This window comes from uncultured Sulfitobacter sp., from assembly GCF_964021855.1.
Classification (GTDB): Bacteria; Pseudomonadota; Alphaproteobacteria; order Rhodobacterales; family Rhodobacteraceae; genus Sulfitobacter.
In genome coordinates, this window is sequence record NZ_CAXHZD010000001.1 from 966757 (window position 1) to 1022635 (window position 55879).

Sequence of the window (55879 nt, forward strand, 5' to 3'; positions counted from 1 at the left end):
GCCACAGCCCTGTTGGCCGCGCTGCCCAAAGACCGCGAGGCCCTGCGGATTGGCCTGTCTGGCACACCGGGGGTCGGTAAATCGACCTTTATCGAAAGCTTTGGCATGATGCTGATCCAGCGCGGGTTGCGCGTGGCGGTGTTGGCGATTGATCCGTCCTCGTCGCGGTCGGGCGGGTCCATTTTGGGTGACAAGACCCGCATGGATTTACTATCGCGCGAAACGGCCGCGTTTATTCGCCCGTCGCCCAGTCAGACCCATTTGGGCGGGGTTGCCCGCCGCACCCGCGAGGCGGTCACCTTGTGCGAAGCTGCGGGCTTTGACGTCGTGTTGATCGAAACCGTGGGGGTAGGGCAGTCGGAAACCGTTGTGGCCGAAATGTCTGATATGTTTTTGTTGCTGTTGGCCCCGGCTGGCGGCGACGAATTGCAAGGGGTCAAGCGCGGCATCATGGAAATGGCTGACATTATTGTGGTGAACAAGGCTGACGGTGATTTGAAACCGGCAGCCTCGCGCACCTGTGCGGATTACGCTGGGGCGTTGCGGTTGCTGCGCAAACGGCCGCAAGACCCCGAGGGCTTTCCCAAGGCAATGATGGTGTCAGCACTTGAGGAAAACGGTTTATCTGAGGCTTGGGCCGAAATTCAGACTTTGACCGATTGGCGCAGGGCCGAAGGATTTTGGGAGCGGACCCGCGCGGCCCAAGCTCGGTACTGGTTCGAGCAATCGGTGAAACACGAGCTGTTGGCGCAGCTCGACGCGCCCAAGGCAAAAGCCGCGCTAAAGACTTTGGGTGACCGCGTTGCACAGGGGTTAGAAGACCCGACGAAGGCAGCGCAGGATTTTGTGAAGCAACTTGACCGCTAGGATCGCGGCGGAATTTTTGAAAAATTCCGGAACGATTTTTTTCAAAAAAATCGGCTATGGGCGCTGGTGTGAGGGTCAGCGAGCAGCTTTGGGATGGGCGCTGTTGTAGACTTCCATCAAGCGTGCCGTATCGACCGCCGTATAGGCTTGGGTGGTCGAGAGCGACGCGTGGCCCAACAGTTCTTGAATGGCCCGCAGGTCACCACCCGCGTCCAGCAGATGTGTCGCAAAGCTGTGGCGCATTGCGTGTGGCGTTGCCGTCGCGGGCAACCCCAATTGCATCCGTGCATCCATCATCACCTGCGAAATTGACCGCGCCGCCAAGGGGCCGCCGCGTACCGCTTTGAACAGCGGGGCATCGCGTTCTTGCGGAAACGGACAAACGCGCAGATAGGCATCAACTGCGTCTTTCGCAGCGGGCAGCACCGGAACCACGCGTTCCTTTCCACCCTTGCCGACAATGCGCAAAACATCGGCCAAAGGTGCATCCCCACCCTTGAGGCCTAGCGCCTCTGATATGCGCAGCCCGCAACCCCAGAGCAGGGTCAGAACCGCGACATCGCGCGCAGCGACCCAAGCATGGCGAGACTGCAACTCGACGCAGTCAATCATCGCCTTTGCGGCGTCTACGGCCAAGGGGCGCGGCAGCTTTTTCGAGAATTTCGGCGAGCGGGTTGATAGGACCGCCGTGGGTTCAAACCCTTCACGTTCGGCGAGCCACCGATAGAACGCTTTTACCGATGACAGTTTGCGCGCCAAAGATCTGGAGCCGACATCCGGCCCGCGTGTATTGGCCATCCAGCTGCGCATGTCGGATATGGTCAGCTTGGCCAGCGCGCCCAACCCCTGACTGTCGCCTTTATGCACGGTCATAAAGGCTAGAAAATCGATCACGTCGCCCTGATAGGCCGTGATCGTATTCTCGGCGGCCCCTTTTAGGGCGCGTTGATGATCGAGCCACGTTTGCAACGCATCCCGCGCGGCCGGGCTGATCAAAAGCGAATTTGCGCTCGCGCTCAAGACAACCAACGGCGCATGGCGCGCTCGAATACACCGGTGAAAAAGCCTAGCAAATCGGTGCCTTGTTGGGGGCCAAACATATGCGGGTCTTCTGACCCGAGGATCAACAAGCCGGGCAGGCGGCCATCGCCAAAGTCCAGTTTCAGGCAGGCTTCGGATCTGATCCATTCGGCCTTGTCGCCATAAACGCTTGCGGGGCTGTCCTGAACGCCGCGCAAAGTGACCTGCCGCACATTTCCGCCGCGCCCCGATGTCAGGTAATCGTCAATAAACCCGGGATCAGCCACGCTGAGCACGTCACCAAGACGCTTTACAGCAGGGTCGTTGTCGCTTTGGACGGATTCAAGAACCAGCTTAACAACATCCACCCGCATAATCTGCGCGACATCGCCGCCTAGGTCACGCAGGAATGTCTCAAACTCAACAGGGTCCAACATCCGCAAAATGGCACGATGAATTTGGTTGGTGCCGGCAAGGTTTTCATAGGCTGCGGCAATAACACTGCGGTGCGTGTCTTCTAACCGATCCAACCGGGTTTCCAAACGGTCCATGGCAATGCCGCGCAGATCGACGATATTGCCCCCCATCGCACGTTCATTGGCCGCGATCAGGGCCTGCATCACGTCATTATCGTCAAGGATGACATCCGGCTGCGAAATGATCGCTTCGCGAAGAGAATCTTCGATTTTGTGGTTACTGCTCATGCTCGTCTCATTTTTATTTTTATACGCAATAACACGAGCGCAGCCCGAAATCTGCAACTTTTTGATGGGACTGCGGCAGTTTTCTGCCAAAATTCGTGCTGTATGGGGGGCGTTAAGGGGCAGGCAGGTGGTTTAATGGGGACTGAACAGACCGGCTGTTCGGTGCGCGACCGTCGGCCTTCAGCTTCTTAATCTAACCCACGCGGCCCGGAAATGTTGCGTGCGCAGATTCAAGCCGCGCACGCAAAGATGTCTTACAGGATATTTTGACCGGTTTTTGCCCAGTCCGCCATGAACTGCTCAAGACCTTTATCCGTCAGCGGGTGCGAGGCCAGCTTTTTGATCACCTCTGGTGGGGCAGTCATCACGTCGGAACCGATGCGTGCGGCTTCCAGCACATGGTTAACCGTGCGAATCGACGCGGCCAGAATTTGGGTCTCGAACCCATAGTTGTCATAGATGACGCGAATGTCTTGGATCAGATCCATGCCATCGATGTTGATGTCGTCCAGACGGCCGATGAAAGGCGAAATGAACGTCGCGCCAGCTTTGGCGGCGATCAATGCTTGGTTGGCGGAGAAGCACAAAGTGACGTTGACCATTTTGCCTTCGCCCGACAGCACCTTACACGCCTTGAGGCCATCCCATGTCAGGGGCAGTTTGACGACGATGTTGTCAGCGATCTCGGCCAGCTTGCGGCCTTCGGCGATCATGTCGTCTGCTTTCAGGGCAACAACCTCGGCCGAGACGGGGCCCTCAACCAGATCGCAAATCTCTTTGGTGACTTCGAGAATGTTGCGGCCCGATTTCAGAATCAGCGATGGGTTGGTGGTGACGCCATCGACCATGCCCAGATCGTTCAGTTCCGCAATCGCGTCGATTTCAGCAGTATCTACAAAGAATTTCATATTACTTCCTTCCGGTTGGAATAGGGTTGTCGAATGGCTATGTCTGTTGGCAATGGCTTTAGCGCATGAGCGGCGCTGCTTAAACCCTAATTCCCGCAACCCAAGGCCGGAGCAGTTGGTGACATCGCAAGAGTTTTTTCACCAAGGTGACTTGGTCGCGGTTCTGACGACCCAACCCTTGGGTCGGGCACTGGATTACAAAGCACCTGAAGGCGGTTGCCATCTGGGCGCTTTCGTTGAGGTGCCGCTGGGCCCGCGCAAGGTGTTGGGCGTCGTCTGGGGCGCAGGGCAGGGCGATTACGAGCTGTCCAAAATCCGGTCCGTTATACGCGTGATGGACGCGGCCCCAATGCGCGAGGAGCTACGAACCTTCCTAAGCAAAGCGGCGGCTTATACCCTGACGCCCATGCCTGCCATGCTGCGGCTGGCCACCCGCGCGCCGGGGTTGGGTGATCCGCCCTCCATGCGCAAGATTTACAGGCGCGGGATGTCAGAGCCGGACCGCATGACCGACGCACGGCGTCGGGTGCTGGAAACCCTGGCGGAATATGGCGACCTGTCCTTTACCCTCAAAGAGCTGGCCGAGATGGCTGGGGTTACATCATCCGTGATTAAAGGGTTGGTGGCCCAAGACGCCGTCGTTGAACAAGACAGCCCGCGTGATCTGCCATTCTTGCGGATGGACCCAAGCCTGCCCAGCAAGGAGCTGACGAAAGACCAGGCAGATGCGTCGGCGCTGCTGGCCCAAGGGGTGCAGTCGGGCAAATATGGCACAACACTGCTGCGCGGTGTGACAGGGTCGGGTAAAACCGAAGTGTACCTTGAGGCCGTTGCCGCCGCGTTGAAAGCCGGACGCCAAGCGCTGGTGCTGCTGCCCGAAATCGCGTTGACCGAACAGTTCCTGCACCGGGTCGAGGCGCGTTTTGGCGCAAAGCCTGCGGAATGGCATTCGGGTGCCACCATGACCGAGCGTCGCCGGATCTGGCGCATGGTTGGCCAGGGGCAGGCGCAGGTGGTCATCGGTGCACGTTCCGCGCTGTTCCTGCCGTTCCAGAACTTGGGCCTGATCGTCGTGGATGAAGAGCACGACACCTCCTACAAACAAGAAGAAGGCGTGCTGTATAATGCCCGCGACATGGCAGTGTTGCGCGCGTCGATTTGCGGTGCGCAGGTGGTGCTGGCGTCGGCCACGCCAAGCTTGGAAAGCTGGGCCAATGCCGAGGCAGGGAAATACACGCGGGCTGAGCTAACCTCGCGGTTCGGGCCAGCGGTGATGCCGGAGATGGGCGCGATTGATATGCGCGGCGAAGGGTTGCCCAGTGACAAATGGGTATCGCCCACCTTGCGCGCAGAGGTCGATAAACGGCTGGAGCGCGGCGAGCAGGCGATGTTGTTCATCAACCGCCGCGGCTATGCGCCTGTGACCTTGTGCCGGGCCTGCGGCCACCAGATCGGTTGCGATCATTGCGACGCGCGCATGGTGGAGCACCGTTTCCTCAAACGGCTGGTCTGCCATCAATGCGGCGAAAGCAAACCGATGCCGGATGCCTGCCCGTCCTGCGAGGCAGAAGGGAAGCTGGCCGCAGTTGGTCCGGGGGTCGAACGCTTGGGGGAAGAGGCCGCTGCATTGTGGCCCGACGCGCGTGTCGCGACGCTAAGCTCGGACATGTACGGATCGGCGCGGGCGCTGAAGGCCGAAATTGCAGGCATCGCTGAAGGGGCCGCAGACATCATTATTGGCACGCAACTGGTGGCCAAGGGGCATAACTTTCCCAACCTGACATTGGTGGGGGTGATCGATGCTGACCTTGGGCTGATGGGGTCAGATCTGCGCGCGGCCGAGCGGACCTTTCAATTGATGCGGCAGGTTGCGGGGCGGGCAGGGCGTGCAGAGGCACCGGGCGCGGCGTTGTTGCAGACCTATCAGCCAGACCATCCGGTGATCCGCGCCATTCTTGCGGGCGAGGAGGAGATGTTCTGGAAGGCCGAAGCAGGTGAACGGCGTCAGGCCGGTGTCCCGCCCTATGGCCGTATGGCCGGTATCATCTTAAGCGGGCCGGATGTTGCGGCGATTTTCGACGCGGGCAATCAATTAGCGCGCCAGGACGGGCCGCTGCGAGCTGTGGGCGCGCAGGTTTACGGCCCCGCACCAGCACCGATTGCGCGGGTGCGCGGGCGGCACCGGGTGCGGTTGCTGGTCAAGGCGGATAAGTCCGTGCCCCTGCAAGAGGCGCTGGCCAAATGGGTCGGGCAGTTGCGGCTAAAGGGTGACATGCGGATCGCCGTCGATATTGATCCGCAAAGCTTTTACTGAGTCTTTATTGGTTTTGCCTGTTTGGCAAAACATGCCTTCGGCGAGGATTTGTTTCCATTTGGAATATAGACCCTTGTGCAGCTTTTGCGGTGGGTCGGTTTATTTGACCTCGTCAAGGTTAGGATTGGGGCGTAAAGGGTGAGGTATGACCCAATATGTGACCCTTGAGGATGCCAAGCATCAACCGTTTTGGCGCCGCCCTGTAGCGCTTTTGTTCCTGATGGCCTTGGCCATGCCGATCGCGTTTAACACGTGGTCGGCGCTGCTGAATAACTTTGTCATTGAGGTCGCGCATTTTGACGGCTCTGACATCGGTTTGCTGCATACGGTGCGCGAAATTCCGGGATTTTTGGCGGTTGGCGTCATCGCGATTATCATCTTTGTGCGCGAGCAGGTTTTGGGATTGGTGTCGCTGGTTTTGCTTGGGGTGGCTACGGCTGTTACAGCTTGGTTCCCGTCGATGGGCGGGATTTTGACGATCACCATGCTCAGCTCGATCGGGTTTCATTATTACGAGACAGTCAACCAGTCACTGCAGTTGCAATGGCTCAAGATCGAGGATGCGCCGCGCATGATCGGCTGGCTGATGGCCGCGGGTTCGGCTGCGACGCTTGTGGCTTATCTGGCGATTATGGCGCTGTGGAACACGCTGTCGCTGTCGTACAACATCGTTTACATGATCGGGGGCAGTGTCACTGTGGTGATCGCGCTGTTTGCGCTGTTTGCTTATCCGCAGTTCGAGGCTCCGCATCCGCAGATTAAAAAGATGGTGCTGCGCAAACGGTACTGGCTGTATTATGCGCTGCAATTCATGTCGGGCGCACGGCGGCAAATCTTTGTGGTTTTTGCGGGCTTTATGATGGTTGAACGCTTCGGCTTTGACGTTCATGAAATCACGATGTTGTATTTGATCAACCTGATCGCGAACATGCTATTTGCGCCGCTTTTGGGGCGGGCCGTCGGATATTTCGGCGAGCGCCGTACGCTGGCGATTGAGTATCTCGGGTTGATCATCGTGTTTTTGGCCTATGGCGGTGTGTATTATCTGGGCTGGGGCGTTGTCGTTGCGGCGACCCTATATGTGATCGATCACATGTTCTTTGCATTGGCGCTGGCGTTGAAAACATATTTCCAGAAGATTGCGGATCCGGGTGATATCGCGCCAACTGCTGCTGTGGCTTTCACCATCAATCACATTGCGGCTGTGTTCTTGCCCGTCGGTTTGGGGCTGCTGTGGCTGATATCGCCTGTGGCGGTATTTGTACTGGCTGCGGCGATGGCGGGTATATCCTTGGCACTGTCCTTGATGATCCCGCGCCACCCGATGCCGGGCCACGAGACGATTTTTGCGCGCCCGCTGCCCGTGGCCGCGCAATAGCCACCCTTGACCCGATTGGCGCGCCTGCGTAGGCCGCGTTAACAACATTGCGGAGAGCGTTATGCCCACATTCACAGCCCTGACCACACTTGAAGGACGCAAACCCGCCTATGCCTTGGGCGAGGCGATGGAGCGGCTGACCCCTGAGCCGACCGGCGTGGGGGTGTTCGAGATGGAAGACGGATCGGGCCTGTGGGAAGTGGGTGGCTATTTCGAGGAAGCACCTGACCAGACCGCTTTGGCGATTTTGGCGACGACGATGGGCGCAAAGGATTTTGTCGTTTCAGAACTGCCAGAAACCGACTGGGTGGCCCATGTGCGCCGTGAGCTTTCCCCCGTCGAGGCTGGACGGTTCTTTGTCTATGGCAGTCATGATGCGGATAAGGTGCCTGAAGGCTGCGAGCCGCTGTTGATCGAGGCCGCGATGGCGTTTGGCACGGGGCACCACGGCACAACGCTGGGATGTCTGCGGGCGCTGGACCGTTTGGCCAATGACGGCATGGTCGGGCAAAGCGTTGCGGATATCGGCTGCGGGACTGCCGTGCTGGCGATGGCGGCCGCGCGTATTTGGCCGAACCCCGTGTTGGCCAGTGATATTGACGAGGTCGCCGTTGACGTGGCGCGCGCGAATGCAGCGGCGAACGGGTTGAGCGACCGGTTGATCTGCGTAGAGGCAGCGGGCTTTGACCATCCCGATCTGGCCGCAAGGGCACCCTTTGATTTGATCTTTGCCAACATCCTGAAAGGCCCCTTGGTGGCACTGGCCCCTGATATGGCAACCGCGCTGGCCCCAAACGGCAAAGCGATTCTGTCAGGCATCCTGAACGAGCAGGCGGATGACGTGATTGAGGTTTATGCACAATCCGGCATCAATCTATTGAACAGAGAGATGATTGGCGACTGGACAACGCTTACCGTCCAAAAGATGCCATAATTGACCGTCTTTTTGTGACTTAATTCATCTAATTTTGTAGAAAAAGCCACATTTCTGTTGTATTGTCTGAAGTGCTTAAGGTGGGGACCTACAGTAATTTGAGGCGATTATGGCCGATATTAATCAACCATTCGGAACGCGCATTGATCAATTGGATCGTCAGCGCAAAGCTTTGGCAAACGGGTATTACACCACCATTCGCAACGATGGGCTTGTCATCGCGCACCCACGCCGCCGCGATAAAGGCGCGCCGCTTAAATACTTTCTAGCGCTGGTGGTTCTGTTTTTCATCTTCAAGGCATTGGTACTGGCCACCGCCGGGGCGGGAACCTATCAAAGCCGGCTCAATTCTCTGAGCGACGGAACCTTGGTTGAGCGCGCAGGCGCGTGGTTCTTGCAGGTCGATCCGGTGACGCAGGTGCTGTCGAACAAGGTTGGGCTGGTATTTGGCAATGGGACGGCGCGGCTTTAGCTGCCAGAGAGTGAAGTTTTAAGATACTTATCGTTTGAGTGTTACGGATTTGTGGGACCTGCATATAGCGTTGGTCCGCAAAGCGGACCTTTCGGACCTTCGCGGCACACACGTTCTGGCGAGAGCCAACAGAGCAGGTCTACAAGACAGGCACTTGTGAAAAATGCCACCTCCCTCTTTAAGTGGAAGATCGTTAAAACTACGGATTTATGGATATGAAATTTGTTGGTGCCTTCGTAGGTTTTGCTATTTTGGCCCTCATAGTTATAAACCTTTCGTATCCGCTTGCAGTAAGTGAATCAGAAGAAGTCGTTTACTATCAAGTGACTGCCACCAACCGTACTGACATGCTCACACAGCTCTCGGAGTTAGGTCCGAAAGGTGCTGCCGGTTTGACGGAGTGGCAGGTTCGTTGGAATTGGGTTTGCAAAGTAAACATCCATACAACGATTAGCCTACCACAACATACCAATTTGGATGCGCTTTCAACTGCTCAGCGCGAGAGTTGGCAGAATTTTGTTCAAAAACTCCATCTCCATGAGCGACTTCATCAATTCAACGGCCAAAGCGCGGCCAGAGACATAGCGCGTCACTATTGCATAAATGCTGATTTTATCTCAAGATATTGGATGCAAAAGGATGTTATTTTTGATTATGTATCACGCCACGGGCAACGCGATGGTGTTGTTCTGTATTGGTCAAATTGAGGGTTCTAGCTACGGTCACGATTTAATAAGGTGATCAACACTGGCTTTTCGCTTTGGGCTCGACGCGGATATTAGGAAACGTCACCTGCGCCCCCGAAACCCCCCATACAAACCCGAACACCCCAAAAAATAAGCCACGCTACCGTTTGGTAAGCGTGGCTATTTTCTGTCCAGCGGACTGCCCTTGGGGCTTGGGTCTGGCATAGCGCGTTAGCGAACGAAGTGGTTCAGCGCGACGTTTTCAATATCGCCGCGTGTCAGGCCGATATCATCCAGTTCACGGTCTGTCAGCGAAGACAAAGCGTTGCGTGTTACGCGTGCATCGTTCCAGGCAATAACGCTGGCAATGATGTCGCCCAGGTGGGAGAATGCGCGGTTGACTGTGGAAGCCGTCGCGTAGTTTGTTGTAGGTGTGTAGAACATAGACATTGTCGTCATCCTTGGATTTCAAAAAGCTGATAGTTGCATCGTTATGCTCGGCAACTAGGCAATTTGAAAACTTCCGACAACACCCAGACTTGCATGTGTGATCTGCGTTTTCTGCATGGCAGCATAAATCCGAAACCTCTAATAAAATATGGTTAATCTGCGACAGGTGCTGGCGACGCGCACAGCGTGCCGAGTGTCGCTTTTGTACTGTTTTTGCCGCAAGCGTCGGCAATTGCGGCGTTTTCAAGGCATGTCGGAAAAACCTTGGTGGATGTTCGTGTTTTGTGCTAGTTCTCAAAATAAGTAAAAACTGAGGTAAATAAGCACATGATACGGGTAATTGGCATCGATCCGGGGCTGCGCAACATGGGGTGGGGTGTCATTGATGTCGCCGGCAGCCGGATAAGTCATGTCGCAAATGGGGTTTGTGTGTCCGAGGGCCCCGATCTTGGGTCGCGGCTATTGTCGCTGCATGCCCAGCTTACCAGAATTATGGTCACCTATCGTCCGCAAACCGCCGCCGTTGAACAGACATTCGTCAACAAGGACGGTGCAGGCACGCTTAAACTGGGCCAAGCACGGGGGATCGCGATGCTGGTCCCTGCCCAAGCGGGCCTGACGGTCGGGGAATACGCGCCCAATACGGTTAAAAAGACAGTTGTGGGCGTGGGCCATGCCGATAAGGGGCAGGTAATGCATATGGTGCGTATGCAACTGCCGGGGATCGAAATCGCAGGTCCGGATGCGGCCGATGCGCTGGCCATTGCGATCTGTCACGCCCATCACGGCGGGGCCAGTACGCTGGCGCAAGCCGTGGCGAGGGCAAGCGCATGATTGGGAAGATTACAGGCCGCATCGATTACCGCGCCCCTGATCACGTGCTGATCGATGTGCGCGGCGTCGGATATTTGGTGTATTGCTCTGACCGTACATTGGCTGCCCTCCCCGGTGTGGGAGACGCGGTTGCCCTGTTCACCGATTTGGTTGTGCGCGAAGACTTGATGCAATTGTTCGGCTTCCAGACCCTTGTGGAAAAGGAATGGCACCGCTTGCTGACCTCTGTTCAAGGGGTCGGGGCCAAAGCGTCATTGGCGATTTTGGGGGCCCTTGGCCCAGACGGGGTCAGCCGCGCCATCGCATTGGGCGATTGGAATGCTGTCAAAGCGGCCAAAGGTGTCGGCCCGAAAATCGCGCAGCGCGTGGTTCTGGACCTCAAGGATAAGGCACCGGGTGTCATGGCAATGACAGGCACGCTGGCCGAAGCCCATGGCGAGGTTGAAGCCGCACAAGTGATCGAGCCATCCGCGCCGAGAAGCAGATCCAAACCATCGGCGAACCAATCCGCGCAGTCCGAGGCGCTTTCGGCGCTGGCGAATTTGGGATATGGCCCCGGCGATGCCGCAGGGGCGGTGGCGCAAGCCGCTGGCGAAAACCCTGATGCGGAAACGCCGGCCTTGATCCGCGCGGCGTTGAAACTTCTTGCGCCCAAAGGGTAGAGTGGGGCCATTGGCAAACGACCGCCCCAGAGTTTTGGAAATTGAATGATCGATAGCGACCCCACCTTGCGGCCCGACCCGCTGCCAGAGGATTTTGATCGCGCGCTGCGACCGCAGATGCTGGATGAATTCGTGGGCCAAGCCGAGGCGCGGTCGAACCTCAAGGTCTTCATCCAATCCGCCAAGCAACGCGAAGAGGCCATGGACCACACGTTGTTTCATGGCCCCCCCGGTTTGGGCAAGACGACCCTTGCGCAGATTATGGCGCGTGAATTGGGCGTGGGGTTTCGTATGACCTCTGGGCCGGTGCTGGCCAAAGCTGGCGATCTGGCTGCGATCCTCACCAACCTTGAAGCCCGCGATGTATTGTTTATTGACGAAATTCACCGGCTGAACCCCGCTGTCGAAGAAGTATTGTACCCCGCGCTAGAGGATTTCGAGCTGGATTTGGTGATTGGCGAGGGGCCTGCTGCGCGGACCGTGCGGATTGAGCTGCAACCCTTTACGCTGGTGGGTGCCACGACGCGGATGGGCCTACTGACCACGCCCCTGCGCGACCGCTTTGGCATTCCGACGCGGCTTGAGTTCTATACCGAGGACGAGTTGTTTATCATCGTGGACCGCAATGCCCGCAAGCTGGGTGCACCCGCAGATGAAGGGGGCGCACGCGAGATCGCAAAACGTGCCCGAGGCACGCCGCGGATTGCAGGGCGTCTGCTGCGGCGCGTCGTTGATTTCGCAGTGGTCGAGGGCAATGGCCGCGTGACGCAGGAGTTGGCCGACATGGCGCTGACGCGGCTGGGCGTGGATCGGTTGGGGTTGGACAGCGCCGACCGTCGGTATCTGCGGTTGATCGCCGAGAATTACCAAGGCGGGCCGGTTGGGATTGAAACAATGTCCGCTGCCCTGTCGGAGTCGCGTGACGCGCTGGAAGAGGTGATCGAGCCGTTTTTGCTGCAGCAAGGTTTGATCCAACGCACGCCACGCGGGCGGATGCTGGCGCAAAAGGCGTGGACCCATTTGGGGATGGCGCCGCCAAAACCACGGGCAGACCTGTTTGGCTGACGCAGCGCAGCCTTCGGCGAGGATTTTAGACCATTTGGAAGACCTGATGACACCACAAGATATCGAGAAACTGTTCACACGGGCCAGCGGCGATTTTGCATTTGCACGCTGGGGCCGGCCAGTGTCCCCCGTGGTATTCGGGGTGGATGATGCGACATTGTCTGTCATCAAGGGCGCGCTTGAGGCTGTTTGCGTGCTGTCCGGTCACAAGATTGCTGAGACTGATCCTGAATTGGGCAGCAATCTGATGATGTTCTTTTTCAAGGAATGGGATGAATTGCCGGACGTGCCCGGATTGGACCGGCTGGTGCCAGATTTGAAGCCTTTGGTCGAGAAGCTGAAAGACGTCGATGCCAATCAGTACCGCTTGTTCCGGTTTGACGAGGATGGCGCGATCAAAGCCTGCTTTGTATTCCTACGTATGGACAAACATCTAAGCGCTGTTCCTGCACAGACCTTGGCGCTGAGCCAGATTGTACAGTCCTTTCTGCTTTGGTCCGATACCGCCTTTAAAGATAAATCGCCCTTGGCTGTGGCAGAGGGGACGACGATCCTGCGGCCTGATGTTGCCGCGCTTTTGCGGGCGGCTTATGATCCTGTATTGCCGCCTGTCGCGCAGGATGCATCCCATGCGCTACGCCTTTTTGCGAGGTTAAACAAACCCCAATGACCCATGTCCTGCCCATTCGCGTTTATTATGAAGACACCGATATGGCGGGCATCGTCTATTACGCAAATTATCTGCGGTATATTGAGCGGGCGCGCAGCGACTGGGTGCGTGAGATCGGGATCGACCAGCTTGAGATGAAAGCAGACGGTGTGGTTTTCGCCGTGCGCAGGGTCGAGGCGGATTATATTGCGCCGGCGGTTTTTGACGACCTGCTGGAGGTGCGCACATGGGCGACATCCATTGGGCCAGCACGTATGGAAATGGCTCAAGAGGTCTGGCGCGACGAGACGTTGCTGTTTCGTGCCGCCGTCACGATTGTCTGCATCGCCAGCAGCGGGAAACCCTGTAGATTGCCAGCGAAACTCCGCTCACTGCCGCTGTGACACGCGGTTTGATGCCATAATCCTAGCAATCGACATTGCACTCGGCTAAGCTTGTGCCAAATAGCGCCTTGGAAAACAGGGCCGTTGAGGCGGAACAGCCCCGAAAGGGGCCTTTAGTAAAGAGCAGAACCGATGGAAGCAGAGACGCTGGCGGCGGCGAGCGAGATTGATTTCTCGCTCTTGGGGTTATTCCTGCGCGCGACATTCACCGTGAAATTAGTCATGATCAGTTTGCTGGTCGCATCTTTCTGGTCGTGGTCGATCATTGTTCAGAAAATCATGCAGTACCGCAGGTTCCGCGCCGAAGCGGATGCCTTTGATCGGGCGTTCTGGTCGGGCGAACCTTTGGATGGGTTGTACGACACAATCGGGCCTGATCCGGACGGGGCGGCGGAAAAGATTTTTGCCGCAGGGATGACGGAATGGCGCAGGTCGCATCGTGATGATGGTGATCTGATCCCCGGTGCCACGGCGCGCATTGACCGGTCGATGGATGTGGCAATCGCCAAGGAAGCCGAAAAACTGCAAAAGGGGTTGCCTGTCTTGGCGACCGTCGGATCAACAGCGCCGTTTGTGGGGCTGTTCGGTACGGTTTTTGGCATCATGAATTCGTTTATCGAAATCGCATCGCAGCAAAATACCAGCCTTGTTGTCGTGGCCCCCGGTATCGCCGAGGCGCTTTTGGCGACAGGTATTGGCCTGCTGGCGGCTATTCCAGCGGTTATCTTTTATAACAAGTTAAGTGCGGATTCAGACCGTATCTTGGGCGGCTACGAGGCATTCGCCGATGAATTCGCGACCATCCTAAGCCGCCAGTTGGATAGCTGACCGATGGGCGCTGGTATCGCAAAAAAATCAGGCGGTGGCGGGCGTGGGCGGCGTCGCGGTCGCGCGCAACCGATGGCCGAGATCAACATTACGCCTTTCGTGGATGTTATGCTGGTGCTGCTGATCATCTTTATGGTTGCGGCCCCGCTGTTGACGGTGGGCGTTCCCGTTGAGTTGCCGAAAACGGCGGCGACGGCCTTGCCCTCGGATCAAGAGGAACCGTTGACCATCACGCTTTTGGCGGATGGATCCGTGCAAATTCAAAAGACGCCAACAGAACGCGATGATCTGATTGCCAAGCTGCGCGCGATTGCGACAGAGCGCGCAAGCGACCGTGTGTTCCTGCGCGCGGATGGGGCGGTTTCCTATGCCATGGTCATGGAAGTGATGGGTGCCCTGAACGCAGGTGGTTTTTCGAACATTGGTCTGGTGACTGAAACCGGTGGCCCAAAGCTGGACGGCACAGGGACGTCGGGCGGTTAACCATGCACACGGGGCATTACATTTCTGGTGCAGGGCATGTCGGGCTGATTGCCTTTTTGCTGTTTGGCGGCGTTTTCAGGCCGGACCCAGAACCATTTCAGATGCAAGAAGTGTCGGTACTGTCTGCAGCCGAGTTTGATGCCATCGTGGCGGCATCGCAATCTTCTGAGGAATTGACCGAGGTCCCGCAACCCGAAGCACCGCAAGCGCCAGCCGAGACGCCCGAGGTGGCACAGGAACCTGAAATTCAGCAACCGACACCCATTCAGCCTGAAGCACCGGAGCCTGAGCCTGAAGTTGTTGAGCCAACCCCGCCGCCCCCTGCGACTGAGGTGAGCGAAACCGCACCGGAACGGCCGGACCCCCCAGCCGAGGTCGCCGTTCTGGTCCCCGAGGTTGCACCTGTGGCTGTGCCGCGCCCGGTTGACCGTGTCGCACCCGAAGCCGTTGAACAACCTGACCCAGAGGCACGCACTGACGTGATCGAGCAGGAAGCCGCCACGCCTGATGCCCCGGCCGATAAAGTCGTGGAAGAGGCGCAGGAAGCAACGGCACCCGAAGAGGCAACAACAGAGATTGTTACCGAGGCTGCCGAGGCCCCAAAAGCCGCACCCAATCAATCTGCGCGCCCGCCTGCGCGCCGTCCGACACCACCTGCACCACAGGTCGCCGAACCTGTTGAAACGCCAAAACCGGCGCAGCCCGCTGTTGATCAAGATGCCGTTGCGGCGGCCCTGGCCGAGGCTATGGGCGGCGAGGAGAAACCCGCGCCACCTGCGCCTGCATCGCCGGCCGCAGCCCCATCCGGCCCACCATTGTCGAGCGGCGAAAAAGAATCGCTGCGCCTGGCGGTTTCGGCGTGTTGGAACGTGGGATCGCTATCGTCCGAGGCGTTGCGCACCACCGTCATCGTCAGCGTGCAGATGAACCAAGATGGTACACCGCAGACCAATAGCATTACCATGACAAGCAGTTCGGGTGGTTCGCCAGCCGCTGCAGGCCAAGCGTTCGAGGCGGCCAGACGGGCAATTATCCGCTGCGGATCGCGTGGATATCAGCTCCCTGTAGATAAATTTAGCCAATGGCAGAATATTGAGATGACCTTTAATCCTGAAAGGATGCGCATCAAATGATTTTACGAGTATTGAGCATGTGTCTGGCACTGATCTGTGCCGTTGCAGGAACCGCCCAAGCCCAGCAAGGCCCATTGCGGATCGAAATCACGGAAGGCGTGATCGAACCGTTGCCCTTTGCCGTGCCAACCTTTCAACCCGAAAGCGGCGATGCAGGGCAGATGGCTGTCGATCTGGCGCGCGTGGTTTCTGAAGATCTGGTTGGCTCCGGTCTATTCCGCGAAATCCCGGCAAGTGCGTTCATCTCAACGGTCAGCGATTTTAACGCGCCGGTGCAATATGCCGACTGGAAGGCGATCAACGCGCAGGCGCTGATCACTGGTGCCGTCAGCGTTTCGGGAAATACGCTGAACGTAAAGTTTCGCCTTTACGATGTGTTCTCGGGGGCTGAACTAGGCTCTGGCTTGCAATTTTCCGGTACCATCGATGGCTGGCGTCGCATGGCACACAAGGTCGCGGATGCGGTTTATTCGCGGATCACCGGCGAGGGCGGATATTTCGACAGCCGCGTTGTGTACGTGTCTGAAACAGGCCCCAAGGATGAGCGTCAAAAACGTCTGGCGATCATGGATTATGACGGTGCCAACGTGCGCTATCTGACCGACAGTTCGTCGATCGTACTGGCCCCGCGGTTTTCGCCCACGGGTGACCGTATTCTGTATACCAGCTACGAAAGCGGTTTCCCGCGGATTTACGTGCTCGATATCGGGTCCGTGCAACGCCGCGTTCTGGAAAGCGCGGAGGGCACGATGAGCTTTGCGCCGCGTTTCTCGCCTTCGGGTAATACGGTTGTGTATTCGCTGACCCAAGGGGGCAACACCGATATCTACACAATGGATATTGGCACCGGACAATCTGTGCGCCTGACGAATACGCCAGCAATTGAAACGGCACCCAGCTATTCGCCGGACGGCAGCAAGATCGTGTTCGAGAGCGACCGTTCAGGCAGCCAGCAGCTATATGTCATGTCCGCCAGCGGCGGAGAGGCGCAGCGTATTTCGTTTGGTGAAGGCCGTTATGGCACGCCTGTCTGGTCCCCGCGCGGCGACCTTGTTGCGTTCACAAAACAGAACAAAGGTCGTTTTCATATCGGTGTGATGCGTTTGGACGGCTCCGAAGAACGTTTGCTGACGGCGTCATTCTTGGATGAAGGTCCGACATGGGCCCCCAATGGCCGCGTGATCATGTTTGCGCGCGAAACCCAAGGGATCGGTGGATCGTCCTCGTTGTACTCCGTCGATATCTCGGGCCGAAACCTGAAACCTGTGCGCACCCAAGAAGGCGGGTCTGACCCGTCATGGTCGCCGCTCCAGTACTAACCCTTGGTGATTCCCAACGCCAAGGCGCTGTGCTAACACAAATGAAACTAGATTAACGCCAACTTTACAGAGGCAGACCCCATGAACCGTATTCTGACCAGCACTCTTTTGATCGCCGCGCTTGCCGTGTCGGCGTGTACAAACCCAAACCGCTTTGGCGGTGATAACATGAATGGTGCGGGCGGCCTGACCGGCGCAAACGGCAGCATCATCCCCGGCAGCGCAAATGATCCCGCATCTACCGCGTATTTTCAGCAGTCTATCGGTGACCGTGTGTTGTTCGATATTGACCAGTCGTCATTGACCCCAGCCGGTCAGGCGACATTGGACGGCCAAGCCAACTGGCTTAACACCAACACCGATTATCAGGCCGTCATCGAGGGCCACGCAGACGAACAAGGCACACGTGAATACAACGTTGCCCTTGGCGCACGCCGGGCAAATGCTGCACGCGAATATCTGGTATCACGCGGCGTCGCCGGCAACCGTTTGCGCACTGTCAGCTATGGCAAAGAACGCCCGATCGAAGTGTGTTCGCAAGAAGCGTGCTATGCCAAGAACCGCCGCGCCGTCACAGTGCTGGCCGGTGGTTTGTCGAGCTAAACTAGAACGAAACGGTTAGGATAATGACAATGCGGTTTGTTATGATGGTGGTGTTGGGGCTGGCCTTTGGGCCTGTCGCCGCACAGGCGCAAGATACGCAAACCTTGGCGGATGTGCGTCAGGAACTGACCGTTCTAAATGTCGAAGTTCAAAAGCTGCGGCGCGAACTTTCCACCACCGGCGGGGCATCTTTGAACCTGACCGGTGGGTCCGTGCTGGATCGCATGAACGCGATGGAAAGCGAACTGCAGCGTCTGACCTCCAAAACCGAAGAGCTTGAGAACAAGATCAACCGTGTTGTTGTCGATGGTACAAACCGGATTGGCGATCTTGAATTCCGTTTGGTCGAACTTGAAGGCGGTGATGTCGGCGCAATCGGTGAAACCTCGACCCTTGGCGGGGGCGAAGCACCGGTTACCAATGTGCCGACAACCGCGCCGACACCTACTAACACTGCCGAACTTGCCGTGGGCGAAGCTGATGATTTTGAGCGGGCGAAGGCGGCGCTCGCTGCCGGTGACTTTCGCGCCGCCGCGGACCAATTTGCGACCTTTAATCAGACCTACCCAGGTGGCCCGCTAGGCCCCGAAGCCGATTTGCGCCGGGGTGAAGCATTAAGCGGGCTAAGCGATACACGCGAAGCTGCGCGCGCCTACCTTGCCAGCTTTAGCGCTGATCCGGTTGGCCCGACGGCCCCCGAAGCGTTGTTCCACTTGGGCAAGGCCCTTGGCGCGCTTAATCAGGTTCAAGAGGCATGTGTGACGCTGGGCGAGGTCGCAACGCGCTTTCCAACCAGCCCCTTTGTGTCGCAAGCCGCAAGCGAGCGTGCTGCGCTGAATTGCCAGTGATCCAATGACGGTTGACCTGGCGCGGCTGATCGCTGACCAGTTTCTAAACACTCCCCCAAAGGCCATCGGGGTCGCCGTTTCAGGCGGCAGCGATTCTATGGCGTTGCTGCATCTGATGCACAGTTTCGCGCTTGATCGCGGTATCAAAATCTTTGTTGCGACGGTTAATCACGGATTGCGCGCCGAAGCGGCCGACGAGGCGGCGATGGTTGCGTCTGTCTGCGCGCAGCTTGGGCTAAGCCATCATACGCTTGATTGGAAAGACTGGGATCGCAGCGGCAATCTGCAGGGCGAGGCCCGAAAAGCCCGCTATGGTCTGCTGGCGCGATGGGGGCAGCAGTTGGGGGTGGATTGCATCGCCCTTGGCCACACCATGGACGACCAAGCAGAAACCTTTCTGATGCGAGTCGGGCGGCGTGCGGGTGTCGACGGTTTGGCCGCGATGCCACAAAGTTTCGAGCGTGAAGGCATGCAATGGGTCAGACCGCTTTTGCGGGCGCGCAGGCTAGAGTTACGTGATTATCTGACCGGGCAGAATATCGGATGGGTCGATGACCCAAGCAATGATGACGACCGGTTTGACCGTGTTCGAACCCGCAAGGCATTGTCGATTCTATCCGAATTGGGAATCGACGCAGATGCGATCAGCGATGTGTCGCAGAACCTGTCGGCCGCAAAAGACGCCCTGAATCATCAAATGCTTACAATTGCCCGCGATATTGTGACGCTGCAGTCGGGCGCTGTCGCCATCAGCGAAAAAGCACTGGCCGCCCAACATCCCGAACTGCGCCGACGCCTTATTGTGCATGCGTTAAAATGGGTGAACGGCGCCTATTACGCGCCCCGCAACAGCGCGATCATGTCTGTGTTGGACGCGCTTGAACATGCGCCGTCGGCCACCTTGCAAGGCTGCGAGTTGCGGCGAAAGGATAAAACTCTTTGGATTTTCAGAGAGTTGAATGCGGTCGCCCATACGCAGGCAAAACCGGGGGAAATGTGGGATAACCGATGGCATCTGGTGCCGCCCTTGGGCGAAATTGGGCCAAAAGACAGCCCAACCCTTTGCGCGCTTGGGGCCGAAGGGTTACAGTACTGCACAGATTGGCGCGCCTTGGGCATTCCGCGTGCCGTGCTTTTATCGACACCGGCAGTATGGAATGGCGCGCGCTTGATCGCTGCACCCCTTGCTGGTTGGCCGCAAAACTGGCAAGCACGGCTTAATCGCGGTGAAGATACATTTTTTGCCGCACACATAACGCATTGAACATGCGCCCAGCGTCTCTATCTTATAGACAACGGGCACATCGTCTTGATGTCGTCCCCCGGATTTAGGAGAGTTTCCTTGGGTAATATGCGTAATCTCGCCTTTTGGGTCGTGTTGATGTTGTTGGTGTTGGCGTTGTTCAACCTGTTCAGCGGATCAACCGGCGGCCTGCAAAGTCGCGAAATCAGCTATTCCGAATTTGTAACAGCAGTCGAGGCGGGCGATGTCCGCAATGTCACGCTGGATGGCGAGCAAGTTCGCTTCCGCCGTGCTGATGGCTCTGACTATGTCACGATCATGCCACAAGACGCCGAAGTCACGTCATTGCTGATGGCAAATGATGTGCCCGTGCGCGCCGAGCCGCAGCAGCAATCTGGTTTCCAGACATTCCTGATGTCGCTGTTGCCGATCCTGTTGCTGATCGGTGTGTGGATTTATTTCATGAACCGCATGCAGGGTGGCGGCAAAGGCGGGGCCATGGGCTTTGGTAAATCCAAGGCCAAGATGCTGACAGAAAAGCATGGCCGCGTGACGTTTGACGACGTTGCTGGCATCGACGAAGCCAAGGAAGAGCTGGAAGAGATCGTTGAATTCCTGCGCAACCCGCAAAAATTCAGCCGCCTTGGCGGTAAGATCCCCAAAGGCGCATTGCTTGAGGGCCCTCCCGGTACCGGTAAAACATTGCTGGCGCGTGCGATTGCGGGCGAGGCTGGCGTGCCGTTCTTTACCATTTCAGGGTCTGACTTTGTCGAAATGTTCGTTGGTGTGGGTGCATCCCGTGTGCGCGACATGTTTGAACAGGCCAAGAAAAACGCGCCATGTATCGTGTTCATCGACGAAATCGATGCCGTGGGCCGTTCGCGCGGTGCCGGCTATGGTGGCGGCAATGACGAACGCGAACAGACGTTGAACCAGTTGCTGGTCGAAATGGACGGCTTTGAAGCCAACGAAGGTGTGATCATCATCGCGGCGACAAACCGCAAAGATGTGTTGGACCCTGCGTTGCTGCGTCCGGGTCGTTTTGACCGTCAGGTAAGCGTCGGCAACCCCGACATCAAAGGCCGCGAGAAAATTCTTGGCGTCCATGCGCGCAAGACACCGCTTGGGCCTGATGTTGATCTGCGGATCATTGCACGTGGTACACCGGGCTTTTCCGGTGCCGATCTGGCGAACCTCGTGAACGAGGCTGCTTTGACAGCTGCACGCGTCGGCCGTCGTTTCGTGGCGATGATGGATTTCGAATCTGCGAAGGACAAAATCATGATGGGTGCCGAGCGGCGTTCGATGGTTCTGACCCAAGACCAGAAAGAGAAAACCGCCTATCACGAAGCAGGCCATGCCATCGTCGGTATGAAGCTGGATAAATGTGACCCCGTTTATAAGGCCACAATCATTCCGCGCGGTGGTGCCTTGGGCATGGTGATGAGCCTGCCTGAAATGGACAAGCTGCAAATGTTCAAAGACGAAGCCGAACAAAAGATCGCCATGACCATGGCGGGCAAAGCGGCTGAAATCTTTAAATACGGTGCCGACAGTGTCTCTTCTGGCCCGATGGGCGATATCATGCAGGCAAGCCAGTTGGCGCGCGGCATGGTGATGCGCATGGGCATGTCGGATAAGGTCGGTAACATCGACTATTCCGAAGCTGCTGCTGGCTATCAGGCCAATGGCGGGGCCGGTGGCTTTAGTGTCTCTGCCGCGACCAAGGAACTGATCGAAAGCGAAGTAAAAGCCATCATCGACACCGGCTATGATCGTGCGTTCAAGCTGATCTCTGAAAATGAGGAAGAATTCGAGCGTCTGGCCCAAGGCCTGCTGGAATATGAAACCCTCACCGGCGAAGAGATCCAGCGCATCATGGATGGCAAGCCACCACAGGACCCTGACGGCGAAGACACCAGCGGCATGGACAAGCCAAGTGTCACATCGATCCCCAAGGCCAAGGGCAAAAAATCGCCCCCCTCGGGTGGGCTTGAGCCTGAACCGACGGCCTGATCAACATTGTTGATGGCACCATCAAAATAAATCACGAGGCCCTGCACCAGCGGGGCCTTTTCTTTTGTGGCGGCACCGCGCAATCTGATGGCACGTGTTTGTTAAAGGATTGTCAGGATGCCCACCCTCAAGAAAACCGATTTCGTGGCCACCATCACATGGCTTGGGGTCGTGCCGAAACTTGCCAAGGGCATCCGCGCAGAACCGCGCGATGAAGTCTTCGCCAGCTATGCAGGGTTTGAAGAAGACGTACATGCCGGGCTGACCCGCCCATCCTGCGTGCGCGTGAAAAATGTGTATGCCCAAGGGACCGAGATCGCGAATGTGCGCCAACTGTCGATCCTCTCGGTCGAGGAAATGGCCCAGACCGCAGCGGAAATGGGGCTTGAGACATTGGAGCCTGAGCATTTGGGGACATCGATGGTGATCGAGGGGATACCGGACTTTACCCATGTTCCGCCCAGTGCGCGGCTTCAGGCGGTTTCGGGGGCGACGATTACGATCGATATGGAAAATCGGCCCTGCGTGTTGCCCGGACGCGAGATTGAACAAGACAGCCCCGGCCACGGCCCCCAGTTCAAAGCGGCAGCCAAAGGCCGACGCGGTGTGACCGGATGGATCGAGCGGGAAGGGGCGCTGAAAGTCGGGGACCGCTTGCAGTTGTTCATCCCGGATCAGCGGGCGTGGACGCACAGCTAAAGCGGCCAGATCGCGGGAAAACATAAAAAATAGATACAAAATGAAACGCATGGCGGCCTGATCGCCGCATCAAGCGGTGGAAATGTCGGAAATGCGCCGTCGGTATGTGGTGTTGGCCGCGTATGCAGGGAAAAACACAACCACTGCGATAGGGAGATCACAGAATGGCTTTTAAGACCGATATCGAAATAGCACGGGAAGCGTCAAAGCGACCCATTCAGGAAATCGGCCAAAAGCTGGGCATTAGCAGCGATGATCTGCTGCCCTACGGGCATGACAAAGCCAAGGTATCGCAGTCTTTCATCAACTCGGTTCAGGACCGCACCGATGGGAAGCTGATCCTTGTGACTGCGATCAACCCGACACCCGCAGGCGAAGGCAAGACAACCACAACCGTTGGCTTGGGCGACGGGCTGAACCGTATCGGCAAAAACGCAGCCATCTGTATCCGCGAGGCGTCGCTGGGCCCGAACTTTGGCATGAAGGGCGGGGCCGCGGGGGGCGGCTATGCTCAGGTCGTGCCGATGGAAGAGATGAACCTGCATTTTACCGGTGACTTTCACGCGATCACCTCGGCGCATAACCTGCTGAGCGCGATGATCGACAACCATATCTATTGGGGTAATGATCTCGAGATCGACCTGCGCCGCGTCGTGTGGCGGCGGGTTGTCGACATGAATGACCGCGCCCTGCGCCAGATCACCGCATCGCTGGGCGGCGTATCAAACGGTTTCCCACGTGAGGCCGGTTTCGACATCACCGTCGCGTCCGAGGTGATGGCGATCTTGTGTCTGGCCAAAGACCTAGGCGATCTGCAAAAGAGACTTGGCGATATGATCGTCGCCTATACCCGCGAACGCAAACCGATCTACGCGCGCGATATCAAGGCGGATGGCGCGATGACCGTGCTGCTGAAAGATGCGATGCAGCCGAACCTAGTTCAGACGCTTGAGAACAACCCAGCCTTTGTGCATGGCGGTCCCTTTGCCAACATCGCCCATGGCTGTAATTCGGTTATTGCCACAACCACGGCGCTGAAGCTGGCGGATTATGTGGTAACCGAAGCGGGCTTTGGCGCGGATCTGGGGGCTGAGAAGTTCCTGAACATCAAATGCCGCAAAGCCGGGCTGGCCCCGTCTTGTGTGGTTGTCGTCGCCACCGTGCGCGCGATGAAGATGAACGGCGGCGTCGCCAAGGCCGATCTGGGGGCCGAGAACGTCGAAGCGGTGCAGGCCGGTTGTCCGAACCTTGGTCGGCATATCGAGAACCTGAAATCCTTTGGCGTGCCCGTGGTTGTTGCGATCAACCACTTTGTCACCGACACCGATGCCGAGGTGCAGGCGGTTAAGGATTATGTCGCCAGCCAGGGATCAGAAGCGATCCTGTCACGGCACTGGGAGCTGGGCAGCGAAGGATCAGCGGATCTAGCAACCAAAGTGGTTGAAGTCATCGAAAAGGGTGAGGCGAATTTCGCCCCGATCTATCCGGACGAGATGAGCCTTGCCGATAAGATCAACACTATCGCGACCAAGATTTACCGCGCAGATGCGGCAGTGATGGATGGAAAAATCCTGAACCAGTTGAAGGATTGGGAAGAACAGGGATACGGCAATCTACCGGTCTGTATGGCCAAGACGCAGTATAGCTTTACCACCGATCCTGAACGCCGCGGCGCGCCAACGGGGTTCAACATTCCGGTCCGCGAGGTGCGTCTGTCTGCAGGGGCCGGGTTTGTCGTGGCGATCTGTGGTGAAATAATGACCATGCCGGGGCTGCCGCGCGTGCCATCAGCCGAGAATATTCGCCTGAATGACGTCGGTGATGTTGAAGGTCTGTTCTAAAGCCTTATGAAAAGGGTGCAGGGGAATACCCCCGCGCCCTTTCCTGCCTCTGGCAGGGATATTTAAGAGCCAGAGAAGATGAAGGACGGTTTCCATGACAGCAACGATCATTGACGGCAAAGAGTTCGCAGCCCGCGTGCGGGGGCAGGTTGGCACCCATGTGGCGCGGCTGAAGGCAGATCACGGGATCACGCCGGGGCTGGCGGTTGTCTTGGTTGGGTCCGATCCGGCATCCGAAGTCTATGTGCGTTCCAAGGGCAAAATGACCGTCGAGGTCGGGATGAAATCGGTCGAGCATCGCTTGGATGCTGATACGGCCGAGGCTGATTTGCTGGCGTTGATCGCTGATTTGAACGCTGATCCGGAAATCCACGGGATTTTGGTGCAGCTGCCGTTGCCCAAGCATCTGAACGAAGATCTGGTGATCAACGCAATTGACCCTGCCAAGGATGTCGACGGGTTTCACATCTCGAATGTCGGGTTGTTGGGGACCGGGCAAAAATCGATGGTGCCTTGCACGCCGCTGGGGTGTTTGATGATGTTGCGTGACCACCATGGCAGCCTGTCTGGCATGGACGCGGTGATTATCGGGCGCAGTAATATCGTAGGCAAACCGATGGCGCAGCTTTTGCTGAATGACAGTTGCACCGTGACGATTGCCCATTCGCGGACCAAAGACTTGGCAGATGTCGTGCGTCGTGCGGATATTGTGGTCGCCGCCGTTGGCCGCCCCGAGATGGTCCCCGGTGATTGGATCAAGCCCGGTGCCACCATCATCGATGTGGGGATCAACCGCCTTGACGCGCCGGAAAAGGGCGAAGGCAAAACACGTCTGGTAGGTGATGTGGATTTCGCCAGCTGTGTCGAAGTTGCGGGTGCGATCACCCCCGTGCCCGGTGGCGTTGGCCCGATGACGATTGCCTGCCTGTTGGCCAATACCGTCACTGCTTGTTGCCGCGCAAATGGTCTGGCCGAGCCTGAGGGGCTGACCGCTTAACCGCCGGTCACCACCTGATACATGATCCGCCCAGGCAGGAAGGTGAAGGCCCCTGCGCCCACAAGCGCGCCTAGGGTCAGCAGCTTCATGCCCCGGGCGTGGCCCCGGATGTTTCTGGTTCGGGCGGCACGGACATTCACCGCCAGCTGAAATAGCACAAAGACCGACAGGATATGGATCGGGCCAAAGGGGCCGATCAGGCCAATCTCATGGATGCCAAAACTGCTAAGTGCGACGATTGCCATAAGGGTGACCCAAGTCCATCCGATCCAGCGGTGCGCGGTGGACCCGCGTGGTAGTGTAAAGATAGCGATGGTGAGGATGACCGCAGCAATGGCAAGAAACGTATGGATCTGAATTACCAAGCTGGCGTTCAAAAGCGGGGACAGGGACATTTGGAAACTCCGTTGTGTTCACTGCCCCTTGCGTGTCAGACTTGGCGTGCTGAGCCCAAGCGGGTTTGCGCGAACGGCACTGGGGCTTCGTGAATTGCAGGTTGGGTTTAAGAATGTCATCGACGCGTCGTGAACGAAAAGGCCAGTTGGTGTGGCTTGGCGCTTGGGTGCTGGCAACTGTGCTAAGCACGATTGCGGGACCGTTTGGCACTCATGACGCTTTGACGCCCGGACTTAGGTTGATCTATTGGGTGGGGGTCATTGCGCTGTCAGTGTTCGGATCAGCGCTAGTGCTGTACGCGGCAAAGGGCGCGCCTGTTTGGAAACACATCGCGCTTTGGGGCGGTTTTGTTATTGCTCTTTCAGCGCTTATTCACGCCTTGAACAGCTGGGTGTTCCCAGAGTGGCGCGGCGCGGGCCAGCTGTTGTACCTGAGCGTGATCATCGCGGTGACTGTGCTGGTCGTGCATGGCGGGGTCGCCTTGGCACGGTATGTTTTTATACCACAAGCTGAGATGCCAGTGCGTGATCCAGAGGCGGCGTTTCTGCGGCACCTTCCGCTGGACCGGCGCGGCCCGCTGATCAGGATCGAAGCGCAGGATCATTACTTGAATGTGGTAACCCAGAAGGGCAGCGCGCTTGTGCTGCTGCGCCTTCAAGATGCTGTTGCCGCGCTGCAAGCTGCAGATGGGTTGCAGGTCCATCGATCACATTGGGTCGCCACAAATGCCGTCGCGCAGCACCGCCGTGTCCAAGGGCGCGATTTCTTGGTGCTCAAGTCGGGGGAAGAAATCCCTGTCAGCCGGAGCTTTCGACCAGCGGTGATAGAGGCGGGCCTTATCTAGGCGGGCACGGGCACCATCGTGCCTTGCAGGATCGCAATCAGTTTCTCTTGGCCGTTCTCAACCGCAAATACTTCCGATGTGACCACGCACAGCCGTTTGCCGGGCTTAATCAGCTTGCCAATCGCGATCAGCCGGTCGCCGCGCGCGGGTGCGATCAGGTTTATTTTGATCTCGGCCGTGACGACCTCCATGTCCAGCGGCAGACTGGTCAAGGCAGCATAGCCAGCCGCACTGTCGCCGATAGAGAACGTCAGGCCCGCATGACCGAACCCCTGCTGTTGAAGCGCGATTGGCAAAATGGGTGCTTCAATTCTGACAGTGCCAAGCGACACTTCCGCTAGTGTGGCCCCCAAGGTTGCCATCATGGATTGCGCATCAAAACTGGCGTGAATTCGGGTCTTTATCGCTGCGTCCATGTGGTGCTCCTTTTGCGCCAAGCTGGCATATTCCGAAGAACATGCAAACGTCTATCGCGGCATTGGCACAGCGGTGGGGTGAGGCCCCGTAAGAATGGCGCAGGCCTGCGGCGACATAAGCGAGCGGAGTGGATCCGCGCTTGTCCTCAACCCGCCGGTATAGGTGCCGTAGGCAGGCAAGATCAGGCGGGTATCATCATAGACGAACGCAGGCCGTGAGATGTTTCTCCCCTTTAGGCTTAACGCGGCTTTGGGATGGTAATGCCCCGAAACCTCGCCCTGCGCGCCCTGTGTTGCGATGTGCCGGAAAACCAATGCGTCTTGTTTAAACTCGCTCAGATGTGTCCCGCCAAGTTCTACAGGGCCGGGGTCGTGGTTGCCTTCGATCCAGACCCATTTGCGGCCAGCTTGCAATCGGGCGATCCAAGCACGCTCGTCGGCAGGCAAAGCTTCTGCCGCGCCTAAGTCATCAAAGCTGTCACCCAATGTGATAACAATCTGCGGATCACAGCGTTCAAGATCATGCGCCAGTTTGGTCAAGGTATCGCGCGTCTCATACGGGGGCAACGTGGTGCCACCGCGCCGCGCGATGCGCTCGGATTTCCCCAAATGCAGATCGGAAATACACAGCAACCCGTGCTCGGCCCACCAAAGCGCGCCAGAGCCAAGCGCCGTCAACCGCGCGCCGGACAGAGAAAAATCATAGCCTAAGTTCATGCTTCGTTCATGGGGTATTGATGCGCCAACTGCAAGAGGGATGCAGGCGTCACCATTGGCCGATAGGCTGACGCTATGAGTATTTGTAAAAGGGTGAAGCCGAAGGCGTTCACGCGCCGTTAACGACGCAGAGATTATGCTCACAGTGCGGTACAGGCTGGAGAGCCGATGGCCGTAAAGGGTGAAGGCGTCTTGGAAGGGCTATTGTGTCTAACCGGGACGTCTTCCGATCTTCACCCTTTTAAAAATACTCAAAACCCGCGCGTTGCAGCCTTTTGAGGGGGTCGTGTTTACCACCCGACGCGCCACCGGGGTTTGTCCGAAGGGGCGGGCGTAATATTGGCCAGTCCTGATGCTTCCATCAACCGGGCAGATTCCCTCGCAAGCAAGCGTTCTTCTGCTTCGCCCTTCACCGGGACGCGCCCCATCTCTAGAAACAGGGGGGCTGCAAGGGGGCTGACTTTGGGCAGAATCCTATGATCGATCCGGCCATCAATGTGGGCGAGCATCTCTTGGATCCTGCCAAAGTCGACCAAGCCGCGCAGGGCTTCTTGGCGGGTGATGTCGAGCATGAGATGGTCGGGGTCGTATTTGCTAAGCGTGTCGTAGAGGATATCGGAACTGAACGTTGCCTGCCTGCCAGACTTGCGGGCCTGGGGTGTGTTGCGTTCGATCAAGCCTGCGATCGCGGCAGAGGCGCGGAAGGTTCGTTTCATCATGGCATTGCCAGCCAGCCATGTATCCAGCCCGTCTTGTAGCGCCATCGGATCGAGTAAAGGGGTGGGGTCCGTAACCGGATCAAGGCCCCAAATCAATGTGGCGTAATCCGTTGCGACAAAGCCGAGGGGGTGCAGACCAAGGTCCTCCATCCGTTTGGTGAGCAGCAGGCCAAGCGTTTGCTGCCCGTTGCGCCCCGCAAAGCCGTAGAACACGGTTTGCGCATGCCCGTCATGGGGGAAGCTTTCGATCAACAAGCGGCCGGGCTGCGGCAACTGGCTGACCTCGCGTTGCAGGGTCAGCCACTCTGCCGTGTGATCTGGTAGTTCGGGCCAGCTGTCTTGGGTGAACATCCGCTGGACCCGTGCAGAAAGCTGCGTTGAGGTGGCGAATTTCGTGCCCATGAACGATGCGATGCGCGGCTTTTTGGCGGAGTCGCGGCTGACCTCGACGGTCATTTCGCGCAGGCCTTCGTATTTCACGATCTGGCCGCCGATCAAAAATGTGTCGCCAGCCGTAAGGGACGCGGCAAAGCCTTCTTCGATCTCGCCCAGCGGTTTGCCGCCACGGTTGCGTTTCATGCGGACTTTGAGGGTGTCGGTGTCCTGAATAGTGCCGATGTTCATACGGATGCGCTGGCTGCTGCGGGGATCACGCAAAGACCACAGACCGTCCCTTTGCGCGAGCCGTTGCCATTTGTCGTAGGCCCGCAAGGCGTATCCGCCGGTCGCGCAAAAATCGAGACAGGCGTCGAATTCCGCTCGTGTCAGGGTGGCATATGCCCCGGCAGAGATCACTTCGGTAAACAGCGCATCTGCGTCAAACGGGCCTGCGCAGGCCGCGATCAGGATATGCTGGCACAATACGTCGCGGGGGCCGAGGCCGCGCGGTTCTCCGTCCAGCTCGCCATCCAACACGGCCTCGAGTGCGGCGACGCATTCGACGACTTCGAACCGGTTGGCGGGCACAAGCAGGGCCTTGGACGGTGCATTGTATCGGTGGTTGGCGCGTCCGATGCGTTGGACAAGACGTTTCACATTCTTGGGCGCGCCGATCTGGATCACCAGGTCGACATCACCCCAATCGATGCCCAGATCAAGGCTGCCGGTGCAAACGATTGCCCGCAGATCGCCGCGTACCATTGCGGCCTCGACACGTTCGCGCTGTGTACGGTCGAGAGAGCCGTGATGGATACCAATTGGCAGGCTGTCGTCATTTGCCAGCCACAGGTTGTGAAAGAAAATCTCGGCCTGTGCGCGGGTGTTATGAAAAATCAGCGTCGTGTTGTGTTGGCGGATTTGATCAAGAACGGCGGGAATCGCATAGGCCGCACCGCCACCAGCCCAGGGGGGTGCCTCGGCTGTGCGGAGCATTTGAATGTCGGGGGGTGGGCCGGGGTCGGCCAAGAGGATGGGGCAGTGATCTGGGTGCCGGGCCATGAAATGGGCGATGGCAGCGGGGTCTTCAACCGTGGCCGACAGGCCCACACGTTTCAGATCGGGGCATAGTGTTTGCAGCCGCGCCAAGGCCAGCATCAGCTGATCGCCGCGTTTGCTTTCGGCCAGCGCATGGATTTCGTCAATCACCACACGTTTCAGGCCTTTGAACATGCGCGGTGCATCCTCGTAGGAGGTGAGCAGGGCGAGGCTTTCGGGGGTGGTCAGCAGGATATGTGGAGGGTCCGCGCGTTGGCGGCGTTTGCGCGTTTGCGAGGTGTCGCCGGTGCGATCTTCGATGCGGATCGGCAGCCCCATTTCGGTGACCGGCGTGGTGAGGTTGCGTTTGATATCAGCGGCCAGCGCCTTGAGCGGGGAGATATAGAGCGTGTGCATCCCTTCGTGATCGCCATCGGCCAGATCGACAAGGGTGGGCAGGAAACCGGACAACGTCTTGCCGCCGCCCGTGGGGGCGATCAGCAGCAAGGCCGGGGCATCTGCACGGTCGAGCATGTCTTGCTGGTGGGGGTGAACCGTCCAGCCTTTGCTCGCGAACCATTGGGTGAATTGGGGCGGTAAAGAATGCATGGTGTTTAGATAGCATGGGTCTGCTTGGGGGCCAGCCTTGTCGCAGAATTCGAGTGGGGGCCAGCCCCCACACCCCCGGAGTTTACATGGCAAAATGAAATCAGGGGCGAGGCTTGAGGTTCTTGATGGCTGTTTGGATGAGTTCGGGGAGCGCTGTGTTGGTGCCCGTTGGGGCCGCGTCGAGGGCGCTGGCGACGTCTTTGACCAGAATACCGATGGTGTTGTCGGGGGCAAAGCCGTCGCGGGCGAATTCGATGTCATCAAAACCGGATGCGAACCAGTTCTGACCCGAGGACGTGTGGATCAGGTTCAGGAGCTTGCCCTCGTCCAGACCTGATTGATCGGCCCAGTCCAGTACGAGCCGGGTCATTGCGGTGTTGCTGGCGGCGAGCAGGTTGTTGAGGACCTTGGCCTGCATGCCTGCGCCATACGCGCCCATATGATGGAAATGCTTACCCATTGCGTTGAACAGTGGCTGTGCTGCGTGCAGATCATCGCTGTCACCGCCCAGCATAAAGCTGAGCCGCGCCTGTTCAGCGGCGATTTGCGCGCCAGACATAGGTGCATCTATCAGCGTGATGTGAGACGGCACACGGTCGCGCAGACCCAGCACATATCGGGGGCTGAGGGTGGAGCATAGGATGATGCGGCGCAGGCTGGGAATGGCGGTGAAATTCTGATCCCCAAACAGAACCGCATCGGTTTGATCAATGTCGCGCACGACGGTGATCAGGGTATCAAGGTCTTCGGAGAAGACGGCGATGTCGTCGGTGATGTGATCCACCTCGGACGGCACCACGTCGTACCCGCGCGCGGGCAGGTCGGCCGCGCGCAGTGCAGCCAACATGGGCGCGCCCATGCGGCCACAGCCTGCGATGCCGATCAAAGACCGCATTGCATCATTTCGCGATGTCTTCTTCGTCGATGAACATGTTGGCCCAGGCACGGTCCATCAGGTCGGGGGTCATTTGGTAGGGTATTCCTTCGAAGTCGCAGATGGCGATGATCTGGTCGATCAAGAACACCGGCTGATAGTTGGCAAAGCTGTTGTCGATCGTGGGGTATTTGGTGTTGAGCAAATGGACCACCGTGGCTTCATCCAAAGGCATCTTGCGGTTTTTTGCAACCATCGCAAAAATCTTGAGGAAGTTTTTCTGGTCCGGCCCGTCGATCTTGATCTTGAAGAAAATGCGGCGCAGGGCGGCTTGGTCGAAGATTTCGTTCGGGTGGAAGTTGGTCGAAAAGATCACCAGCGTGTCGAACGGCACCTCGAAGTTTTCGCCGGACTGAAGGGCAAGGATATCCTTGTTTTCTTCAAGCGGGACAATCCAGCGGTTGACGATGCTTTGGGGGCTTTCTTTCTGGCGGCCAAGGTCATCGACGATGAAAATACCGCCGGTTGCTTTTAGCTGAAGCGGGGCCTGATAGGTGCGGGCCGTGGGGTTATACACCAGATCCAACATATCAAGGGACAATTCCCCGCCGGTGATAACCGTGGGCCGTTCGCATTTCACATAGCGGCTGTCATAGCTGGTGATGCGGCGCAGGGCATTGGGGTTCTGTTCCTCGGGCGCGATGGCGCAATGCACGATGGGATCATAAACGGTGATCACCTGCGCGGCATATTCGATTGCGCGCGGCACATAGATTTCGTCGCCGAGGGCGGCGCGGATGCCGTTCGAGATGCTGGATTTGCCATTGCCCGGCGGGCCATACATCAGAATGGACCGACCCGCAGACACAGCAGGCCCCAGATTGCCAAGCAGTTCGTCAGGCAACACAAGATGACCCATTGCACGTTCAAGCTGGGTGCGGGTGATCTGCATGTTGCGCACGGATTGGCGTTCGACTTGTTCGCGGTAGACATCAAGCGGGACAGGCATCGGGCCGAAATATTCGGACTGCGCCAAGGCGTCGAGCGCGCGTGATTTGCCCAGATCCGTCAGCTGGTATCCCATTTCGGCGCTATTATTGGCGTTTAATGTGCCCGTCGCTTCGACCAGGCGTTGGTCGCGGGCCATGTCGATCAATTCTTGGGTGACCTGCACCGGCAAGCACAGCGCGTCGGCGGTTTCGCTGACCTGTGTCACGTTCTTGCGGAACATGGTTTTGATCATGATATCGCGCATCATGACCACGGGCAATTTCATGTCTTGGATGGTGCGTGGCGGTGGTGGTGCCATCACAGCAGAGGTTTGCACATTCATGACAAGGCCCTTTAGATCAACGGATCGGATTTCGCGATCTGGTTAACGGGCGAATATGGCGTAAATCAGGCCCCGAAACGCGCACCAAGGATCAAATAGATGGCAAGGGTAGGGCCAAGGGCCAAGCCCATCGGGAATTTCTTGCTTTGGTCCCAGCTGGTCCAGTGGGGCACCATCTTGCGGATCGGGGTGTATTTGGCACCGCGGTGGGTGGCGGCAGCAGCCAGAATTGTGGCCATAAGCAGTGCAAGCATAAGACGCAGATCACCCAGGGCGACAAAGGGAACAGCGGCAGCAATAAATTTTGCGTCGCCCGCCCCCATGACCCCGGCAGCGTTCAGAAAAATGCCGACCACCAACGCGATTGCCATCGCCAGCAGGTGCCAAAGATAGGTTTCAAAGGGCAGCGCAATCGGGCCGATCACCACGAAAACCGCCGCCAAAGCCAACACCGTCGGGTTCGTTATCCGCATCGACGCCATATCCGTATAGGCCGCATAGAGGCACAGGGGCACGACGAAGGGCAGGAACCATAGGGCTGCGTAAACGGTGATCGACATCACCGGTTAGCCCGAGTTTTCCAAAGCACGCAGTGACCGAACGGCGGTTTCAAAATGCTGCGGATGGGTGCTGATGGCGTCTTGCAACAGGCCTTTGCCGGTTTCGACATCGCCTTTCTTGATCGCTGATAGGGCGAGCGTGTGCAAAAGCTGCGCGCGTTCTGTTTGGTCCATCTCGATCGGGGGGAGCGAATATTCGCGCTGCGCGCCACGGGCAAGAACCAGATTGTTCTTGGCGGTAAACAGGGTCGGGTCCTGCCGGATCGCGTCGCCGAACAGGCGTTCGGCCGCTTTGTATTCGCCGCGGGTCAGTTTGGAATAGCCCCAGTTGTTCATAACCGACGCGGGCTGCATGGTCAGGCCGATTGCGATTTCGTAAAAGCTGTCGGCCTTTTCCCATTCCTGCTTGCTGTCAGCGACAATCGCCTCAAGCCGGTAGCGGTTATAGGTTTCATGGGTCGGGGGCACTGTGTCTAATGTCTTTTCAGCCTTTGCCCAATCGCCAGAGCGGATCAGCGCGTCGGCATAATCAACACTGTCATCCGGTGTCGCGTCTTCCATTTTGACGATCTTTGCCCAAACGCTTGCCGCTTCGGGATAGCGTTTTGCACGGACCAAGGATTTCGCCAGTCCACGTTGGATTTCGATCCGGTCGGGGTTTTCCTGCGCGGTGCGGGAAAAGTAGTTCACCGCCTCGTTCGGATCCGCGACGGTCAGCATCACATCGTTAAGGTTGGTTTCATCAATGACATTCACATCTTGAAATGCACGTGAAACGGCGTTGTCACCAGACTTGTCACCACAGCCTGAAACAATAGTCGCGCCTGCAATGCAGGCGGCCAATATAATGGGGTGGCGCATTTGTGCGTCCTTTTACTGCTCTGTCTCGGTCATGGTACTGACCGGATCAGGAAGTCACCCGAACCGCGCCGCACCAATTTATAATCGTCTTCTTGATTTTGGATCGTAACAGAGTTTTCTGTTTTTGCGAGTGCTAAGCGTAAATTGTCGCGGATTGCGTCACTTTCGCCATTGTCGAGCGCATAAGCCTTACGAAACGTAAGCTTTGCTTCGGCCAATTTGCCACGCTCCATCAAAACCACGCCCAGATTATTCCATACCTCGGGCTGGGTGGCGTCTTTGGCCACTGCCTCGCGCAGCAGCTTTTCGGCTTGTCCCAAGCGCCCCAAACCCAGATTGGCACTGCCCAGACCAGACAGGATTTCGGCACTCAGTGTGGTCGCCAGTGCCGCGCGGTTAAAGGCGCGGATGGCCAGCTCGTATTCTCCGGCAGCCATCAGACGATGCGCCACTTCGACCCCGTCTTCGGCATCTTTGCGCATGTTTACGCCGGGGGCAAACGGGCTGGGGTCGCTGCGCTGGCCCCCTAACGCAGGAAAACCGCCCGGTGAACAGGCGGTTAATCCGGTGGCAACTGTCAGGCAAAGCACAAACGCAGCGCTGCGTTTGAGACTTTGGCATATGATCATCTTGTACCTGCGCCCAGCTGTGTAATTCCCAGTACGGACGGCGCTACGAGGATAAGTAGCAAAGGCGGTACTGTCAGCATCATAGTGGCAAGGGTCATCTTGGTTGGCAACTTGTTTGCGGCCTCTTCGGCGCGCATCACGCGTTTATCGCGCATCTCTTCTGCATAGACCCGCAGGGCATCGGAAATGGATGTACCAAAGGCGGCAGATTGAACCAGAACGGTCACAAAGGACGAAATATCCTGAACGCCGCACCGTTCGCCCATATCGTTCAACACGGTGATCTTGTCCTTGCCGGCCTTCATTTCATAGGCGACGACTTCGAATTCTTCGGCCAATGCGGGGTAAGAAGCGCGCAGCTCGCTTGCAACGCGCACGATAGATTGATCCAGTGATTGCCCTGCCTCGACGCAGACCAGCATCATATCCAACGCGTCGGGAAAACCACGGGTGATCTGTTCTTTGCGTTCGGCCGCGCGTTTGGTCACCCAGTAGCGGGGCAGGTAATAGCCTATGCCGCCGGGGCCGACAGTATAAAGCATCATCTTTTGGGTTGTCAGACCTTCGCCGCCACCCAGAAAGTTGACGTAGACAACCCCGATCACCAGCCCCGATATACCAAGGATCATCTGGGCAAAGTGGAAAAACCGCACCGCATCGCGCGAGGAATAGCCCGCTTGGCGCAGCATCAACTCTTTGGCGCTAAGCTCTTCCAGGTTTTCCGGCTCAAGAAACTTGGCGAATTTCTGAAGCTGCTCATTCCGGTCAGACTGCCGCAGACGTTGTTGCGAGGACCGAGGCGCAGACGCGGTGGATTGGCTGCGCTTCAGTTTGGTTAACGGGTCTTCCGGCTGGCGAAGGATCATCAAAACGGTCCCGCCGATCATCATCAGCCCCATAACGCCCAGTAAGATGATCCACCCAAGCGGGCCCATCATGTTATCAATGGTCGAGAAAATATCCACGATAGCCCCCTTTAAACCTTGATGTCTGTCAGTTTGCGCATGACCAACAGGTTCGCGCTTAAGAACACGACGACGGCGATACACCCGGGCACGAACAGCGGGTGGGTCATGACTTCGTCATAGTAATTCGGATCGCCCAGCTTGATCACGATCAATGCGACAATCGGGAATGCCGACAGGAACTTGCCGGACCATTTCGCCTCGGCTGTGATGGCGTTCACGCGGCGGAACAATTTGAAACGGGCGCGGATCACCTTGGCCAGCCCAGCCAGAATTTCAGCAAGGTTGCCGCCTGATTGTTGTTGGATGGTCACGGCCATCGCAAGGAAGCGCAAATCTTGCATATCCAGACGTTCCGCCATGTCTTTCAGCGCCTCGCCGACGTCGCGCCCGTAGGCGGATTCATCCGCGATAATGCCGAATTCTGACGCAAGCGGGTCTTGGATTTCTTTTGCGACGATGGAAATCGCGCTGGAAAACGGGTGCCCGACACGCAGGGACCTGACCATAAGTTCAACGGCATCTGGCAGTTGCTCTTCGATCATGTTCATCCGTTTTTTCGCCTTTGTGGCGACCCAGAAATATACAGCACCGATGCCGATACCGATTGAGATAATCATCCGCACAGGCGGTTCGGTGCTGGTGCCAATCGTCAGGCCAAAGAACGCAACAATCGACAGCCCGGCCATGATCATAACCAACTGCTGCGGCGAGAACGCGATTGCGGCTTTTTGCGCTTTTTCAGCCAGCATGGAATAGATCGGGATCGATTTGCGATCCATGTGCTGCTGCATTTCCTTGCGCAGCTTATCCAGCACCTCTTCGCGACGGGTGCCTTTTTCCAGCATTTCAAGACGTCGGTTCACACGGCTGTTCAGGCTGATGGATTTGCCAAAGGCGACCAGATACAAACCTTCGACCAGCACCAGAACGCCGATAAAGATCAGACCATAGATGATAGGCTCAATGCTCATGACGTGTTCCCTTACTTGACCACAGTGGGTTCATAGATCGAGGACGGCAGATCATAGCCCCACATCTTGAACCGCTCTGAGAAATGGCTGCGCACGCCGGTGGCGGTGAAATGGCCGATGATTTTGTTTTCAGGCGTCAACCCGACCCGCTGGTAGCGGAACAGTTCCTGCATCGAGATCACGTCGCCCTCCATCCCGGTGATTTCCGAGATCGAGGTCATGCGGCGCGAGCCGTCTTGCAGGCGCGAGGCCTGCACGATCAGGTTTACAGCGCTTGATATCTGGCTGCGCACGGCCTTGAGCGGCATTTCAATGCCTGCCATCGCGATCATGTTTTCCAAACGGCTGATACCATCGCGGGCAGAGTTGGCGTGGATCGTGGTCATTGATCCGTCGTGCCCGGTGTTCATCGCTTGCAACATATCGATCACTTCGTCACCGCGGGTTTCCCCCACGATGATGCGGTCCGGACGCATCCGTAGCGCGTTTTTCAGACAATCGCGCGCGGTCACTTCGCCCTTGCCCTCGACGTTGGGCGGGCGGCTTTCCATCCGGCCAACATGGGTTTGTTGCAGTTGCAGCTCGGCAGTGTCTTCGATGGTCAGAATGCGTTCGTCGTTGTCGATAAACGATGAAAGCGCGTTCAGCGTGGTCGTTTTACCCGACCCGGTGCCGCCCGACACGATGATGTTCAGGCGCGTCGCCACAGCCGCTTGCAAATAGGCGGCCATTTCCTCCGAAAAAGCACCGAAAGACACCAGATCATCAATGCCCAGCTTGTCTTTTTTGAACTTACGAATGGATACAAGGCTGCCGTCCACCGCAATGGGCGGCACCATGGCGTTGAAACGTGACCCGTCTTTCAGCCGCGCATCCACGTATGGGTTGCTTTCGTCCACGCGACGGCCAACGGCCGAAACGATCTTGTCGATGATCCGCAGCAGGTGCTTTTCATCTTTAAACGTGACGTCCGTCAGTTGCAGTTTGCCGGCGCGTTCTACGAAAATCTGTTGGGGGCCGTTTACCAGAATATCGTTGACGGTATCGTCTTTCAGCAATGTCTCAAGCGGGCCAAGACCGGTGACTTCGTCATACAGCTCAGAGTTCAGCTGAACCCGGTCTTCGCGGTTCAAGACGATGGATTTTTCGGACAGGATTTCGGCCGAAATATCGTTGATCTCTTGGCGCAGGTCCTGTTCGGTCGCGTGTTCAAGTGCGGCAAGGTTCAGGTTGTCCAAAAGCGCACGGTGAAGCTCCAGCTTTAGCTCGCTCATCCGCTGTTTGCGCTTTAGCTCGCGGTCCTGCGGGGCCGCCGTCGCGGGCGACGCCGCCCGGCGCATTGTGACAGGTTTGATCGCCGGTTGGTCCGCCGGTTTCGGCGGTTCCGCTTTTGCGGGGGCCGCCGGTTTTGTAGGCACTGCAACGTTCGGTTTTTTGTATTTAGAAAACATTGGGCGACTTTCTGGTTTTGCGGACGCTTTGATCGGTCTTAGGCAGCTTTAACGCCGTCGTTCTTCAGCTCGTGAATAGAGGCGGCCAATTTTGCGAATTCGCGGCGCAACGGGCTTTTGGGGGCGGAAATGGCCAAGGGCGTACCATGATCATTAGCCTGCGTTACTTGCTTGCCACCATCGGGAAGCTGCACATCGATTGAGATGCCCAAGCTTTCAGCCAGACGCTTTACGCGGCTTTTTGATGTCAGATCAGTGAACTTTGGCGCGCGGTTCAGGATGAACCGCAATGTTTCAATCGGCAGTTCTTCTGATTGCAGCGCGCGTTTGAACCGCAGGGTATTTTGCGCACAGCGCATGTCCAGCTCAAGCAGGGCGAAATAGACATGTGCGTTGGTCAGCACCGTTTCTGTCCATTGGACCAAGGTCGATGGCATGTCGACAATGACGTAATCAAACTGGTTGCGTGCCACATCAAGAATGCGCTTCACATCTTCGGATGTAATAAGATCAAGCGGCAGAATTTCCGGCGGCGACGTCAAAACGTGAAGCCGCTCTTCGTAGGTCAGAAGCGCCTGACCAAAGCTTTCTTCGTCCATGGTTTCGGTCTCGGACAGCATGTCATAGACCGCTTCACGGGGTGGCAGATCAAGATAGGTCGCGACCGATCCGAACTGAAGATCAAGGTCCAGCAGGCATACTTTGGCAGGGTTTTTCTTGTCCGCTGTGGCCAGTTCCCATGCAAGGTTTACAGCCATCGTCGTCGCGCCAGTGCCACCGGCCAAACCGTGCACAACGATCAGCGCACCATCTTTTTGCGCACCCGAAGTGAGTTGCGCGGTCTGAGGCTCTGGCTGGGGCGCTTGGACGGGGGCCGCGCGCACACGCTCAATGGCCGCTGCCAATTCCCCTTCGGGAAGCGGGTAGGGAACAAATTCATCCGCGCCTTGGCGCAGCAATGAGTGAAGCGAAACCGGGCTCATGTCCTCGGCGATCAGAATGACCTTCAAATCTTGCGCTTTGGCTTGGCTGATGACCTGACCCATCACGGCAAGGTTATCCTCATCCGCCGCATCGACAGCCAGTGCGATGAGCTCAAGGGTTTTGGATTCCGGTTGTCCTAGAAAAGACAGCGCTTCGGCAAAGCTAAGATCGCCCCAGCATTCGCCCAAAGCTCCTTCCATATCTTCGATCAGAAGGTCGAAGTTTTGCACATCACGACTGACCGTGCAGGCGACGATTTGCGGGGCTTCGATCTGTGGCACTGTGCTGGCCATGGCCTCTTTCTTCCTTCCATATTGGGTGCTTGGCAAAGACGTCATGGCAGAGCGCCGGGTTAGACATCTTTGCGGTCGCTTGCGCCGGATCTGTTAACCAGTCGCAATTTGCCCGTTGCACAGGATATCTCAGCGAACTAGGGCGAGATTGGGGCTAAAAAGCTTCTATTGTTGGGTATTTTGAAACGATCATGGGTCGTGCAGCGGATTGGTGATTTCGGCGCGATCCCAGTTACGGCGCACGCCAGTTGGAATGCACCGTCGTTGATTATTCGGTCGCGAGCGCGGTCGTGCTGCCCGTCAACTGTGTTGGTGGCACCGCGCTGGCCACGTAATCGCGGTAAATGATCTGCGCGTATTTCCCGTCCAGCACGGTCGGATGGCGCTTTACGAAACCGTTCACTTCGGTAACGGTTCGCCGGTTTGCACGTTCGCGCCCTTGCGAGACGATCAAGGGCTGTGTTTCGCCAAAGGAAACAACGGCTTCTAGCCGGCTGCGCCCGATGCCTTGCGTCGCAAAAAAGCTGATAACGGCCTGCGCACGGCGCATGCCAAGCGATTTATTATAGCGGTTTGAGCCCACGGCATCGGTATGCCCGTACACGCGGAAACGCACCTCGGGGAATTGGCGTATCCAGTTCGCTTGCTGCCGCAAAGCCGCCTGCGCCGGCCCGTCTAACTGGGCAGAGTTGAACGCGAACGTCACTGTCGATGGCACTTCGCTGGCAAAACGGTTTGCCAAATCAAAGGTGTATTGTTTTTCGCCTGTCATAATCAGACGGTTGTTCAACGTAGCGTCGCCAAAGGTGCCGATATCAGTGATTGAACCCGCTTCGCGGTAGAACTGCGTATACACTGGATCCGAGCTTTGCCCGCAAGCGGCGAGCATCGTAAGGGTTGCGATCAGGCTGGCTGAACCAAGTTTGGCTGTGATCTGAGAATTCATCGCTTTAATCCAGTACGTAGCCGTAAGAGCCACTGAAATCCTGTTTGGCAACTTCGCCTGCAGCACCTTTCGTCGGTGCGCGCGTGCCACCGGTCACCCGTCCGTTAAGGAATAAGTCGCTTTCGGTCGGCGGGGTGATCCGGTCCGTGGGCAGGGCCAAAGCCTCTCCGCGGGTCGGTGTTACCAGATGGGCGGTAATGATGATCACCAGCTCTGTCTGTTGGCGTTGATAGTTCGCGCTGCGGAACAGGGCACCCAACACAGGAACGTCGCCGATCCACGGCAGCTGGCTGGAGGTGTCGGTAAAGTCATCTTGCAAAAGGCCCGCAATGGCAAAGCTTTCGCCATCGCGCATTTCGACCGTGGTCGATGTTTCGCGGCGGGTGAAGGCCGCGATGTTAAAGCCATTGCCCAAAGACACCGAATTTGACGCGTCAATGGCAGACACAGCAGCGTTGAGCTCTAGATTGATCAGATCCTTATCGACGACACGGGGGATAAAGCTCATCTCGACGCCGAAGGGTTTGTATTCGACCGAAACACGGTCATCAGACTGCGACACAGGAACCGGATATTCGCCACCCGCCAGGAATTTCGCCTCTTGGCCGGACAGGGCAACAAGGTTGGGTTCGGCAAGGAAACGCACCGCGCCTTTTTGTTCAAGCGCTTCAAGCAGCAAGCCGACCTGAGTAGAACCGGCGTTAAAGCCGAACAGGACCGCGCCCGCATTGGTATTTGTAGAAGGGGTCGATCCGGCAAGCGAATTGGCAATTGCGCCGGATGTGTTGGTTGTATTGGTGCCGCCGCTCAAGGTGCGACTTGCGGCACCTAGACCGTCCAGCGCCAAAGACGCGCTGAGCGATTTTGAAACCGACCGCTGCATTTCGGCAAAGCGGACTTTCATCATGACTTGCTGAATGCCGCCCACGCTCATCAAATTCGATACGCGTTCCGGTGCATAGCGTTCCGCCAGATCCAGCGCGCGCTGCAAACGCTGTGTCGATGATACTATGCCGGACATGACGATGCCGTCATTCGCTGTGCGCACTTCGATTTTTTCACCGGGAAGGATCTGCCGCAGCCGTTCTTTGAACTCTGAGATGTCCGATGCGACGCGCACATCGACATTCGTGATCAACTGGCCCGCCGCGTCCAACAACGTCAATGTGGTCAGACCGGGGGATTTGCCCAGAACATAGATCGTGCGTTCAGACAAAGACGAAATGTCGGCGATGCCGGGGTTCGCGATGCTAAGCTCTGCAAAGGGGATGTCGCTTTCAACCACAACCGCGCGGTTCATCGGAACCTCAAGTGCGCGGTTCGTACCCTTTTTGACCACGCGCAGGGTATCAGCCTGCACGGCGGTCGGGGCGGCCATCATCACTGGCATTGCACATAGCGTCAGCCCAAAAAAGGCCGCTGTAAATAATTTATCGATTTTCATGTGACCTGCCTTTGTGATCACGCCTCTGGGGTGGGTCTTGCTGCCCGTCGTTTCCCACACCTTGAGCGTATTTGGCCATTTTTGCAAGAATCAATGATGCAACGGTGCAATTTGCTGTGGATTAAGGGCAACATGTGCCTTTAAAGACCAAATGCCGCGCATCATGGCGCGGCATTTGGTTTGATTTACCGAAACTCAGTTTGTGCAGGGGATCGGAATTTCCATAACCTCGGCACCCCGGCGCGTCCGTATTGTGCATACGCGTTCTTTTTCGACTTCTACCTTTGCGGTTTCTGTCTGTATGCCTAATAGTTTGCGTTGGTCGACCTCGATGCTGGAGGCGACTGTGTCATCTTCTGCCCCAACCAGCGACAGCGACAGCTTGCCAGTGGACTGGGCCTGCGCCAATGCGGCGACCTGATCGGGTTTGACCGCAACTGTCACGGTTTGTGCTATCTCGGCTTCGCTGCGTTCGCCGCCCGCACTTTGGTCAATCGCGATCAGTTGAATGCCCGCCTCGATCAGCTTGGTGACATCACCGGATCCATTTTGACTGGCCCCGCCCAAGTTAATGCGGCCGGTCCAATAGACGTCAACGCGGTCACCGGGGCGCAGGAATCCGGAAACGCCGCTGGATGCGTCAACCATGATCGTGAAAGCGCGCGTGCCACGTTCCAGCCGAGATGTCAGACCTGTGTCTTGGCCCGGCTCAGTGACCTTAACGGCCATGATAGCTTCGTCTTTTTCGATGGCACGTAGCACCACGCGCAATTGATCGCTGTTTTCTGGGAAAAGAACGGCAGCGTCCAGAAACGTGCCCTCGGGGATTGCATTTTCAGGCCATGCGACTTGGCGGACATCATCGCGCGTAAGCTGTTGGCCGTATTTCAGGGGTTTATCTGCGACGAAAACATTAACGGTCGGTACGATCTGGGCCAACGCGGCCTGTGCCTGTGCGTTTGCCATTTGGTATTCGCCGATGCGGCCCTTGGCCAGATAGACTGCACCGCCCGCAAGAGCGATGCCCGCCAACAGGACCAGTCCAAATAACATCCGCATGTTGTTTCCCTCGTAAATTCATCCGCCAAAAATATTTCTGGCGTATATCGCGCCCAAGATGCAGGCAAATTATGGCCTGACTATGGAGCAGCGGCGGCATTAATGAGCCGATAGTTTGTTGTGGGGTAATCGGTCGTTTCTAGTAGATATTTGTGGGTCAAGAACCGCCAGGTTTCATGACGATTGTCCGGTCGGCAAGATCGACAGTGCCATCACGGGTGGCGGTAACGATCATGAGCGCGAAGAAGACAATGGCAGCACATAGTACAACCCAGTCAACGGTGATTGCACCGTCGGCCTTGGTGATAAAATTTTTGATTTTATTGTACATGAATGATGCCTTTAGGGGTTAAAATCTCGATCAAATTGGCCGCATCTTATCGTGTAAAATGCGGCCAATTTTTGTCAAAAAATCAAGTTTTTTGCAATCATATCTTGGTGTTAGCTTGTGGGTGCGGCTGGCTTCAGAGTGCCCATGTAAGTTTCGGTGTCGCTTGTCAGTTTAGACGCGCCAGTTTCGATGGACGAGTATGCAGCAACGGCCAGGCCAACAACGGCGGCGGTCAGAACAACCCAGTCAACTGTTACGGCACCGGATTCGTCATTTTTAAAGTTTTTGATAAGTTTCATCATGGTATGTCCCTCCAAGGATCACAAAGAATTTCAATCTCAACCGTGTCGATGTCTGCGGCGCTGCGTCTGTTTATTCAGCGTCTGTCCGACTTGGTATGACGCTATATAGACCCCTGAATGAGGCATGAATTTGGCGTCAATTGTGACATTTGCGCTTTTAGCAACGATTAACTGCAGATTAATTTTACGCGCCTGAATCTAAATGAAAAAAAGTTTCAACTTTTTCTGAATCCCCCGTTCCGGCAGGGTTTGGGGCTTAGATTAAGGCGATTTAGCCACAATCCCTGCCATGATTGGCTGGTTTTTAAAGGTTTTTCATGTGATGTTCGGCCTATCGAGCAGAATAAGCATAAAAAGCAGGCGAAGATGTTTCGATTATTTACGATCTCGCTCATGGCGGGGGTATTGGCGGGGCCAATGCTCTGGGCTGACGCGCCCAAACCTTTCCCACAGTTCGAAGCAAAACGTGTAAAGCCGCCCAAACCGGGAAGCCGAAACAGGATTAACGTCTTCATTGAGCCCCAAGCACCAACCACACCGCAGGTCGTGGCCACGCCATCGGGGGCAATCGCGCCTGCTGCACCGGGGCAGTTCGACTGGTTTTGGGACAAGGTATCGCCCGAGAAAGCCAAATCAGGACCCGGACGGCTAGAGGTCGCGATGACAACGCTTGCCACTGCAAGCAGCAAGGTGCCGGCCCCGCGCATGCAGCAAATGCAACAGATCGCGCAGGCCAACGGGATAGACATCCTACGCTCAACCATCGGAACCAAGGTGTCACCTGCGTTGGTCTTGGCCGTGATTACCGTTGAATCGGCGGGGCGCGCAGATGCGATCAGCGGGGCAGGGGCCCAAGGGTTGATGCAGTTGATGCCAGACACGGCCGCGCGTTTTGGCGTGGATGACAGTATGAAGCCCACCCAAAATATCTTGGGCGGCGTGAAATACCTTGATTGGTTAATGGGCCATTTCGACAGTGACCCCATTCTGGTGCTGGCGGGATATAATGCGGGCGAGGGATCGGTACGCGACCATGCGGGCGTGCCACCTTTCGCAGAAACCCGCGATTATGTGCCCAAGGTATTGGCGGCGTTCCAAGTGGCCAAAGGGCTGTGCCAGACCCCGCCGGAGCTTATTTCGGACGGCTGCGTTTTCGTGGCAATGAAATAGCCCACGAAAAAGGGGCGCAGCCAACCAAGGCGCGCCCCTTTTCTTAATGTCTTGGTCGATTAGACGATTGTGGCTTGGGTCGCTGCACGCAGCTCTTCTTCGGTGACGCCATCGGCGCATTCCACGATCTTCAGCCCGCCTTCAACAACATCCAGCACACCAAGGTTGGTGATGATGCGGTCAACGACGGCTTTGCCCGTCAGTGGCAATGTGCATTCCTTAAGGACTTTGCTGTCGCCGTGTTTGTTGGTGTGATCCATCACAACAACCACGCGGCCAACGCCCGCCACCAGATCCATCGCGCCGCCCATACCTTTGACCAGCTTGCCGGGGATCATCCAGTTTGCCAGATCGCCGTTTTCAGCAACTTCCATAGCACCAAGGATCGCCATGGCAATCTTGCCACCGCGGATCATGCCAAAAGATGTCGCACTATCAAAATAGGCGGTCTGAGGCAGTTCCGTGATTGTTTGCTTGCCCGCGTTGATCAGGTCGGCGTCTTCTTCTCCGTCAATCGGGAACGGGCCCATGCCCAGCATGCCGTTTTCCGATTGCAGGGTCACTTCGACGCCTTCGGGAATGTAGTTTGACACCAGCGTCGGAATCCCGATGCCCAGGTTCACATACCAGCCGTCTTGCAGTTCGAGCGCGGCGCGCGCCGCCATTTGATTGCGATCCCACATATTATGCGCTCCTTACCGTGCGTTGTTCGATCCGCTTTTCATGATCACCCTGAACGATGCGGTGCACATAGATGCCGGGCAGGTGGATCGTGTCGGGGTCAAGGCTGCCTGTCGGGACGATCTCTTCGACTTCGACGATGCAGATTTTGCCGCACATCGCGGCGGGCGGGTTAAAGTTGCGGGCGGTCTTGCGGAAGACCAGATTGCCTGTCGCGTCCGCTTTCCATGCCTTTACGATGGCCAGATCGGCAAAGATGCCCTCTTCCATGATATAGGTCTCGCCGTTGAAATCTTTGTGCTCTTTACCTTCGGCGATGACAGTACCAACGCCCGTCTTGGTGTAAAACCCGGGAATGCCCGCACCGCCGGCACGCATACGTTCAGCCAGCGTACCTTGGGGGTTGAACTCCAGTTCCAGCTCGCCGCTGAGATATTGGCGCATAAACTCGGCGTTTTCGCCCACGTAAGAGCTGATCATTTTCTTGACTTGCTTGGTCTGAAGCAAAATGCCGATCCCGAAATCGTCAACGCCTGCGTTGTTGGACGCAAAGGTCAGATCCTTTGTGCCAGCGTCGCGGATCGCGGCAAGCAGCAGTTCGGGGATGCCACATAGGCCGAAACCGCCAGCGGCAATCAACATGCCGTCGTGTAACACGCCGTCCAGCGCTTCGGCGGCGCTACCATAAATTTTCTTCATTCCGGGTCCTTTCGATAGCGGGGGCATCCCGCGCGTCTCCATGCATATCGACTTCTATGACGCTACGTTTCGCAGGTGTCAAATGTGGCTCAGGCGCACCCGTATGGATGCGCCTGAAAACTGTTTTATCCTGCATGAGAAAGGCGGAATATCCGGCAACCCTGCAATTGATCCGGGCCGCGACGTCTTTCTCAGACGATACGAACCTGTGTGCCAATCGGGGCGATTTCGAACAGTGCTTCGATCATGTGGTTGTACAGACCGATACACCCGTCCGAACTTTGCCGTCCGATCTTGCGCGTGTCGTGGGTGCCGTGGATGAGATAGGCAGGCCAGCCCAGATACATCGCATGGGTGCCCAGCGGATTGTCGGGGCCGGGGGGCATGTATTTCAAATCGGGGTTGCGTTCGATCATGCTGGCGGTCGGGGTCCAGTCTGGGCCAACCCGTTTGCGCATGATCTTGGTGTAGCCGCGTTTGGTCAGCTCGTCACTGCGCGGCACGGATGTCGGATAGATGTTATAGGTCTCGCCGTCACCGCTCCAGAAATGCAGAGCGCGCGATGTTGTATCGGCGACGATCGCGGCCTTGCCCAGATCGTCAAAGTGATCTTGCCAGCGTTGTTGGGTAAAGCTTGATGTGTTGTGGCGTACAGGGTCGCCCTCTCTCTCAGGCTCGGCTGATTGGGCACGAAGAATAGAGGGCATTAATACTGTGGCACCCGCCACCGTCATGAGTTTGCGACGTGAAATCTTCTGCTCGGCCATCCTTGTGCTCCTTATGCTGTGGCATTCACTGCACAGGTGACACTTGGATGGCCAAGCAGCAATTCACGTATTCATGAATTACAATTCGTTCACGAAATGGTTATTCGGCCTTCTTGGCCGGTGCCTTTTTCGCGGGCGCTTTCTTTTTGGCGGCGGGCTTCTTTGCGGCCGGTTTTTTAGCCGCGGCTTTCTTGGCAGGTGCCTTTTTGGTCGCGGCTTTGCGCTTGGCCGGTGACTTGGCCAGCTTTTCCTCGATCAGCTCGACGGCGCGTTCCATAGTCAGATCTGCAGGCTCGACTTCCTTGGGAATGGTCGCGTTGACCTTTTCCCATTTCACATAGGGCCCGTATTTGCCTTCCATGATGTTCACGTCGCCGCCCAGATCAGGGTGTTCACCCATCTCGCGGATCGGTTTTGCGGCCTTGCCCCGGCCACCACGGCTGGCGACCTTTTCGGCCAGCAGCTGCACGGCGCGGTTCATACCCACGGTGAACACTTCGTCCAGGCTTTCGAGGTTGGCATTCGTGCCGCCGCGATCCGACGTGCTGGGCGCGTGTTTAATATACGGCCCGTAGCGCCCAATGTTGGCCCAAACCATAATCCCGTCTTCGGGGTGGGGCCCAATCTCGCGCGGCAAAGACAGCAACATCAATGCGCGGTCCAGCTCAAGCTCCTCTGCGGGCCAGTCTTTTGGCACCGATTGGCGTGGTGGTTTATTGTTTTCTTCGGTGACGGCACCGCGCTGCACATAAGGGCCAAAGCGCCCTTTGAATACGCGAATTTCGTCGCCGTTGTCTTCACCCAGCAATTTGCCATCCGGCGGGATCGCAGATTTTTCCGCCTCGGGGTCAGGCGGGCCAAAGGGGCGCGTATAGCGGCACTCGGGGTAGTTCGAGCAGCCGATGAACGCGCCACCGGACCGCGCCGTGCGCATCGACAAGCGCCCAATCCCGCAGTTCGGGCATAGACGCGGGTCGCTGCCGTCTTCGGTCGGCGGGAACAGATGCGGCTCTAGAACTTCGTTAATCTTCTCGAGCACTTCGGTGATCCGCAGATCGGCCGTTTCAGCAATCGCCGCCGAGAAATCTTTCCAAAAGCGGCTCAGTACGTCTTTGTAATCCGCATCCGCTGCGCTGACTTTATCCAGTTGATCTTCAAGATCAGCGGTAAAGTCGTACCCGATATATTTACGGAAATAATTCTCAAGGAATGCCGTAACCAGCCGACCTTTGTCCTCGGGGAACAGGCGGTTGCCTTCCTTGCGCACGTATTCGCGGTCTTGGATGGTGGTCACTACGCTTGCATATGTCGATGGCCGTCCGATCCCCAACTCTTCCATGCGTTTGACGAGCGTGGCTTCGGTATAGCGTGGCGGCGGCTGTGTGAAATGCTGCTCGGGCGTGACCGAGCGTTTGTCCATTTTATCGCCCTGGCTGATTTGGGGCAGACGTTTGTCGTCCTCATCCACCACATCATCCCGGCCCTCTTCATAGACACGCAAGAAGCCATCGAACTGAACAACCTGACCCGTCGCGCGCAGGCCGACCTGTTCGTCTTTGCTGCCGATTTCGACTGTGGTGCGTTCCAACCGTGCGCTTTCCATCTGGCATGCCAATGTGCGTTTCCAGATCAGATCATACAGCTTGCGCTGATCCGGCTCGGTCAATTTCAACGCGGCTGCATCCTTGGCCATATCGGTTGGCCGGATACATTCGTGCGCTTCTTGGGCGTTCTTGGCTTTGTTCTTGTAGATGCGCGGGGCCGACGGCACGTATTCCGCGCCAAAGCGGTCTTTGATCGCATCGCGGGCCATCGTCATCGCCTCGGGTGCCATGTCGATGCCGTCTGTCCGCATATAGGTAATGTGACCGGCTTCGTACAAACGCTGGGCGGTGCTCATGGTTTGGCGGGCACCCATACCGAATTTGCGGCTAGCCTCTTGCTGCAGGGTCGACGTCATAAACGGTGCCGACGGGTTCCGGCTGGCGGGCTTTGCCTCGACGCTGGTGACTGTCAGGTCGCGGCTGGTAATCGCTTGCACAGCCATTTCTGCCTGGGTTTCGTTGCCCAGATCGAAACGGTCCAGCTTTTTGCCAGCAAGGGTGACTAGGCGTGCTTCGAATTCCTGACCGCGCGGGGTGGCGACCAGTGCTTTCACGCTCCAGTACTCGCGGTTGCGGAACGCTTCGATCTCCATTTCGCGCTCGACGATCAATCGCAATGTCACCGATTGCACACGACCGGCTGATTTCGCACCGGGCAGTTTGCGCCACAAAACCGGGGACAGGTTGAACCCGACGAGGTAATCCAGCGCACGGCGGGCCAGATAGGCCTCGACCAGTGGCATGTCGACCTGACGCGGGTTTTTCATCGCTTCGGTGACGGCGGATTTCGTGATCGCGTTGAAAACCACACGGCTGACCGGCGTGTCTTTCTTGATCGATTTGCGGGCGGTCAGCGCCTCTTGCAGGTGCCAGCTGATCGCTTCCCCTTCGCGGTCGGGGTCAGTCGCGAGGATCAGTTCGTTGTCGTTCTTCAACGCGTCGGCGATCGCTTTTACGTGCTTCTTACTGGCCGATGCGACCTCCCAAAGCATGTCGAAATCATTATCGGGGTCGACCGATCCATCCTTGGGCGGAAGGTCACGTACGTGGCCATATGAGGCTAGAACAGTGTAATTGCTGCCCAGATAAGAGTTGATCGTTTTGGCCTTAGCAGGTGATTCGACGACAACAACTGGCATATATTTCCGTACCTTGGATCAATTGGAATGGGTCTGGCTGTGCTGTGACATGTGGCGTAGCGGGTGTTTTGTCAATGCGCAGGGCGTTTGAAACTGGACAGTCCGTTCCCCCATAGCGGCGGCAGATGCAAGTTGCGCGTGTATCATATTTTAGTGACGGCAAGCCAATAGTGCCGGCGTGATGAATGCGATTGTCGAATGGTTTTGCCGTTAAGTTGTACAGGAGAACGCGCGCAGCTGTGGCATGCGATTTCTCATCCCGCCCGCGAAACCAAACCTCCGGGCTGGCGCAGCACCTGGCCCTCCAATTCAAGGTCAATCAGGGCGGGGGCGACTTTGGCTGGGGCGGCTTTCAAATCGCGGATAAGCTGGTCTTCGGCGATGGGGCTTGGCCCCAAGCGTGACAGAATTTGCATGTGCAGGGCGGCGGTCTCCCTCAGCGTTCTTTGCGAGGTCGCCTGTTTTTCGGCGGGTGCAAGATTAAGCTCTGGTTGAGGGGAGGGGGACGCAGGCAGGCATTCTTTGCCCAAAGCTTCGATCACGTCTGCGGTGTTTCTAACCAACCCCGCACCATCCCGGATCAGCATATTACATCCAGCGGCCCGGGCATCGAAGGGGTGACCGGGCACGGCCAATACATCACGGCCCTGATCCAAGGCATCCCGCGCGGTGATCAAACTGCCTGACTTGGCCGCTGCTTCGACCACGATCGTTGCGCGGCTAAGTCCTGCGATGATCCTGTTGCGGCTGGGGAAATGGCGCGCCATCGGCTGCAGGCCCATCGGTTGTTCCGACACGCGCAGGCCGGATTTTGCAATGTCATGGGCCAGTTGCGTATTCTCGGCGGGGTACATCACGTCGATGCCGCCTGCCTGCACCGCAATGGTCCCTGTGGGAAGTGCGGCAAGATGGGCGGCGGCATCTATGCCGCGCGCCAATCCAGACACCACAATAAACCCGGCCTCGCCCAGACCTTTTGCCAGCGCTTTGGCCATACGCGTGCCCAGTGACGATGCATTGCGTGCGCCGACCATTGAAACGGTTGGGCGGTTCAGCAGATCAATATTTCCCAGCACCCACAAAAAGGGCGGGGCATCGTCAAGCTCTGCAAGGGGTTTCGGATAATCCGCTGTGCCGTGCATGATCAGCCGTGCACCGGCTGCCTTGCCCGCCCGCAGTTCTGCAAGAACAACCCCTTCGGGGCAAACCTCGTAATTTTGGACGCCCGCGGCGCGCGCTACCATTGGCAGCGCGGCCAGCGCATTCTGCGCAGTGCCATGTTCGGTCAGCAGTCGTTTATACGTTGATACGCCGACCCGGCGCGAGCGCAACAAACGAAGACGGGCAAAACTTTCGTCTTCCGAGGTGGGTGGGATTGGGGGGTGAGTGGAAGAAGGATTGTGGTCCTTGTCAGTCATCCCGTGTCTCCGCTTGTTGCAGAATCAGGTATAGGCAGACCTGGTTAACAACGCGTGAAGGGTTCCCCGCCCATTTTCACTAAATGGGCTGGGGAAAATCAATTAAGTCGCGGCACCGCCGACGGTCAGGCCGCCGATCATCAGGGTAGGTTGCCCTACGCCGACAGGCACCCACTGACCAGCCTTGCCGCAATTGCCCATGCCGGGGTCTAGCGTCGGATCATTACCGATGGCGCGGATCTGTTTCAGGGCGGTTGCCCCGTCACCGATCAATGTCGCGCCTTTAACCGGCGCACCGACAACACCATTTTGAACACGATATGCCTCGGTACAAGAGAACACGAACTTGCCGTTTGTGATATCGACCTGCCCGCCGCCAAATCCGACCGCATAGATACCATCCTTGAGGTCGGCGACAATATCACCGGGGGCGACGTTACCGCCCAGCATATAGGTGTTGGTCATGCGCGGCATCGGAATATGCGCATAAGATTCGCGGCGTCCGTTCCCTGTCGATTTCACGCCCATCAGGCGCGCGTTCTGGCGGTCTTGCATATAGCCGACCAAAACACCGTCTTCGATCAATGTGTTTTTGGCCGATGGCGTGCCTTCGTCATCGATGGTAATTGATCCGCGCCGGTCAGGGATCGTGCCATCATCCAGAACGGTCACCCCTTTGGCGGCAATCTGCTGGCCCATCAGCCCGGCAAATGCGCTGGTGCCTTTGCGGTTGAAATCACCCTCTAACCCGTGGCCAATGGCCTCGTGCAGCAGGATGCCGGGCCAGCCGGGGCCCAACACGACATCCATCATGCCCGCGGGGGCAGGGACGGCCTCAAGGTTAACGCAGGCAACACGCAAGGCTTCGCGGGTTTTTGCCTGCCAATCGGATCGCGCGATCAAACCGTCCAGCCCGACGCGCCCGCCACCACCGGCAGTGCCGCTTTCACGCCGCCCGTCCTGTTCAACGATGACGGAAATGTTAACACGCGTCATGGGTCGGATATCGCGGACGGTCGTGCCTTCGGGGCGCAGAATTTCGACCTCTTGGATCGACGCGGATATAGAGGCAGACACCTGCACCACGCGTTTGTCCAAACTTCTGGCGAAATCGTCGATTTCACGAAGTGTTTCGACTTTTACCGAGAATGTCGCACCGGCTATTGGATCTTCATCTGTATAGAGGTGTCGATTGGTCGCAGTTGGACCATCAGCCCATGTTCCGCCACCGTCACCGACGGCCAAACGCGCGGTCTCGGCGGCCCTGCGCAGGGCAGATTCGGTGATTTGCGACGAATGTGCGTATCCAGCGACCTCGCCGCGTACGGCGCGCAGGCCAAATCCCTCAGATGCATCGTAGCTTGCTGTTTTTAGGCGACCATCATCAAACATCAGCCCCTCAGACCGACGCCGTTCAAAGAACAATTCGCCGTCATCCGCGCCTGCAACGGCATCTTTCAGCACCGCAAGGGCCGTGTCGCGGTCAAGGTCACCCTCAAAAGGGTTAAAACGAGGTTGGCTCATCAAGATGTTCCCTGATTTGTGTCAAAAAGATCGCTTCGCGTCCGTTTGACACAAGCAGAAGTCTTTATCTTGAAGTTAGAATATGATTGTAAGCATAGAGATTACAACGGCACGTGGTCCAAAACGGCACCTGCCGCTAAGATTCGCTATCAATGGTCACAAGATCAGGACGACATATGAAACATCTTCTTAAACTTTCAGGTCTCATGGCCGCCTTTTCTGCCGCCCCCGCATGGGCACAGGAAAACCTTCGCATCGATGGCCTCGAAATCATCGGGGAACCGATTGACGGGGAAATGGGCTTTCAGCCTGCTGTAACCCGCGTCGCACAAGACATTCATGATCTGGATTATCTGATCTTGGTGATCATCACGCTGATCACGTTGTTCGTTACGGGCCTGATCCTGTGGGTCGCGTTCCGCTACAACAAAAAGCGCAACCCGACCGCAGCGTCCTTTACGCACCACACTCCGGTTGAAATCGCGTGGACCATTGCGCCGATTTTGATCCTTGTACTGATCGGTGCCTATTCGCTGCCGATCCTTTTCCGCCAGCAGGAAATTCCGCAGGCTGATTTGACCATCAAGGCGATCGGGAACCAGTGGTACTGGTCGTATGAATACGTGGACGATGGTTTCGGCTTTGACAGCTACATGATCGGTGCCCCGGCTTTGGGCGGTGAAAACCGCAAAACACCCGAGGTCGTCGCCGAGCTAGAAGCCGCAGGCTATACCGAGCAGCAGTTCCTTTTGGCGACCGACACCGCTGTCGTGATCCCCGTGGGCAAGACAATTGTTGTTCAGGTCACCGGTTCTGACGTGATCCACTCATGGGCGGTTCCCGCCTTTGGCGTGAAACAAGACGCCGTTCCGGGCCGTCTGGCCGAAACATGGTTCACCGCTGAAAAAGAAGGTGTGTACTTTGGTCAGTGTTCGGAGCTGTGCGGCAACGCGCATGCTTATATGCCGATCACCGTCAAAGTCGTCTCCGAGGCGGCATACGCCCAATGGCTGGGTCAGGCGAAAGCCGAATACGCAGGTATTGCACAGCCTTTGACCGTCGCGTCGAAGTAACTAAATGTAAGATGCCGGGGCGCGCGCTGCGTGGCCCGGCCCTCCTGTATATGAGTTTTTGACATGTCAGACACGAGCACAACCACTTCTGGCGACTACGAGTCGCAGCTGGGCGATTACTTCGCACTGCTGAAGCCACGTGTGATGCAGCTGGTCGTTTTCACCGCGCTGGTCGGCATGTTGGCGGCACCTGTATCCGTGCACCCTGTCGTTGGCTTCGCGTCGATCTTGTTCGTGGCGATTGGCGCTGGCGCGTCTGGTGCTTTGAACATGTGGTGGGATGCCGATATCGATGCCATCATGCGCCGCACCGCAGGCCGTCCGATCCCGTCGGGGCGTGTTCAACCGGGAGAGGCATTGGCAATCGGTATCGCGCTGTCTGGCTTGTCGGTGATGATGCTGGGGCTGGCGGCGAATTTGCTGGCCGCGGGCATGTTGCTGTTCACTATCCTATTTTACGCTGTTTTCTACAGCATGTGGCTGAAACGTGCGACGCCGCAGAACATCGTCATCGGCGGTGCCGCCGGCGCGTTTCCACCTGTCATCGGTTGGATTATCGCAACGGGCAGTTTCTCGGTCGAGGCGTGGCTGATGTTCGCGCTTATTTTCATGTGGACGCCGCCGCATTTCTGGGCTTTGGCGCTGTTCATGCGTAATGATTATGACGATGCCAAGGTGCCGATGTTGACCGTCACCCATGGTCGGCCATCCACGCGCCGCCATATCCTTGCCTATACAGTTTTGCTGGTGATCCTTGCCGTTGGTACCGGGTTCACATCGATTGGCGGGCCGATCTATCTGGTGACAGCTGTCGTATTGAATGTGCTGTTCCTGATTGGTGCTGTGAAAATCTGGAAGCGTAACGAGGACGACAGCGAGGCCGACAACTTTTTGGTCGAACGCAAGTTTTTCAGATTGTCCCTGTGGTATCTGTTCCTGCACTTCGGTGCGATTTTGGCCGAGGCCACATTGCGTCCCTATGGTCTAGGAGGTTGGTCATGAGCATTCGCGTCGAACACGAGCTGCACACACGGCGCCGTGGCCGCAATCTGGGCATTGGCCTGATGCTGGGCGCGTTCGTCCTGCTGGTGATGGCCCTGACCTTTGTTAAGATTACCAATATCGATTTTGGTGATCTGCCCGGTGGTGCCATCCAAACGCAGGAGAGCAACTGATGGCCATGTCCGGTCCGGCAAAGACTGTGGCGCAGACCGTATCAGTCGTTGTGCTGATGGGCGGGCTGGCCTGGGCGTCTGTGCCGTTCTACAACTGGTTTTGCAAGGTTACAGGGTTCGGCGGCACGCCGGGCCAGGTCAGCGCCAATGCAGGCGATATCCTTGATCAGACGATCAAAGTCCGTTTCGACGGCAGCCTGAATCAGGGCATGCCGTGGGAATTCAAGCCTGCCGTAACCGAGATGGAACTGCGCATCGGTGAAACGGGTCTTGCCTTTTACGAGGCATATAACCCGACCGATAAGCCGATTGCGGGGCAGGCGTCATATAACGTCACGCCCTATTCGGCTGGTCCATTCTTTGAGAAAATCGAATGCTTCTGCTTTACTGAACAGGTGCTTGCCCCCGGCGAGCGGGTTCAGATGCCGGTAAGCTTCTTTGTCGATCCGGAAATCGTCAAAGACCTTGATGGCAAGTATGTACATACGATCACACTATCTTATACGTTCTATGAAATTGATTTGCCCGAGGGATATGCCGCCCTTGATCAAGGCAGCCAGACAAACCTGAATTAGCAAAAGGTGAGGGACGCCACCATGGCCCATGAAAAAAACCACGACTACCACATTCTAGCGCCCTCGACATGGCCGCTGCTCAGCTCTTTGGCTGGCTGTGCCATGCTGGCCGGCATCGTTTTCTGGATGCACGACATCACGCCGTTCGTGTTCTTTGCTGGTTTGGCGGGCGTGCTCTATTGCATGTTTGGCTGGTGGTCCGAAGTTGTCGCTGAAAGCAAGATCGGCGATCACACATCCGTCGTACGCATCGGTCTGCGCTATGGCTTTATCCTGTTCATCATGTCCGAGGTGATGTTCTTTGTTGCATGGTTCTGGACCTTCTTCAAAGAAGCGCTGTACCCGATGGATGCCTTCTTCGGCTCCACCTATGTTCAGCCTGATATTGTTCCCGTTGACGCATTTCATCTGCCGCTGATCAACACGCTTATTTTGTTGCTGTCCGGCTGTGCGGTCACGTGGGCGCACCACGCTTTGGTGCATGAAAACAACCGCAAAGACCTGGTCACTGGCCTGGCCGTCGCGATTGGTCTGGGCCTGATGTTCACCGCGTTCCAAGCCTACGAATACTATGAGC

57 protein-coding genes (2 of these 57 running past the window's edge) are annotated in these 55879 nt (G+C 57.1%); 29 read left to right on the top strand and 28 right to left on the bottom strand.

The features are described from left to right. On the top strand, positions 1-867 hold the 3' portion of the coding sequence (gene meaB, locus AADJ11_RS04705; protein ID WP_341233380.1) for a methylmalonyl Co-A mutase-associated GTPase MeaB. Its footprint begins 105 nt before the window's first position; the window shows 867 of its 972 coding nt (coding positions 106-972); its start codon lies off the left edge, out of view; the stop codon is at positions 865-867. Between the two features lie 75 nt (positions 868-942). Here meaB and AADJ11_RS04710 read toward each other — a convergent pair whose 3' ends face one another. The 3 genes from AADJ11_RS04710 to fsa form a co-directional block, all read right to left on the bottom strand. Beyond that, positions 943-1887 (bottom strand): tyrosine recombinase XerC, encoded by a 945-nt coding sequence (locus tag AADJ11_RS04710; RefSeq protein ID WP_341233381.1) that lies wholly within the window; start codon positions 1885-1887, stop codon positions 943-945. Next, complete coding sequence (locus tag AADJ11_RS04715) at positions 1884-2591, bottom strand: DUF484 family protein (protein WP_341233382.1); 708 nt, start codon at positions 2589-2591, stop codon at positions 1884-1886. The genes AADJ11_RS04710 and AADJ11_RS04715 overlap by 4 nt, the downstream gene beginning before the upstream one ends. Positions 2592-2845: 254 nt before the next feature. Continuing rightward, positions 2846-3499, bottom strand: a complete 654-nt coding sequence (gene fsa / locus AADJ11_RS04720) for a fructose-6-phosphate aldolase (RefSeq protein ID WP_341233383.1) — start codon at positions 3497-3499, stop codon at positions 2846-2848. 118 nt (positions 3500-3617) lie between these two features. Here fsa and AADJ11_RS04725 point away from each other — a divergent pair, with 118 nt between their 5' ends. The 5 genes from AADJ11_RS04725 to AADJ11_RS04745 all read left to right on the top strand — a co-directional run bounded on the left by AADJ11_RS04725 (position 3618) and on the right by AADJ11_RS04745 (position 9304). Then, on the top strand, positions 3618-5813 hold the full coding sequence (locus AADJ11_RS04725; RefSeq protein WP_341233384.1) for a primosomal protein N': 2196 nt from the start codon (positions 3618-3620) through the stop codon (positions 5811-5813). A 145-nt stretch (positions 5814-5958) separates the two neighbouring features. Beyond that, positions 5959-7191 carry an MFS transporter gene (locus AADJ11_RS04730; protein WP_341233385.1) on the top strand — a complete coding sequence of 411 codons (1233 nt, stop codon included), beginning with the start codon at positions 5959-5961 and terminating at the stop codon, positions 7189-7191. A gap of 61 nt (positions 7192-7252) precedes the next feature. Beyond that, positions 7253-8125 carry a 50S ribosomal protein L11 methyltransferase gene (locus tag AADJ11_RS04735; RefSeq protein WP_341233386.1) on the top strand — a complete coding sequence of 291 codons (873 nt, stop codon included), beginning with the start codon at positions 7253-7255 and terminating at the stop codon, positions 8123-8125. Positions 8126-8234: 109 nt separating this feature from the next. Then, positions 8235-8597, top strand: coding sequence for a hypothetical protein (locus AADJ11_RS04740; protein ID WP_341233387.1), 363 nt, complete (start codon positions 8235-8237; stop codon positions 8595-8597). A gap of 215 nt (positions 8598-8812) precedes the next feature. Further along, positions 8813-9304, top strand: a complete 492-nt coding sequence (locus AADJ11_RS04745) for a DUF922 domain-containing protein (RefSeq protein ID WP_341233388.1) — start codon at positions 8813-8815, stop codon at positions 9302-9304. Positions 9305-9514: 210 nt separating this feature from the next. Here AADJ11_RS04745 and AADJ11_RS04750 read toward each other — a convergent pair whose 3' ends face one another. Continuing rightward, a complete protein-coding gene (locus AADJ11_RS04750; protein WP_219578825.1) occupies positions 9515-9733 on the bottom strand; it encodes a DUF1127 domain-containing protein in 219 nt (72 codons plus the stop codon). Between the two features lie 327 nt (positions 9734-10060). On the opposite strand from AADJ11_RS04750, the gene ruvC reads away from it, so the two are divergent. From ruvC to folD, 16 genes are all read left to right on the top strand, one after another. Beyond that, positions 10061-10567, top strand: a complete 507-nt coding sequence (ruvC, locus tag AADJ11_RS04755; protein WP_339760465.1) for a crossover junction endodeoxyribonuclease RuvC — start codon at positions 10061-10063, stop codon at positions 10565-10567. Then, positions 10564-11229: a Holliday junction branch migration protein RuvA gene (ruvA, locus tag AADJ11_RS04760; RefSeq protein WP_341233389.1), complete on the top strand. Its 666-nt coding sequence runs from the start codon at positions 10564-10566 to the stop codon at positions 11227-11229. The genes ruvC and ruvA overlap by 4 nt, the downstream gene beginning before the upstream one ends. Positions 11230-11274: 45 nt before the next feature. Next, positions 11275-12294 (top strand): Holliday junction branch migration DNA helicase RuvB, encoded by a 1020-nt coding sequence (gene ruvB / locus AADJ11_RS04765; RefSeq protein ID WP_341233390.1) that lies wholly within the window; start codon positions 11275-11277, stop codon positions 12292-12294. 46 nt (positions 12295-12340) lie between these two features. Then, a complete protein-coding gene (locus AADJ11_RS04770) occupies positions 12341-12964 on the top strand; it encodes a hypothetical protein (RefSeq protein WP_341233391.1) in 624 nt (207 codons plus the stop codon). Continuing rightward, positions 12961-13347 carry a tol-pal system-associated acyl-CoA thioesterase gene (gene ybgC, locus AADJ11_RS04775; RefSeq protein WP_341233392.1) on the top strand — a complete coding sequence of 129 codons (387 nt, stop codon included), beginning with the start codon at positions 12961-12963 and terminating at the stop codon, positions 13345-13347. The genes AADJ11_RS04770 and ybgC overlap by 4 nt, the downstream gene beginning before the upstream one ends. A gap of 132 nt (positions 13348-13479) precedes the next feature. Continuing rightward, on the top strand, positions 13480-14175 hold the full coding sequence (gene tolQ, locus AADJ11_RS04780; protein ID WP_093916841.1) for a protein TolQ: 696 nt from the start codon (positions 13480-13482) through the stop codon (positions 14173-14175). Between the two features lie 3 nt (positions 14176-14178). Continuing rightward, positions 14179-14658, top strand: a complete 480-nt coding sequence (tolR, locus tag AADJ11_RS04785; protein ID WP_219578819.1) for a protein TolR — start codon at positions 14179-14181, stop codon at positions 14656-14658. A gap of 2 nt (positions 14659-14660) precedes the next feature. Then, positions 14661-15791 (top strand): energy transducer TonB, encoded by a 1131-nt coding sequence (locus AADJ11_RS04790; RefSeq protein ID WP_341233393.1) that lies wholly within the window; start codon positions 14661-14663, stop codon positions 15789-15791. A 17-nt stretch (positions 15792-15808) separates the two neighbouring features. Then, on the top strand, positions 15809-17110 hold the full coding sequence (gene tolB / locus AADJ11_RS04795) for a Tol-Pal system beta propeller repeat protein TolB (RefSeq protein WP_341233667.1): 1302 nt from the start codon (positions 15809-15811) through the stop codon (positions 17108-17110). Positions 17111-17191: 81 nt separating this feature from the next. Then, positions 17192-17713: a peptidoglycan-associated lipoprotein Pal gene (gene pal / locus AADJ11_RS04800; protein WP_341233394.1), complete on the top strand. Its 522-nt coding sequence runs from the start codon at positions 17192-17194 to the stop codon at positions 17711-17713. 29 nt (positions 17714-17742) lie between these two features. Beyond that, positions 17743-18561: a tol-pal system protein YbgF gene (gene ybgF, locus AADJ11_RS04805; RefSeq protein WP_341233395.1), complete on the top strand. Its 819-nt coding sequence runs from the start codon at positions 17743-17745 to the stop codon at positions 18559-18561. A 4-nt stretch (positions 18562-18565) separates the two neighbouring features. Beyond that, positions 18566-19825, top strand: a complete 1260-nt coding sequence (gene tilS / locus AADJ11_RS04810; RefSeq protein WP_341233396.1) for a tRNA lysidine(34) synthetase TilS — start codon at positions 18566-18568, stop codon at positions 19823-19825. A 78-nt stretch (positions 19826-19903) separates the two neighbouring features. Then, complete coding sequence (ftsH, locus tag AADJ11_RS04815; RefSeq protein ID WP_341233397.1) at positions 19904-21820, top strand: ATP-dependent zinc metalloprotease FtsH; 1917 nt, start codon at positions 19904-19906, stop codon at positions 21818-21820. 117 nt (positions 21821-21937) lie between these two features. After that, positions 21938-22519, top strand: a complete 582-nt coding sequence (locus AADJ11_RS04820; RefSeq protein WP_341233398.1) for a sulfurase — start codon at positions 21938-21940, stop codon at positions 22517-22519. 164 nt (positions 22520-22683) lie between these two features. Then, positions 22684-24360: a formate--tetrahydrofolate ligase gene (locus AADJ11_RS04825; protein ID WP_341233399.1), complete on the top strand. Its 1677-nt coding sequence runs from the start codon at positions 22684-22686 to the stop codon at positions 24358-24360. 94 nt (positions 24361-24454) lie between these two features. Continuing rightward, positions 24455-25357: a bifunctional methylenetetrahydrofolate dehydrogenase/methenyltetrahydrofolate cyclohydrolase FolD gene (gene folD / locus AADJ11_RS04830; protein WP_341233400.1), complete on the top strand. Its 903-nt coding sequence runs from the start codon at positions 24455-24457 to the stop codon at positions 25355-25357. On the opposite strand, the gene AADJ11_RS04835 is transcribed toward folD, so the two are convergent. Then, positions 25354-25752: a DUF2306 domain-containing protein gene (locus AADJ11_RS04835; RefSeq protein ID WP_341233401.1), complete on the bottom strand. Its 399-nt coding sequence runs from the start codon at positions 25750-25752 to the stop codon at positions 25354-25356. The two genes, folD and AADJ11_RS04835, sit on opposite strands and share 4 nt — an antisense overlap. A 113-nt stretch (positions 25753-25865) precedes the next feature. Here AADJ11_RS04835 and AADJ11_RS04840 point away from each other — a divergent pair, with 113 nt between their 5' ends. Beyond that, entirely contained in the window at positions 25866-26597 is a 732-nt protein-coding gene (locus tag AADJ11_RS04840) for a LytTR family DNA-binding domain-containing protein (RefSeq protein ID WP_341233402.1), read from the top strand. Here the strand turns inward: AADJ11_RS04840 and AADJ11_RS04845 are convergent. From AADJ11_RS04845 to AADJ11_RS04925, 17 genes are all read right to left on the bottom strand, one after another. Next, the gene (locus AADJ11_RS04845; protein ID WP_341233403.1) at positions 26594-27013 is read right to left on the bottom strand and encodes a PaaI family thioesterase; all 420 of its coding nucleotides are present in this window, start codon (positions 27011-27013) and stop codon (positions 26594-26596) included. The genes AADJ11_RS04840 and AADJ11_RS04845 overlap by 4 nt on opposite strands. 51 nt (positions 27014-27064) lie before the next feature. After that, positions 27065-27730, bottom strand: coding sequence for a ligase-associated DNA damage response endonuclease PdeM (pdeM, locus tag AADJ11_RS04850; RefSeq protein WP_341233404.1), 666 nt, complete (start codon positions 27728-27730; stop codon positions 27065-27067). 290 nt (positions 27731-28020) lie between these two features. After that, positions 28021-30471 (bottom strand): ligase-associated DNA damage response DEXH box helicase, encoded by a 2451-nt coding sequence (locus AADJ11_RS04855; protein WP_341233405.1) that lies wholly within the window; start codon positions 30469-30471, stop codon positions 28021-28023. 100 nt (positions 30472-30571) lie between these two features. Then, on the bottom strand, positions 30572-31366 hold the full coding sequence (locus AADJ11_RS04860) for an NAD(P)-binding domain-containing protein (protein WP_341233406.1): 795 nt from the start codon (positions 31364-31366) through the stop codon (positions 30572-30574). A gap of 4 nt (positions 31367-31370) precedes the next feature. Beyond that, the gene (locus AADJ11_RS04865; RefSeq protein ID WP_341233407.1) at positions 31371-32678 is read right to left on the bottom strand and encodes an ATPase; all 1308 of its coding nucleotides are present in this window, start codon (positions 32676-32678) and stop codon (positions 31371-31373) included. Positions 32679-32743: 65 nt separating this feature from the next. After that, positions 32744-33238, bottom strand: a complete 495-nt coding sequence (locus AADJ11_RS04870) for a prepilin peptidase (RefSeq protein WP_341233408.1) — start codon at positions 33236-33238, stop codon at positions 32744-32746. A 6-nt stretch (positions 33239-33244) separates the two neighbouring features. Further along, complete coding sequence (locus AADJ11_RS04875) at positions 33245-34099, bottom strand: tetratricopeptide repeat protein (RefSeq protein WP_341233409.1); 855 nt, start codon at positions 34097-34099, stop codon at positions 33245-33247. Between the two features lie 29 nt (positions 34100-34128). Beyond that, positions 34129-34728, bottom strand: coding sequence for a tetratricopeptide repeat protein (locus tag AADJ11_RS04880; protein WP_341233410.1), 600 nt, complete (start codon positions 34726-34728; stop codon positions 34129-34131). Continuing rightward, positions 34725-35666: a type II secretion system F family protein gene (locus AADJ11_RS04885; RefSeq protein WP_341233668.1), complete on the bottom strand. Its 942-nt coding sequence runs from the start codon at positions 35664-35666 to the stop codon at positions 34725-34727. The genes AADJ11_RS04880 and AADJ11_RS04885 overlap by 4 nt, the downstream gene beginning before the upstream one ends. 38 nt (positions 35667-35704) lie before the next feature. Then, on the bottom strand, positions 35705-36667 hold the full coding sequence (locus AADJ11_RS04890) for a type II secretion system F family protein (RefSeq protein WP_341233411.1): 963 nt from the start codon (positions 36665-36667) through the stop codon (positions 35705-35707). An 11-nt stretch (positions 36668-36678) separates the two neighbouring features. Beyond that, positions 36679-38118, bottom strand: a complete 1440-nt coding sequence (locus AADJ11_RS04895) for a CpaF family protein (protein WP_341233412.1) — start codon at positions 38116-38118, stop codon at positions 36679-36681. A 38-nt stretch (positions 38119-38156) separates the two neighbouring features. Continuing rightward, positions 38157-39395 carry an AAA family ATPase gene (locus AADJ11_RS04900; RefSeq protein WP_341233413.1) on the bottom strand — a complete coding sequence of 413 codons (1239 nt, stop codon included), beginning with the start codon at positions 39393-39395 and terminating at the stop codon, positions 38157-38159. Between the two features lie 268 nt (positions 39396-39663). Next, complete coding sequence (locus AADJ11_RS04905; RefSeq protein ID WP_341233669.1) at positions 39664-40284, bottom strand: OmpA family protein; 621 nt, start codon at positions 40282-40284, stop codon at positions 39664-39666. Positions 40285-40345: 61 nt separating this feature from the next. Next, positions 40346-41785: a type II and III secretion system protein family protein gene (locus AADJ11_RS04910; RefSeq protein ID WP_341233414.1), complete on the bottom strand. Its 1440-nt coding sequence runs from the start codon at positions 41783-41785 to the stop codon at positions 40346-40348. 195 nt (positions 41786-41980) lie between these two features. Beyond that, on the bottom strand, positions 41981-42844 hold the full coding sequence (gene cpaB, locus AADJ11_RS04915) for a Flp pilus assembly protein CpaB (RefSeq protein WP_341233415.1): 864 nt from the start codon (positions 42842-42844) through the stop codon (positions 41981-41983). A 157-nt stretch (positions 42845-43001) separates the two neighbouring features. After that, positions 43002-43175, bottom strand: coding sequence for a hypothetical protein (locus AADJ11_RS04920; protein WP_341233416.1), 174 nt, complete (start codon positions 43173-43175; stop codon positions 43002-43004). A 110-nt stretch (positions 43176-43285) separates the two neighbouring features. Beyond that, on the bottom strand, positions 43286-43477 hold the full coding sequence (locus tag AADJ11_RS04925) for a hypothetical protein (protein ID WP_341233417.1): 192 nt from the start codon (positions 43475-43477) through the stop codon (positions 43286-43288). A 366-nt stretch (positions 43478-43843) separates the two neighbouring features. On the opposite strand from AADJ11_RS04925, the gene AADJ11_RS04930 reads away from it, so the two are divergent. After that, positions 43844-44647 (top strand): lytic transglycosylase domain-containing protein, encoded by an 804-nt coding sequence (locus AADJ11_RS04930; protein WP_341233418.1) that lies wholly within the window; start codon positions 43844-43846, stop codon positions 44645-44647. A 59-nt stretch (positions 44648-44706) separates the two neighbouring features. Here AADJ11_RS04930 and AADJ11_RS04935 read toward each other — a convergent pair whose 3' ends face one another. The 6 genes from AADJ11_RS04935 to tldD form a co-directional block, all read right to left on the bottom strand. Further along, the gene (locus AADJ11_RS04935) at positions 44707-45330 is read right to left on the bottom strand and encodes a 3-oxoacid CoA-transferase subunit B (protein ID WP_341233419.1); all 624 of its coding nucleotides are present in this window, start codon (positions 45328-45330) and stop codon (positions 44707-44709) included. Position 45331: 1 nt separating this feature from the next. Further along, on the bottom strand, positions 45332-46027 hold the full coding sequence (locus tag AADJ11_RS04940; protein ID WP_341233420.1) for a CoA transferase subunit A: 696 nt from the start codon (positions 46025-46027) through the stop codon (positions 45332-45334). Positions 46028-46218: 191 nt separating this feature from the next. Next, a complete protein-coding gene (locus AADJ11_RS04945) occupies positions 46219-46794 on the bottom strand; it encodes a L,D-transpeptidase (protein WP_341233421.1) in 576 nt (191 codons plus the stop codon). A gap of 100 nt (positions 46795-46894) precedes the next feature. After that, positions 46895-49537, bottom strand: a complete 2643-nt coding sequence (gene topA / locus AADJ11_RS04950) for a type I DNA topoisomerase (protein WP_341233422.1) — start codon at positions 49535-49537, stop codon at positions 46895-46897. 254 nt (positions 49538-49791) lie between these two features. Beyond that, positions 49792-50955 (bottom strand): DNA-processing protein DprA, encoded by a 1164-nt coding sequence (dprA, locus tag AADJ11_RS04955; RefSeq protein ID WP_341233423.1) that lies wholly within the window; start codon positions 50953-50955, stop codon positions 49792-49794. 102 nt (positions 50956-51057) lie between these two features. Further along, complete coding sequence (tldD, locus tag AADJ11_RS04960) at positions 51058-52479, bottom strand: metalloprotease TldD (RefSeq protein ID WP_341233424.1); 1422 nt, start codon at positions 52477-52479, stop codon at positions 51058-51060. 176 nt (positions 52480-52655) lie between these two features. Between tldD and coxB the strand changes: the two genes are divergently transcribed. From coxB to AADJ11_RS04985, 5 genes are all read left to right on the top strand, one after another. Next, a complete protein-coding gene (gene coxB, locus AADJ11_RS04965; protein WP_341233425.1) occupies positions 52656-53552 on the top strand; it encodes a cytochrome c oxidase subunit II in 897 nt (298 codons plus the stop codon). 63 nt (positions 53553-53615) lie between these two features. Continuing rightward, entirely contained in the window at positions 53616-54554 is a 939-nt protein-coding gene (gene cyoE, locus AADJ11_RS04970) for a heme o synthase (protein WP_341233426.1), read from the top strand. Continuing rightward, the gene (locus tag AADJ11_RS04975; RefSeq protein WP_219578781.1) at positions 54551-54727 is read left to right on the top strand and encodes a cytochrome C oxidase assembly protein; all 177 of its coding nucleotides are present in this window, start codon (positions 54551-54553) and stop codon (positions 54725-54727) included. Before cyoE ends, AADJ11_RS04975 begins: the two co-directional genes overlap by 4 nt. Continuing rightward, entirely contained in the window at positions 54727-55302 is a 576-nt protein-coding gene (locus AADJ11_RS04980) for a cytochrome c oxidase assembly protein (RefSeq protein ID WP_341233427.1), read from the top strand. Before AADJ11_RS04975 ends, AADJ11_RS04980 begins: the two co-directional genes overlap by 1 nt. A 21-nt stretch (positions 55303-55323) precedes the next feature. Continuing rightward, a protein-coding gene (locus AADJ11_RS04985; RefSeq protein ID WP_341233428.1) for a cytochrome c oxidase subunit 3 crosses the window boundary here: on the top strand, positions 55324-55879 show its 5' portion. The gene runs 248 nt beyond the window's last position; 556 of the gene's 804 nt are visible here — the first part of the coding sequence; the start codon lies at positions 55324-55326; its stop codon lies beyond the right edge, outside the window.

What these genes read in the sequence shown, in the direction of transcription:
- AADJ11_RS04715 (WP_341233382.1), bottom strand. Translation starts at nt 2,591, where the DNA reads ATGAGCAGTAACCACAAAATCGAAGATTCTCTTCGCGAAGCGATCATT.
- fsa (WP_341233383.1), bottom strand. Translation starts at nt 3,499, where the DNA reads ATGAAATTCTTTGTAGATACTGCTGAAATCGACGCGATTGCGGAACTG.
- AADJ11_RS04730 (WP_341233385.1), top strand. Translation starts at nt 5,959, where the DNA reads ATGACCCAATATGTGACCCTTGAGGATGCCAAGCATCAACCGTTTTGG.
- AADJ11_RS04735 (WP_341233386.1), top strand. Translation starts at nt 7,253, where the DNA reads ATGCCCACATTCACAGCCCTGACCACACTTGAAGGACGCAAACCCGCC.
- AADJ11_RS04740 (WP_341233387.1), top strand. Translation starts at nt 8,235, where the DNA reads ATGGCCGATATTAATCAACCATTCGGAACGCGCATTGATCAATTGGAT.
- AADJ11_RS04745 (WP_341233388.1), top strand. Translation starts at nt 8,813, where the DNA reads ATGAAATTTGTTGGTGCCTTCGTAGGTTTTGCTATTTTGGCCCTCATA.
- AADJ11_RS04750 (WP_219578825.1), bottom strand. Translation starts at nt 9,733, where the DNA reads ATGTCTATGTTCTACACACCTACAACAAACTACGCGACGGCTTCCACA.
- ruvC (WP_339760465.1), top strand. Translation starts at nt 10,061, where the DNA reads ATGATACGGGTAATTGGCATCGATCCGGGGCTGCGCAACATGGGGTGG.
- ruvA (WP_341233389.1), top strand. Translation starts at nt 10,564, where the DNA reads ATGATTGGGAAGATTACAGGCCGCATCGATTACCGCGCCCCTGATCAC.
- ruvB (WP_341233390.1), top strand. Translation starts at nt 11,275, where the DNA reads ATGATCGATAGCGACCCCACCTTGCGGCCCGACCCGCTGCCAGAGGAT.
- AADJ11_RS04770 (WP_341233391.1), top strand. Translation starts at nt 12,341, where the DNA reads ATGACACCACAAGATATCGAGAAACTGTTCACACGGGCCAGCGGCGAT.
- ybgC (WP_341233392.1), top strand. Translation starts at nt 12,961, where the DNA reads ATGACCCATGTCCTGCCCATTCGCGTTTATTATGAAGACACCGATATG.
- tolQ (WP_093916841.1), top strand. Translation starts at nt 13,480, where the DNA reads ATGGAAGCAGAGACGCTGGCGGCGGCGAGCGAGATTGATTTCTCGCTC.
- tolR (WP_219578819.1), top strand. Translation starts at nt 14,179, where the DNA reads ATGGGCGCTGGTATCGCAAAAAAATCAGGCGGTGGCGGGCGTGGGCGG.
- AADJ11_RS04790 (WP_341233393.1), top strand. Translation starts at nt 14,661, where the DNA reads ATGCACACGGGGCATTACATTTCTGGTGCAGGGCATGTCGGGCTGATT.
- tolB (WP_341233667.1), top strand. Translation starts at nt 15,809, where the DNA reads ATGTGTCTGGCACTGATCTGTGCCGTTGCAGGAACCGCCCAAGCCCAG.
- pal (WP_341233394.1), top strand. Translation starts at nt 17,192, where the DNA reads ATGAACCGTATTCTGACCAGCACTCTTTTGATCGCCGCGCTTGCCGTG.
- ybgF (WP_341233395.1), top strand. Translation starts at nt 17,743, where the DNA reads ATGCGGTTTGTTATGATGGTGGTGTTGGGGCTGGCCTTTGGGCCTGTC.
- tilS (WP_341233396.1), top strand. Translation starts at nt 18,566, where the DNA reads ATGACGGTTGACCTGGCGCGGCTGATCGCTGACCAGTTTCTAAACACT.
- AADJ11_RS04820 (WP_341233398.1), top strand. Translation starts at nt 21,938, where the DNA reads ATGCCCACCCTCAAGAAAACCGATTTCGTGGCCACCATCACATGGCTT.
- AADJ11_RS04825 (WP_341233399.1), top strand. Translation starts at nt 22,684, where the DNA reads ATGGCTTTTAAGACCGATATCGAAATAGCACGGGAAGCGTCAAAGCGA.
- folD (WP_341233400.1), top strand. Translation starts at nt 24,455, where the DNA reads ATGACAGCAACGATCATTGACGGCAAAGAGTTCGCAGCCCGCGTGCGG.
- AADJ11_RS04835 (WP_341233401.1), bottom strand. Translation starts at nt 25,752, where the DNA reads ATGTCCCTGTCCCCGCTTTTGAACGCCAGCTTGGTAATTCAGATCCAT.
- AADJ11_RS04840 (WP_341233402.1), top strand. Translation starts at nt 25,866, where the DNA reads ATGTCATCGACGCGTCGTGAACGAAAAGGCCAGTTGGTGTGGCTTGGC.
- AADJ11_RS04845 (WP_341233403.1), bottom strand. Translation starts at nt 27,013, where the DNA reads ATGGACGCAGCGATAAAGACCCGAATTCACGCCAGTTTTGATGCGCAA.
- pdeM (WP_341233404.1), bottom strand. Translation starts at nt 27,730, where the DNA reads ATGAACTTAGGCTATGATTTTTCTCTGTCCGGCGCGCGGTTGACGGCG.
- AADJ11_RS04855 (WP_341233405.1), bottom strand. Translation starts at nt 30,471, where the DNA reads ATGCATTCTTTACCGCCCCAATTCACCCAATGGTTCGCGAGCAAAGGC.
- AADJ11_RS04860 (WP_341233406.1), bottom strand. Translation starts at nt 31,366, where the DNA reads ATGCGGTCTTTGATCGGCATCGCAGGCTGTGGCCGCATGGGCGCGCCC.
- AADJ11_RS04865 (WP_341233407.1), bottom strand. Translation starts at nt 32,678, where the DNA reads ATGAATGTGCAAACCTCTGCTGTGATGGCACCACCACCGCCACGCACC.
- AADJ11_RS04870 (WP_341233408.1), bottom strand. Translation starts at nt 33,238, where the DNA reads ATGTCGATCACCGTTTACGCAGCCCTATGGTTCCTGCCCTTCGTCGTG.
- AADJ11_RS04875 (WP_341233409.1), bottom strand. Translation starts at nt 34,099, where the DNA reads ATGCGCCACCCCATTATATTGGCCGCCTGCATTGCAGGCGCGACTATT.
- AADJ11_RS04880 (WP_341233410.1), bottom strand. Translation starts at nt 34,728, where the DNA reads ATGATCATATGCCAAAGTCTCAAACGCAGCGCTGCGTTTGTGCTTTGC.
- AADJ11_RS04885 (WP_341233668.1), bottom strand. Translation starts at nt 35,666, where the DNA reads ATGATGGGCCCGCTTGGGTGGATCATCTTACTGGGCGTTATGGGGCTG.
- AADJ11_RS04890 (WP_341233411.1), bottom strand. Translation starts at nt 36,667, where the DNA reads ATGAGCATTGAGCCTATCATCTATGGTCTGATCTTTATCGGCGTTCTG.
- AADJ11_RS04895 (WP_341233412.1), bottom strand. Translation starts at nt 38,118, where the DNA reads ATGTTTTCTAAATACAAAAAACCGAACGTTGCAGTGCCTACAAAACCG.
- AADJ11_RS04900 (WP_341233413.1), bottom strand. Translation starts at nt 39,395, where the DNA reads ATGGCCAGCACAGTGCCACAGATCGAAGCCCCGCAAATCGTCGCCTGC.
- AADJ11_RS04905 (WP_341233669.1), bottom strand. Translation starts at nt 40,284, where the DNA reads ATGCTCGCCGCTTGCGGGCAAAGCTCGGATCCAGTGTATACGCAGTTC.
- AADJ11_RS04910 (WP_341233414.1), bottom strand. Translation starts at nt 41,785, where the DNA reads ATGAAAATCGATAAATTATTTACAGCGGCCTTTTTTGGGCTGACGCTA.
- cpaB (WP_341233415.1), bottom strand. Translation starts at nt 42,844, where the DNA reads ATGCGGATGTTATTTGGACTGGTCCTGTTGGCGGGCATCGCTCTTGCG.
- AADJ11_RS04920 (WP_341233416.1), bottom strand. Translation starts at nt 43,175, where the DNA reads ATGTACAATAAAATCAAAAATTTTATCACCAAGGCCGACGGTGCAATC.
- AADJ11_RS04925 (WP_341233417.1), bottom strand. Translation starts at nt 43,477, where the DNA reads ATGATGAAACTTATCAAAAACTTTAAAAATGACGAATCCGGTGCCGTA.
- AADJ11_RS04930 (WP_341233418.1), top strand. Translation starts at nt 43,844, where the DNA reads ATGTTTCGATTATTTACGATCTCGCTCATGGCGGGGGTATTGGCGGGG.
- AADJ11_RS04935 (WP_341233419.1), bottom strand. Translation starts at nt 45,330, where the DNA reads ATGTGGGATCGCAATCAAATGGCGGCGCGCGCCGCGCTCGAACTGCAA.
- AADJ11_RS04940 (WP_341233420.1), bottom strand. Translation starts at nt 46,027, where the DNA reads ATGAAGAAAATTTATGGTAGCGCCGCCGAAGCGCTGGACGGCGTGTTA.
- AADJ11_RS04945 (WP_341233421.1), bottom strand. Translation starts at nt 46,794, where the DNA reads ATGGCCGAGCAGAAGATTTCACGTCGCAAACTCATGACGGTGGCGGGT.
- topA (WP_341233422.1), bottom strand. Translation starts at nt 49,537, where the DNA reads ATGCCAGTTGTTGTCGTCGAATCACCTGCTAAGGCCAAAACGATCAAC.
- dprA (WP_341233423.1), bottom strand. Translation starts at nt 50,955, where the DNA reads ATGACTGACAAGGACCACAATCCTTCTTCCACTCACCCCCCAATCCCA.
- tldD (WP_341233424.1), bottom strand. Translation starts at nt 52,479, where the DNA reads ATGAGCCAACCTCGTTTTAACCCTTTTGAGGGTGACCTTGACCGCGAC.
- coxB (WP_341233425.1), top strand. Translation starts at nt 52,656, where the DNA reads ATGAAACATCTTCTTAAACTTTCAGGTCTCATGGCCGCCTTTTCTGCC.
- cyoE (WP_341233426.1), top strand. Translation starts at nt 53,616, where the DNA reads ATGTCAGACACGAGCACAACCACTTCTGGCGACTACGAGTCGCAGCTG.
- AADJ11_RS04975 (WP_219578781.1), top strand. Translation starts at nt 54,551, where the DNA reads ATGAGCATTCGCGTCGAACACGAGCTGCACACACGGCGCCGTGGCCGC.
- AADJ11_RS04980 (WP_341233427.1), top strand. Translation starts at nt 54,727, where the DNA reads ATGGCCATGTCCGGTCCGGCAAAGACTGTGGCGCAGACCGTATCAGTC.